Raw genomic sequence first — 53049 nt, 5'->3', positions numbered from 1 at the left:
AACGTCGAACTTCTCGTAACCAACGACGCACTAGTAGAAAACGTCGAACTTCCCGTAACCGACGACACAGTAATAGAAGCAACTTCTTTAATTGGAATGACTTCTTGTTTTAAAAATATTCAAAAGCTATTTTAGCTATTTGAAGAGTGTGACACTTGTCTTCTTATTGAACTAACAAGTGCCTTCGTATTATAAAGTTAACTAGTTTTTACTAGTTAACTTTTTTTTCAGGTGACCATGCCCCGTTACCGGTTATCAATCGTCTCTGGATACAGATCATGGTTCATCATTCGGTAATCCGCCATCTCCTCATACTTCGTCCCTGAACGTCCGTAATTCGTATACGAGTCAATGGATATGCCGCCACGCGGTGTGAATTTTCCTCATACTTCAATATAGCGGGGATTCATCAGCTCCACGAGGTCGTTTAAAATAATGTTCATGCAGTCCTCATGAATATCACCTTGGTTGTGGTAACTGAAAAAGCTTTGACAGCTTTTTTAAAAGAAATGTTCCTTATAGCCACCAAAGTAAGTCATACTCTATGCCTTTATTGTAGGATTTTAATATTGAAAAATATCCCTTTTATGCCATTTAAAATACGGCTTATTTTCTTCATATCGAGCAATCTTCATTTTTGGACGAATATTATATTTGACATAATCCATTTCTGGTATTTGAGATGAAATATGCAGTCGTCCTTGTCCATCAAATGCGATATAGCCTTTATCATATAATGCATCGTGATTGCAACATAAAAGCACACCGTTAAACGGATCTACTCGCTCTACATCGGTACTATCTTTCCAGGGCTTTGAATGACTTGCTCGTAATAACGCAGGTAGTTCAATTCCACAAAGTGCACATTTATGATCCCATAAAGGCAATAATTCACGTTTGAACTTTTGCTGACCTATACGAATTTTTGCCTTCGCTTCCGCTTCTGTTTCAGCAATTATCGGTACAATCGTATTACGCTCTGTTCGACGGACTGTGCCAATCGCTAATTCAAGCTGCTCTACCTCTACTTCATAAATATTAAGATCACTAATAAGCTCTAATAATTTAATCGCTAGCTCTTCATTACATGGGTATAAGTAACCTTGATTACCATTACCATCTTGTTGAAATGGTGAATATTTAAGCGGTAGAAGTGGCAGCAATGCATCAAAATTCGTACGTATGTTTAAAGGTACTTCTAATTCATGATATTGAAGCTGCGCTAAATAGCCATTTTCTCCCCATTGCTCGAAATTTTGTATGGCAGTTGGCTTAGCTGCTTCTTGACAGTTTGATACTGCAACACTAATTGCACTGATATTTCCTTTTACATAATGGAAGAATCTATCGCCTTCCTTCACATTGGTCATGCGCAACCACGAATGTGGCGTATTGCCCCCTTTATCTTTTTGAGGAGACCAAATAATACCTTGCTCTTTTTCTTCTTGATATGTGTGGCCTTGCATAACAACAAAACTATTCATACTATATCCTCAATTCTATAAAATATATTAAAAAATCATCTAAATTCGATTATATCTATTTAAAATTACTCGTTATTTCTACCCCTCGCACATTCTTTTAGTTATATTTTATCATGCTGCTCATTGAAAAAGAAAAAACATGCCAATATGACATGTTCGGATTTTGCTTTCTTTGTGACGAATTATTCTCTTATTTGAAATATTTACTATTTAATTATATCCTTTATTATAGAAATTTGGTAATGTAAAGGAGTCCTTGAATAGTCTAACTAATTTAAAAATGGAGGAATCTTTATGAAAAAACTTTTTAGTATACTGATAGCTTGTTGTTTGTTTTTCACCAGTGCTATTTTTGCTTCAGCTGCATTCAAAGATGTTGACAATACCTATTGGGCAAAAGATGAAATTACATACTTAACGGACAAAAAAATCATTAATGGCTTTTATGACGATTCTTTTCGTCCACAGGCACCTGTAACTCGAATACAAGCAATGATTTTACTAGCCAATGCATTAAATTTAGATTTATCAAACCGACCAAATCCCGGATTTAAAGATTTATCTACAATGAATAGTGGTTATAAACATGCTGCGGCTATTATGGATGAAGGGATTTTTCCAAAAAGTACTCATTTAAAACCAAATGAGCCTATGACACGTGAATTAATGGCTAGGATGATTGTATCTGCTTTTAAATTAAAAGCAACCAAGAATGTTAGTTTCAAAGACGTATCATCAAGTCATTGGGCACGACCATACATTTCCGCTCTTGCAGAACATAATATCACTGTAGGCTATCCTGATGGCACATTTAGACCAAGTGCAACGCTTACCCGTGCTCAGTTTTCTGTCTTCTTAGCAAAAGTTATAAGTGATGACTTTAAAACGTTTACTTTTTACAATGATAGTTTTAACTATAAGATTGAATTGCCCAACTACATGAAGTCGCAAGTAATTTTTGAAGATGAGGTGAATGAGGATGGCGTTCGTTCAACACACTTTTATTACAATAACACCACACATCTTGGGTTTGAACCTTACCTTGTTTCAATTCATATCATTCCCGCATCAAATTGGGATTACTATGAAACAGCACCTTACGATATAATTAAAAAGTACAATAACTACTACTATTGCTATCAAAGTGTTGGTGAGCATCCTTATTATGAATCTAATCAACTTGAATCACGTGAAGCAAAAGCATTTGAACGTATTCAATATAGATTGACGAATGCTATCTACGGCTTTCAACTTAAAAATTAGTTATTTAATTTAGAATCTGCATTATCTGCCAATTAAAACTGTTCTCATATAACAATTTTAATTGGCTGTACTCTTTTTATTTCAATTTATAATCCTCTAAACAGTTATGTTCATTAATCATTGTTCCTCAATAGTTACCCTTTTCACCTTCTCAGCTACCTTCTGTGTTTTTTGTACATATCCCTTAAATCTACGTGTCTAGTTTATTTCCGGATTATTAAATAAAAAACACGCCATTATGACGTGTCATTGTTACTTTATAAACTTCTCAATATGCTGCTGGCATTATTCTTGTATCGGTTCCCTTCTTGAACGTAACGATCAACCATGTGCCGTGTCTTGTGACCTGTCTGCTTTATGACACTTCTGTCATTCATCCCTTCTTCTGACGCTGACGTAGCCAATCCGCTTCTTAAACTATCCCTGTATAGTCTGTGGGATTCAATCCGGCTAATTCCATGTATTGACTACTCTAGCAGATGAAACAGCACTTTTTAAACGATTACTGCCGGCTGCAGCCAATACAAAGCAGGCAGCGATGGACTTCCTGCCTGCTTTGTATGAAATAGCTAAACTAGCGGATTATTTTGTTACTTCGATTTTTCCGTTATTTGTTGTTAACTCGATCAAATTTTCGCCTTTGCCAAATTGGGCATTGCCGCTGTATTGATCAAGGATATTAATTTCTCCGTTGTCTTTGTGCACCTCAAACCGTGCATTTGTCGGTCCCGTTTCCGTTTGGATAACGATGCTGCCGTTATTGTTTTTCAGCTGAATAGGTCGGTCCAGGTCTTTTGTTAACACCTTGATGTTTCCGTTGCTGACTCTGCCTTTCAGCGCTCCCTCTACATGGTCGATTGAAATCTTTCCATTGTCTGCTTCGACCGTCACATCATCCGATACAATATCCCGCAAGTCAATTTGCCCATTGTCTGTTTGGACGTTCAATTTTTTCACAAGCAATTGCCCAAGCTCTACGCGGCCATTATTGTTGGCAACGCGCATGGACTGATAGGTTTTTTCCGGAAGATAGACCTTTAACGTCAAGGAAGAGAAAATAAAACTAAAATTGAACCATTTCCGCTGCTGCTGATCCAGTTTGACTACCAATGTATCTCCTTGTACGTCTGCCTCGAAATCGAGTGTATAGTCTGGGTTCTGCTTGCCGGTTACCTCTATTTTGGCAGCGGAATCCTTTACCGGGATGATTTCCACAGCTGCGTTATCGGTTTCTAGCTGTATCTCCTTCACATTTACGGCGCTGACTTCTTTTTCTTCTGAAACAAGAAGAGCTGTGTTTGCCTTGCTGAATGTTAACGCACTTCCCGCTCCGCCGATGAGCAACAGAGCCAGTGCCAGAATTGAGATTTTTTTAATCATGCCGTAGGCCGCCTTTCACAAGAGATGCGTTAAATTTTAAATAACGGAGAAATCCTTTTGTGATTGCTTTTGTCGCAAAAAACATGCCGATGACGATAAACAGCCCGATTCCGCACAGAGCGATGGAAACGAAGGCATCAAACCACTGAAAAGTACCCCAATTGACTAGATTGCTGAAAAGTACGAGCAGCGGGGAGACCACAAAAGCGCCTCCTGCCGCCCAGCCGGCTGCCAGCACGCCCACCAGCGCAATAAATGGTCCGAGCACAATAACAAGGTTGAAAAACCCGAGCCCAATGACCGCCCAGACAGCCCGCATGACATTTCTGGCGGTTGCCGTTGTATGGGCTTTTTCCACCTGATGAGAAGCGGACAGCTCTTTCCCGATCTGACGGGGCGAACCGAGGGAAACAGCGATTTCTTCTTCTGTTTTTCCTTCTTCAAGCCCGATGGTAAAATACTCTTCATAATCCTGCAAAATATCGCGCCGTTCATCGTGCGGCAGCTTTTGCAGGGAATCGTCTAACTGCTGCAAAAATTGCTTTTTATTCAATGTGTTCACCCTCTTTTATTAATTGATTTACACCCCTGGTAAATTCATGCCACTCGGCAATCAGCTCATGAAGATACTCTCTTCCTTTGTCTGTTAATTTGTAGTACTTGCGTGAAGGGCCTTCCGATGATTCCTGCAAATAGGTAGTGAAGTATTCTTCCTTTGTTAATCGTCTTAACAGCGGGTAGACAGAGCCTTCAGATATTTCGATCTGGTCGGAAATCCTCTGCACCAATTCGTAGCCGTAGCGGTCCTGCTTATCTAAGAGAACAAGCACACACAGCTCTAAGACACCTTTTTTAAATTGAACATTCAATCGTTTCTCACCTCTATCCTCACTACAATACATTATACAGTAGTGACCTATAATTATTACCGATTACATGTATAATATCATTCAGTACTGATTATTGCAAGGTACTGTTTTATTTTTTCTCATAAATGGATGCTTTTTCTTTACACATAATCTTCTTGCAGTCAAAATCATGTTATTGATCCTGCCTTGCTTGTTATTTAATTCCTCAATCTGTACAGTAAGTTCCTGTGCAATTGTTGAAACCCTCGCATAACCGAATTTTATATCATTTTCCCCCATAACTGTTTATTAGATTTAAGTTGACTATTTCTAAAAAATCGCTCTTATCGAATCTAGTTCGTTAATTGTCTGTTTCCCAAATAATCCTGTCATCATCGGTTAAACAGTCATCGCTGAATTCGCCTACGATGTGAACATCGCTACTGCTTAATCCTTCTGCCTCAATCTTTTTTCTAAGAGCGAGCATAAGTTCACGCATGCTTTCAGCATCCAGATTGAAGTCTTCTTTCTTCGCCAAGTCTACGCCTTTAATCATATAAAACATCTTGTCGCTAACCAGTGGAAGTATGTCTACCGCTGCTGTCATTTTATAATCACTCAATGCTCCTACCTCCTAATAAAAGTCTCATTTTACAAATTATAAATTTTTCTTCCTGCGTCTCTATTCAGATGCTTAATCAAATCATCCCTAGACCATTCTTTTTTGACAACACTCTTGCTTGGTTCACTTGGTTGCTTTACTAGAAACGAATGGATAGTATTTTTCTGCAATCAAACTATCTCCATGAAAACCTCGCATGTTCCCTTGAACACTGTCAATTTGTTTTTTATAGAGGTTTATTTTTCCATCTGGAGAAGCATATCGCATCGTAGCATAAATCTTTGTATGCTTCTCCCACTCATCAGCATCAAATTCAATACCTTTGTATATTTGATTCGTTTCACAGAACTCTATGTATTCACTAAGGTTGCCTACGATGTAGTTTAAATTTTCTAATCCAATATCAAGCAATGGCTGTTGATATATGTTGCTAAGTTGAATATGGATAACATTCCCATCTTGAGTGATTTTCAAAAGGTCTTCAAAGATTGATAACTCATACACTGAACCATTTTTTGTGAACTCAATAAACATTTCTTTCATATCTCTATCCTCTCATCCTAGCATTTCATTTTTCATTGCTTCGTAATTTTAAACAACCATATCATTATATATGTTTCTTAGTAGTTTTGCGAAGTGTGTCATGACATCAAGATCCATGATAGTCAGGTAATAATACCCGCCAATTTTTACATTTCCATTGCTTTGTTAATTTCGTTTGCAACTGCTAACTTTTCACTAATAAAATCAAAATTTTATTAGTTACTTTGAAAATTATTTAATATTTTCAAAGTAACGGAGAATGGTGTACAAGAACTTATGACACTTACTGAATAATATGAAGTAAAAGAATGAAAGGATGTGAGATAATATGAATGATCACAAGCATGATTGTAAAAAGAAAGAACCCTGCAAAGATAGAAAGTTAAATAAACTAGTAAGAGCATCAGCTTTTAGAGCCACTAAATTTATACCTCAACCTCTTATCCCAAACGTGCCTATGAAAGTTTTATTTGAAAACCAGCAATTCGATCTAGCGAATGAATATAATCCTATTGCATCCAGATTTGTTCCAAGAAAAGATGGAGTATATTCCATCATTGCAACTATTGCGTTTGATCCTGCGGCGGATGTAAATCATAGCGTTTTGTTAGGTATTCGTGTAAATGGCATTAATGTAGCAGTTGATAATGATTTCTTTGGACCACTACCAAATTTCACAAATATACTTGCTGTTACTACTATCCTTAATTTAAATGCCAGAGATCAGGTAGAGGTCTTTGCCCAAGCATCTGTGAATGGTATCATCGTGCCAGATAATCCTACGCCTCCTCGGCTTAATTCTAGCCACTTTGAAGCAGCTAGATTCCCATCTCCTAAATAAAGGATATATCCATCACAAAATCCCCCAAACTCTTTAAAGTTTGGGGGATTTTTAATGCAATATAATATTTTGATAGCTGCTCGAAGCCTTTATAATTTTACATCTTAGTATATAAAGGTTTATTTTATATAATTAATAGACGTTAAATCATTCATTTTTATATAGTCTATTAAGGTGTACTTTTACGAACGGGCTCTCCATTAAAGATCGATTGTTATATTTTTCGCTTTTTCGACACTTACGTCCTTGTTATTAACAACATCGCTTGTTAGAATCTCAATTGATTTAATGTCATCCATGTTTTCAAGTATAAAGCCCATATTGCCTTTCCTAACACCGTTTCTTTGTATTTCTCCATTCAATTCTTCGAGATAAATGTCCTCTTCCCATGTTTTGTGCTCACCGCTGCTCGTCTTAACAAAAGCAACCGGTGTGAACTTTACATCCTCATTAGATGTATTTTTAACTGCTACGCCCACTTTAACAAAGTCAAACTCTTCTTCATGAGTATAGGCATGAAAAAAATCAATCATGCTGTAATCTGGAACAAAATGCATCACTTTTACTTCTTTTACGATCATTTCAACCGCGCCTATCTTAACCGTTTTATTGATGTTCTTATAAGATTTTAGTATGAGCTCTCCTTTATCATCGATTACGGTTTCTCCAACTTTCACAAGATTAATGTCGTCCGTTATTTGCGGGTTGGGCACATATACATCTTTTTTTACAGTTTGGTCCGATTTTTCCGTTTGGTCAATTATATTCACTTGATCTTCAGTAGCTTGATTCTCAGCTTTATTTGCTGCTGAACAGCCAGTAAGAACTAATAGAGAAATCAGGATATAAGACAATCTTTTCAAAGGAATCCCCCTAAAATTTCAGCATAATAAAAGCACCCGCTGCTTTTAGAGAGCAACGGGATCTTTTTATTAATGTGTGTTATTTTTTATTTTTTGATTCGCCTAAAAGATCAAAGATAATTTTAGCATTATCTGTATTATCAATTTGTCCTGCAAATCGTTCTTTATAAGGTCCGTAGGCATATAAAGGTACGTCTTCACCTGTGTGACCGCCAGTTGTCCAGCCCGTATGAGAACGCTTGTTAAAAATTGTTTCGATGGCATTGTCGATATCTGTGACTTTTTTAGTCGCCGCTGCCTCTTTAACAGATTGAATTTCTTGTGCTGTTAATGCTAATAGATTTTGATCAATATATGTTTTTAACGTCTTTTCAACATCTGCCCCTTTAGCAATTTCTGCTGCCATAAAGTCAGGTGTGCGCTTAGCCGCTTTTATGGGCTGGCCAAACCAGTTATAGACTCCATCAGCACCAATAGAGTATCCGCCAGTTGAATGGTCAGCTGTTATAACAACTAGGGTATGCTTGTCCTTTTTAGCAAAATCAAGTGCAACCTTAGCCGCTTTTTCAAAGTCTTCCATCTCACTCATTGCACCAACAATATCATTATCATGTCCTGCCCAGTCTACTTGGCTTCCTTCGACCATTAAGAAGAAGCCGTCTTTATCCTTGTTTAAGCGTTGAATGGCTGATGATGTCATATCTTGAAGAGATGGAATATCTTCTGTACGGTCAATCATTTTTGGCAGACCGCCCGAAGCAAACAATCCGAGAACCTGTCCGTTTTTATCCTTTGAAAGTTGTTCTTTGTTTGTTACATAACTAAATCCAGATTTTTGGAATTCTTCCGTAAGGTTACGGTCAGGACGAACAAAGTTTGAAGAACCGCCACCGAGAAGAACGTCAATTTTATGTTTGCCATTCACTAATTCATCATAATAGTCATCAGCAATAGCATTCATATTTTTACGGTTTTCATCGTGGGCACCAAATGATGCGGGTGTTGCGTGTGTAATTTCAGATGTAGCGACAAGACCTGTTGCTTTGCCTTTTTCTTTTGCAGTCTCTAATACGGTTTTCACTTCAGTTTTGTCGTTATCCACCCCAATGGCCGCATTATATGTTTTTACGCCGGCAGACATTGCTGTTGCGGCAGAAGCAGAATCTGTTACGTTTTGTGCAGGATCTTCTGGATATGTCATCTGTTGTCCAACAAGATACTTATCAAATTCTGTTCTTTCAACTGCAGGTGTTGAAGGATCATCTTTTAAATAACGGTAGGCTGAAGTATAAGATACACCCATTCCATCCCCGATTAAGAAAATAACATTTTTAATTTTCGTATTATCATTATCTCTCTCATGATTTTTTTCTGAGGCTTGTGCGTCTGTATTAGGGATTGTTCCAACCCAGCTACCCAATGCAAGTGTTGATAGAACACAAATTGGAAGAAGCTTTTTTATTGACTTATTTTTAAACATCTACATAACCTCCGAAAGTTAATTTAATATGATGACAATATTTACTATAAGGGAAAACTGTTAATCTGCTATTAAAAATAAGTAAACATCCATTAAAGTGATGTAAATATTCGAAGCTATTCTATGTAATGAAAATCATAAAAAACAGTTCTTTCATAATAGGAAAAAACAGATCACTTAACGCTATCGCTTGCAATACTCACAGCTCCAACGCAAATGAAAACCGCCTCCTTAACCCTGTTTACAACATGTTATATTCGGCACCGCTTCACTATTCTAAATTATTGTCATAAATGAAGTCTTTCTAAATATAATTCCAATCGTTAATTTGCATCCTACAAATATCCTGATTTACGTTAAGAATGAACCTTTTAAAAACGATTGAAAAATATAAATCATTAATCACCTAAAACATTTTTAGACTAACATCGTAGTTCTATATAAAACGTTTAACATCTTCATAATTTCATCTTCGGATAATGTATCAACTTGCTCCTGCTGCTTCTTAATATTTTTCAATGGATAGTGACTCTTGAATCTTCGTTTTTCTCTTCTTTTTCACCAAATAAAAAACCCCCTTAAAGTGTGATAATTTCAGACACATAAGAGGGTTCAGGGTGAAATAAAGGTTATGGTTTTATTTCACCAAATATTTAATTTAAAAGCCCATTTTCCAATCTGCAACTTCCACAAGGAATACCCAAAAACGTTGATATACCACATTAAATCGCTGTCAATCGTAATACATCACGGGCGATCATCACTTCTTCGTTCGTTGGAATCACAATCACTTTAACCGGTGAATGCGGGTAACTGATAAGCGCTTCCTGTCCGCGAACGTTATTGAGGCTGGAATCCCAGTAAACACCCATGAATTCAAGACCGCGCAGTATACGGGCACGTGAGGCAATGTCATTTTCACCGATGCCGGCTGTGAATATGATCGCATCAACCCCGGACATCCTTGCTGCGTAAGAACCAATGTATTTATGGATGCTGTTTGCGAATACCTCAAGCGCTATTTCCGCTCGTTCATTTCCTTCATCAGCAGCTTTGGTAATGTCACGCAAGTCGCTCGATAAACCAGAAATGCCAAGCATGCCGCTTTTTTTGTTTAATATATCAAGCACTTCATCGGCCGTTTGCCCCGTTTTCTCCATAATGAATGGCATTAAAGCAGGATCAATGTTTCCTGAACGTGTGCCCATCGGTACGCCCGCAAGCGGTGTAAAGCCCATCGATGTATCGATTGATTTACCACCATCGATCGCCGCAATACTCGCGCCATTGCCAAGGTGGCATGAAATTAAACGCAAATGTTCAATCGGACGGCCAAGCAGCTGTGCTGCGCGTTCGGTTACGTATTTATGTGACGTTCCATGGAAACCATATTTGCGGATGCCGTACTTTGTATAATATTCATATGGCAGGCTGTATAAAAAGGATTTCTCTGGCATCGTTTGATGGAATGCTGTATCAAATACTGCAATCGACGGTATGTTTGGCAATACGTTTTGGAAAGCACGAATACCCGTAACATTAGCCGGATTGTGCAGCGGCGCAAGTTCTGATAATTCTTCAATTTGCGCAAGTATCGCCTCATCAATTAACACGGAATCATTAAATGCTTCTCCACCATGAACGACACGGTGGCCGATGCCGTCAATTTCGTCAAGAGATGCGACGATGCCCTTAGACACTAATTTACTTAGCAGCATTTGAACGGCAACCGCGTGATCCGGAATGTTTGTTACTTCTTTATCTGTAGAACCAGCAGGAGTTAACATCGAAAAAACAGAATCAGATAAACCGATTCGTTCTACCAACCCTTTTGTTAATACCTCTTCTTTTGGCATGTCAAACAACTGAAATTTTAATGATGAACTTCCTGCGTTAATCGCAATTACTTTAGACATTGTATCCTCCCTGTATAGATCGAACAATTTCCTCTATATATAGAGATATCGTGTTCTCATGTAAATAGCAAGCATTCATTTTTTCCTAAACCGCTTTCATTAAATAATAATTATTTTCCGACAAATCAGTTTCATGTATTTCTTTTTCTGCTTTATTTATATTTCTTCTTTTTTATGTGAATTATTTGTGTAAACAACCATGTTATTATTGTCTGAAAATAGTGTACAATGAGGTTATGATGTATAAAGGAGATTGAGAGATATGAAGTTACTTTGGGATTTAGATGGAACCATTTTTGATACATATCCAGCGATTCTCAATAGTTTTATCGCGGTACATGAAGCGGCGCACGGCGAGACAACTGACCGGAACGAAGCACTTCGCTGGCTGAAAAGAAACTCGAAACTTGCCTTCCAGCAGTATCGTATTTCAGAAGATTTCCGGCCGCTTTTTACAGAGCTGGATCATAAGCAATCTGAAGCAGGCAGTCCTCCATTTGATGGCATAAAAGAGATTTTGGCGGCAGCTGATGTGAACGTCATCGTCACACATAGGACGAAAGCATCAACGATTGAATTGCTGACAAAATGGGGGTTAATTGACTTCTTTGATGAAATTGTCAGTCCAGAAGATGATGGATTTCCACGTAAACCGGATGCGGCTGCCTATCATTATTTGAACGAAAAATACGATCTTGATTGGGCGATTGGTGATCGTTCCCTTGATTTAATCCCCGCTCGTGAAGCAGGTCTTAAAACCGTTTCGTTCCAAAACGCCGACATTGAAGCGGACGTTTATCTCGATGCGTACGATGAGACATTTTTTGAAAAAGTAAAGTGAAATAAAGTTGTCTCCAGTCAGTGATTAACTGACTGGGAGCAACTCTTTTTTGTTTTTAAAAACATTTTAGTATAAGCCTGTACTTCTAAATTCAAAAAGAAAACGGCTGAACAAAGCAGCCGTTTTCATGCAAGAATAAATTTATTCATTTCTGTCTGCAAACTTTCCGCCATATGAGAGAGTGAGAGCGCACTCGTTAAAATGTGCTCACTTGCCGCTAGCTGCTGTTCAGTAGCTTCACTTGAGTTTTGAGCGCTGAAGGCTGTTTCTTCCGCACTTGCTTTGACATGATCAGCTGTACCTGCTGCCTCAATGGCCATCGCTTGAATTTCCTCAACGGCCGCTGATACGGTCTGCACATTTGACGTGACATCTTTTACTGCCTGTTCGATTCGTGAAAAAGCATCGATTGAGGTTTCTGACGTCTGAAGACCCCGGTTAATCTCGTCGCTGCCTCCTTGAATAGACTGCGTTGCCACCGAAGTGTTTTCTTGAATTCTTTTCACTGTCTGTGCAATATCAGCAGCCGATGATTTAGACTGTTCCGCTAGTTTACGCACTTCGTCGGCTACAACAGCAAACCCCTTTCCATGTTCACCGGCGCGCGCTGCTTCAATAGCTGCGTTTAAGGCAAGTAAATTCGTTTGATCTGCGATGGATGTAATTAACGTCGTGATCTGTTGAATATCTGCCGACTGCTGCTCAAGGCGGTGCATAACAGCTGTTGTTTCAGCCATCGATGTATGTATACGGTTAATTTGACCAGCTACTTCCCGAATCGCAGATGACCCTTTATATACGAAAGTACTGGCGATTTCCGATGAATACAGCATTTCTTCGTTGCTGCCTGCAATTTGCTGAATTCCTGATGCAATTTCACTAATGGAATCAGTCATTGTGCTGACGGACCCGAGCTGTACTTCACTTTCCTTTCTATTATTGTGTGACAGAGCTGCTACTTTCTGTGAAGCGGACGTGTTTTGTTGTGCTGTGGCCGACAGCTGTTCTGATTGACTGGCAAGGGACAGAGCCGAGTCGTTTACTTTTTCGACAAGTGCACGTAAATTTAATTTCATTTGATTTAATGCATTTGCCATTTCACCCATTTCATCTTTGTTTTTAATATGAATATCATCGATGGCTAAATTTCCGCCTGCAAGCGCTTTTATGGCATCTGTAGCGAGACGGACTGGACGCGCGATACTACGGCTGACGACGAAGGCAATCAATGTGCCAAGGACGAGTGAAAGAATGATAAAAATGATAATCATCATCGTCGTCTTCGCTGCAAGCTTAGTTAAATCGCCCTGCGTTGCTGTCATACGGCCAGCTTGAATCTCAATCAATTTATCTGCCTCTGTGCTAAAAATAACAGAGTGGCTATTTGCCATCGACAAGTTCGTATTGACTTCTGCCTGGTTGCGCTGAATGTAGCCTTCTATTGCCTTATCTGAATATTCTTGATACATCTGCATCGCATGGCTCATGTCATTTAGCTGCGCTGTTGATTCCTTCTCCGTAGCCATTCCTTTAAATTGACTGAAAACCGTATCAAATTCCTCATATTTTCGATCCATTTCATCAATAAAACGCTGTTCACCATGCATTATATAGCTATTCATACTCATGACAATGTCTTTTTGCTTAATCACTAATTCATCAATTATTTTCACTTTCTGTACCCGCTCGTTAATTAAAATTGAATATTGGCTGTTCAATTGCTGCATCGCATACAGTGCAATCGCTCCTACTACAAGCAAAATAAATAAAATGGTGAAAAATCCAGTAAATAATCGTTTGGCGATCGATCCTTTCAAGCCAATTCCTCCCCCGACAAAATAAAACGTTTCCATTCAATAGTTCTATTATACTATCTTTTATCGAAATTACTATATATAAAATGAAATGAGTTCATTTAAGAATGGGCCTTTCCTTTAAGTGATATAAAGCTTTTGACGAAAAAAAGAAAACGGTTGAAAGAGACAACCGTTTTCTTTTTTTTATAAGTTTTCAAGAATGACCTTAATATTCGATTTCATCATCTTAATATACGTATCGCCATCTTCTCCTGGTTTTCCTAAAGAATCAGTATATAACGTTCCCCCAATGGGCACTCCTGTTTCCGATGAAACCATTTCCATACTGCGTGGGTCAATACTTGTTTCAACAAATAAAGTAGAAGGCTTTTTAGCTTTGATTAATTCCACTATTTTCGTTACCTGTTCAGGTGTTCCTTGATTTTCTGAATTGATCTCCCAAATGTATCCTGCCTGGAAGTTGTATGCCGCACTGAAGTATTTAAAAGCCCCTTCACTTGTGACAATGAAGCGCTTTTCCTCTGGGACTTTATTAAAATCAGCCACTGCCTGCTCGTGAAGTTCTTGTAATTGTTTTATATACACTTTCGCATTTTCTTCATAAACTGCCGCATGTTCAGGATCTACTTCGATCAAACCATCCCGTGCATTTTCTGCATATTTGATGCCATTTCGGATATCAAGCCATGCATGAGGGTCTTCTTCTTCTTCTTTTCCTTTCGTTGTTAAATGTTTTGCCTCGACTCCTTCGCTCATACGATAAACCGGTGCATCTTCACTTGCTTTTCCTGCCGTTTCAAGCATTTTTTCAAACCACGAATTACCTGCTTCTAAATTTAAGCCGTTATAGAAAATAACATCTGCATCCGTTGCTTTTTGAATGTCTACCGGCAGCGGATCGTATTCATGCGGATTTGATCCTACTGGGGCTAGGCTATGTATTTCTACTCGATCGCCGCCCACGTTTTTAACAATGTCGTATAGAATGGAATACGTTGTGACAACTTGTAATTTTTCTTCTTTTGTTTCTGAGCTGCCTTGCTTTTCTTCGCTGCAGCCTGCCATAAGAACAATAGCCATTAAACTGATAAGTGCCAGCTTTAGCTTTAAATAATGATGCATTTTTTTCTCCTCCACACTTTTACGAAAGTGACATTTTTTTGTTTCTTGATTTTATCGCACGCCACAAAATTCCTTGTTTTGGCGAAAAGAAAAAGGCCAATAAGAAAAGTACAGTAGAAACAAGTACGATTGTCGCGCCTGAAGCTAAATTATAAGTGAAACTAAAATACAATCCTACAATGGATGCAATGACACCAAAAACAGCGGACAAATAAATCATGATCCATAATCGATCCGTTAGTAAATAGGCTGTCGCAGCCGGTGTAATCAGCATAGCGACAACAAGAATGATGCCGACTGTCTGCAAAGAGGCTACTGTCACCATCGTCAGCAATGTCATTAAAAAATAATGAATCCACTTTGTCGGCAATCCATACGCCTGTGCCATTGTCGAATCAAATGACGACACAAGCAATTCTTTATAAAATAAATAGACGGATAATAAAACAAAAATTCCTATACCAAGCGTGATCCACATATCCGACGGCCGGACAGCTAAAACGTTCCCAAACAAGATATGGTAAAGATCCGTACTGCTTTTCATAAATGTGATCAAAATAATACCTAAAGCAAAAGCTGCGGTAAACATGATACCTATCGAGATATCATTTTTAATCCGGCTATTTTGACTGACAAAGCCAATACCCATAGCTGTTACGACGCCTGAAATGACTGCTCCGATAAAGAAATTGACCCCGAGCATATACGCAATGGCCACCCCTGGAAGAACAGCATGCGAAATGGCATCTCCCATCAGGGCCATTCCTCTTAATATGATGAAACAGCCAATGACCCCACAAATAATCCCCACCATTGTAGACGTCAATAACGCTTTTTGTAAAAACTCGTATTGAATAACTGCGTCAATGAATGACATTACGCGTTCACCCCCATCTCCTCGAGAAATGAAAACTGACCGGAATAGGCTCTAGCTAAAATGTCCTTTTGAAAAACAATGTTCGCATCACCAAATTGAATGAGTTCTTTATTTAATAAAAGAAGTTGGTCAAAATACTCATTTGCTTTGCTTAAGTCATGATGAACGACGAAAATGGTTTTCCCCATACTCGTGAGTTTCTTCAAAATACGAATAATTGTTTCCTCACTTAAAACATCCACCCCGACAAATGGCTCATCAAGAAAAAAGATGTCAGCCTTTTGAGCAAGCGCTCTTGCTAAAAATACACGTTGCTGCTGACCACCTGAGAGTTCACCAATTTGCCGCTTACTGAAACCATCCATTCCGACTTCTTTTAAACATTGAAGTGCCCATTCTTTTTCTTTTTTACGAGGTTTTTTAAAAAAGCCCAGACCCGGATATGTACCAATTATGACCGTGTCTAAAACGTTGATTGGAAAATCCCAGTCAATCTGACTTCTTTGCGGGAGATAAGCAACGGACTTTCTTATATCCGCAAATGATTTCCCATGAAATAAAACCTCTCCTTTATCTCTTGGAATCAAATTCAACAGCGCTTTTAATAATGTTGACTTTCCCGCTCCATTTGGTCCAATGATCCCGACTAGTTTTCCTGGTTTAACGGAAAAGTTGACATCGCGAATCGCATCATTCCCATGATAAGAAACAAATAAGTTTGACACATGAAGTACCGGCTTCATTCTCATCATCTCCCTTCAAATCATAATTTCTCTCTATCTAAAATTTTTCCCTAAGGCAACTTTTAGTTTAAAAAAGAGCAGATGTATTTTTGTTTCGTATATACATGTTATATGCACTCACATTAAAGAGTTGCCCTTACGAAACATTTTAACTCTATAACAATTTTCTTGTCAATAGCAAATATAAACAATTTTCTGTTAATACATACAATAAAAAGCTTTTGGCTGCAGCCAAAAGCTTTTTATCTTCCTGCTTATTCAACTCTCGCTTTCTGTACTTTCAATTGTTTCCCTTTGACTGTCGTCGTTTTCATTGCTTTCAACACGACTGGGCCTTTTCCGTTCAGCATCTCAACATATGACACATTATCTTGAATCGTAATAATCCCGATATCGTCTGCTGTCACACCCGGGATATTCGCAATCGTCCCGACAAAATCAACAGCTCGGATTTTCTTTTTCTTGCCTCCGTTAAAGTACAGCTTCATAATATCTTTATTCAGTTCACGGCTTTTCTCCTTTTTCAACGTTGGACGCGCATTTCTTTTTTCATGAAATGCAGCCTGCCCTGCCGCCACTTCTTCTTTCGACGGACGATCGGCTTTTGGTATCTCAAATCCGATATATGACTCGATTTCCGTCAGAAACTTCCCTTCATGCGGCGTCGCAAACGTAATCGCTTTTCCTACATTGCCTGCTCGCCCTGTCCGCCCCGTCCGATGAACGTAACTTTCCTTTTCAAGTGGCACATCGTAATTGACAACGAGCGAAACATTGTCAATATCAATCCCTCTCGCCGCCACATCCGTCGCCGCAAAATAGCGGAACTCACCCCGTTTAAATTGATTCATCACGTCAAACCGATCTTCCTGCACCATTCCCCCATGAAGCATGCCGCATGAATATCCGGATTCATCGAGCGCATCAAACAACGTCTCCACACGCTCCTTCGTCCGGCAAAACAACATGCAACTATCCGGATTTTCCACAACAGAAATGTCTTTTAACAAGGAAAACTTCTCTTCTTCGTTCACCGTGATCACTGCATGTTCAATGTTCTCTGTCGTTAAACCAGCTGCTTGCATTTCGATTTCTTCCGGGTTCTTCATATAGCGGTGACAAAGTGATTCAATATCTTCCGGCAACGTCGCCGAAAACAGCATCGTCACACGTTCTAAAGGCAATTTTTCAATAATTGCTGACACTTGATCGATAAAGCCCATATTGAGCATTTCATCCGCTTCATCAATGATCAAATATTGAATTTTTTCAGTCACTAGCGTCTCTTTTTCAATGTGGTCAAGTACACGACCTGGTGTGCCAACGACAACGTGTGTTTTTTGCTTTAATTCTAATTTTTGTCTAGCAAATGGCTGCTTGCCGTACACAGCTGTCGCTTTAATCCGCTTAAAGCGGCCAATGTTCGTGATATCTTCCTTTACTTGCGCTGCAAGCTCGCGCGTCGGTGTCAGCACAAGTGCCTGCGGTTTATTTTCTTCCCAGTCCACAAGCTCACAAAGCGGAATGCCAAATGACGCCGTCTTGCCGCTCCCTGTCTGCGATTTCACGACGACATCTTTCTGCTCAAGCGCCGCCGGAATAACTGCGGCCTGCACGTCTGTCGGTTCCGCATAGCCTAGCTCCTTAAGCGCTCGTTTAATGTCACTGCTTAACGAAAAGTCGTTAAATGATTGTTTGTTCATTCGTTACCTCGATTATTTTGTCATGATCGTTCTTTCTTATTATACAGAAAAACAGCCTGGAATTATCCAGACTGTTTTATTTAATAACTGCCGATTGTTAAACGCCTGGGAACCAGCCTGGTGTATTGACAATCATATTCCAGAGCGGATTCGGTATGACGAGTTGGTCTTGATTATTTTTGTCGATTTTTGTGACAATCTGATCTTCTTGGCCATTTTCAATCTTTTGAAGCCAATCCGGTTCAATGATTAAGCCACGACCGATCGCAATAAGCGGCACACCTGTTGATAATGCTTGGAGCGCATCATCCGCTGTATAGATCGAGCCGACGCCAATCACTGGCACACTGTCATCGGCACGCTCTCGAATGATTTCAAGGCGTGTACGGGAGTCATCAACGCCGCGTCTTGGCACCGACCAGAATTCACCCAGTGATACGTGTAAATAATCAAGGTTTTTTTCTTTTAATGCATCAATAAGTTCCAATGTGTCAGCCATCGTAATGCCCGGTGTTTCCGGCTCTTCTGGAGAAAAACGGTAGCCGACCGCAAATGATGCTTTCGCATGTTCTGAAACCACTTTTTTTACTTCATCGACAACTGCAAGCGGGAATGCCAGGCGTTCGCCCCATTTGTCAGTACGGCGATTGGTTTGTGGTGAAAAGAATTGCTGAATTAAGTATCCGTTTGCGCCGTGAATTTCCACGCCATCAAAGCCCGATTCAACGGCACGTCTCGTTGTTTCACCAAATGCTTTTACAATCGCGTCTACTTCTGCAGCAGACAATTCACGTGGTATTGGGTTTCCTGCTGCTGGTACAGTACTTGCACTGACGACATCTCCATCAACTAGACTCGCAGGCACCATTCGTCCACCATGAAAAATCTGCAAAATCGCTTTGGCCCCTTCACCTTTAATCGCTTTAGCCAGACGACTAAGACTTGGTATCATCTCGTCACGGTCACCGCCAAATTCACCAGGGAAGCCTTTCCCGTTCGGTGTCACATACGTACAGGCAGTAATAACCATTCCAACACCACTCGAGCGGCGTGCGTAATAGGCAAGTTCTGCATCTGACACGGTGCCGTCTCCATTAGCGGAACAGTTCGTCATCGGTGCCATAACGATGCGGTTATGAAGTTCGACGCCACTTTTAAACGTAAAATTTTTAAATAACGGCGCATATTTTTCTTTCATAGATGGGTCCCCTGTCGTTTAAATATACTGTTTTTTTACGACTTTAAGCTGCGCGATTAGTCGTTCAAACCACTCTTCATCTTTCGTCAATAACGCCATGTCAATAAGCTGCTCAAGCACCGCTTCTTCTGTTGCAACGGTATCCGGCACTTTTTCAATCGACTTCGACAACACGTGAATCATCCGTCCGATGAGCTCTTTATTGACTGAATCAACGATATATACTTTCATAATATCTTCTGGGTCTTCTATTTTTACGACATATCCGTAGATTCTCTGTTTGTCCCACGTTTCGCCTTGTACCCAGTCTCCTACTTGAAACTGCATGTTGTTTTCCATTTCATCCCACCCCTTTATGAATCGTTTAACTGTGCGTTTTTATTTTGTCCAATACGGAGGCTACCGTAAACTGGCTTAAGTATAATTCATAATAATCTTCGGCTTTATTGAAAATATGGTCCATCACGACTTGCGTGTTAGACGATATTGGACACGTATCATCCGGGTCGCCTGTACACCAATTAGGCTGGAGGGTGCCATATGAAACCGTATGATACACGTCTGCCAATGTAATGTTCTCTGGATCGCAGCTGAGCAAATACCCGCCACGCATTCCTTCTTTTGTTTTGACAAATCCTTTTTTTCGAAGGATACTCATCACTTTCCGAATACGCGCAGGGTTTGTCGTCACATTATGAGCAATCGCTTCACTGCTCGCCATATACTCGGGCAAATTAGCTAAATACACTAAGCTATGGACAGCAATGGTAAAATCACTATTCATCGACATTTTCCCCCTTTTTTCGATAAAGCATACTGTAATTTTATTTTATACAGTTCAAAAAGTCAATGGAAGCGCTTTAAAAATTTCAAACTAGTTGTTAACTTGCATGTCGTCTTCCTTTCATTTCCTTCCATAAAAAAACTGCCTTCTATTAAGAAGACAGCACGTTTTGTTTCATTGCTCTTTTTTGCCAGACGATCGTAATAAGCAATGTCGCTACTAGCAAAATTAACCCTAATATAAATGGATAAATAATGTTTATGTCATACAATAGACCTGCACACGTTGGACCGAGCACATTGCCAATGCTCATGTACATGTTGTTCATCCCCATCGCAAATCCTTGCTCGTCGCCGGCTAGTTTTGAAATAAGTGTGTTTAACACCGGCCGCAAAATCGATGTCGCAAGGAAGATAAGCAAGGAGATACCAAAAAATAAAATGTAACTGTTCGCCAAAACAGACAATAAAAACCCGCATACGGCGACCGCTAAAAAGATATTCAACACTATTCCTTCACCAAAATGGGTGACGAGGCGATCAACGATAAACAGCTGCACAATCACGCTGACGATCCCGGTTGATGTCACCATAAGCGCAATATCTTGTGGAGACGCACCGAATTCATCATCGACAAACAAGCCGAGTACCGATTCATACGCCATCAAACCGAAGCTCATCACGAGCGTAATAACGAGTGGAATGAAATACGGCATTTTCACCGAACGAGCTATTTTTTTCGCCATCGATTCGCTCACTGGGGGGGCAGCGATGACCGGCTGCGGCTGACGGTCCGGTTCTTTTAACATGAAAACGGAAAACAGTACCGCCACAAGCGCGATGACAGCTGAAATCAAAAACGGCATTTTCAATCCGAAATCAGCTAAAAATCCACCGATGCCAGGGCCAACTACAATGCCAAATGACATTGCAGCCGAAATTAAACTATTGCCTTTCGCACGTTGATCAAATGTGGTAATGTCTGCGACGTATGCAAAAATCGCTGGGACTAAAAAGGCCGCTCCGATACCGCCGATGACACGTGATGCATATAGCATCCAGATTGAATCAAACGCATAAAAAACAAACATAGATAAAGACAAACCGGTCAATCCGAAAATAATCATTTTCCGGCGGCCGTAATCATCCGCCCACTTTCCGGCAATCGGTGAAAAGACAAGCTGTGCTCCCGCAAAAATGGCGATCATGAGCCCAGCGGCCATCCCGCCTTCATTAATCGATTCCAAATAAGCCGGCAATATCGGAATAATAATGCCGAAGCTTCCAATCGCAATAAACATATTGATCATTAAAATAATCATTTTTCTCCGCTGATCACCGGTCATGTATATAATCCTCACTTTCTTTCTAGATCCTTTTTTGACACATCTGACTATTTTAGCAAATTGTGCTCTATTCGGATAGATAATTATCTAAAATTTGAACTTCTTTTTTCTTGCGTATATAATAAACTTAGAACTTAAAAAACTATTTTTGTTTCACTAGTTTTATATGGGGGATTGATACGTGAAAAACCGCATTATGAAGGCATTCATCGAAGAGATTCACGACAAGAGCATGAAATTTACGATGGATGATCTTGCAAAACGGCTTGGCATTAGTAAACGGACATTATATGAGCACTTTTCATCCAAAGTCGATATTTTAGATGCGATCATCGACTCGACACTCGCTGAATTTGATGAGCGTACCGACCGGATCATTGAAAATCCTACTCTCACATTGCTTGAAAAAATTAAACAGACGATCGCGGTCGTCCCTTCGTACAATGAATTTTATGATCTGCGTATTTTAGATCAAATGAAGCGCTACTACCCCGCTCAGTGGGAAAAAATGTACACTGCGCTCAACCAATGGGATGATTTGCGTGCACTCATTGAACAGGCAATTCAGGAAGGACTTATCGTTCATACCAATGTCCCGCTCATTATGAAGTTGATCATCGACGCTACGAATGCTACACTCGACCGGCGCTTTTTCCAAGAAAATAGCATCACGGTCACAGAAGCACTAAATTCAATCGTAGATATTATTTTGTTCGGTCTCGTCAAAAAAGAAGATATGTAAACTGGAACAGTCTGGTTATATAAAATCAGACTGCCCTCCTTCGCTTTGAAAAACTAAAAAAACAAAAACAGTTTTTTTATTCTCAAAAGGAGAGAAAAAAATGAGTTCCCATCAAAGCACGCTCGAAATGTTAGACAACCAGCCAGTTAGCCGTATGTTTATTCGTTATTTAATCCCTTCTATGGTCGGTATGCTCTTAATGGCTGTCAATGTCGTCGTCGATGGTATTATGGTTGGCAACCGGTTAGGAGCTGAAGCGCTTGCTGGTGTTGGGATTGCTGGACCTGTTTACACGATTTTCATTGCCATCTCACTCTGGATTGGTGTCGGCGCAGCTACGCGATATTCGATTGCGATGGGTGCGAAAAAAACAGAACAGGCGCGAGCGATTTTCACCCAGTCACTCGTCTTTATTTTTGGTGTGACCCTTTTCATCGGCATCGCTGCCTATTTTTTCCGTGAACCGCTCGCCTACGCACTCGGTGCCAACACACAAACGTATCCTTATGTTTCTGACTATATGACGGTGCTTCTTTTGTTTGGATTCGTCTTTACAATTGAAAGCGTGTTTAGCGTGTTTATCCGGAATGACGGTGCACCGAACGTATCAATGGCCGCTCTCGTTATTGCAGCCGTTGCGAACATTGCGCTTAACTATTTGTTTTTATATGTGCTTGATTACGGTGTTGCTGGTGCGGCAACAGCGACTGTCCTTGCAGGTGCTACAGCTATTCTTGTGTTATCCACACATTTTTTCAGTCCAAAAAGCAATTTAAAACTTGTCCGGTTTTCATTTAAAAAGCGGCTGTTTTTCATGATGGTCGCCATCGGGTTTCCAAGCTTTCTCGCTGAAATCGGCGTGTCTGTTTTCACGATTTCACATAATATCATTTTGGAAAAAATGGCTGGAACAAGTGGTGTCGCTGCCTTTTCGATTTTAAATTATGTTCATAGCGTCATGCTGATGATGTTTCTCGGCATGGGGTCTGCAATTCAACCGCTCATTAGCTATTATCATGGGGCAAGAAACGAAGAACGAAAGAAAGAAACGGTTCGAATTGCTGTCTGGATTACGATGGGTACCGGTTTCCTTTTCTTCCTCATCGGACAGTTCGCAGCACGAACGATCGTCTCGATTTTCGGGGATTTTCCGGCCGCTGTTACGGAACTTGCGACGAGCGGCATTCAATTATTTTTCATTGCGTACTTGTTTATGGGCATCAATTTCGTCATGATGACATACTATCAATCGGTCGGTCACGTACGGATGGCGATCTGGATTACGGCCGCGCGTGAAATTATCATTATGCTGACATTGCTGCATGTATTGCCCCCACTGTTCGGTTTAACTGGCGTCTGGCTGGCAATTCCCATTTCTGAATGTATTGTTTTAATGACTATTTTTCATTACCAGCGAAAGCTGCGGTTTAAACAGATGAAAAAACGGACTCTTCAACAGGAGAAGTTAGAATTTTAATTTAAACCAATCCCGTCATCATAACGCTGGTGGGATTGCTGTTATACGAACAAAGCATGAAACAAATTTGATAAAATACGGGTAACTAGAAAAAATATAGCTATATGAATGAGGAGATAGTAGTAATGAACATAACCATTAAGCAAGAACTACCGGAAGATTACAAATTTAAATAAAAAGGAAAGATAAAAGCGGACGATGTCGGCTTTTATCTTTCCTTTTCTTTTATCTTATATAATGTAATGCGGGCACCTTCCTTTTATGAAGTAATAAAGTCGCCGCCATTAATATGCATCGTTTGACCGGTGACGTATGTGGAATCGTTTGATGCCAAGTACACATACGCCGGTGCATTTTCAGACGGCTGGCCACGGCGTCCCATCGGCGTATCCGCCCCGTGCTCTGCCACCTTTTTTTCATCGAATGTCGCTGGAATAAGCGGCGTCCAGATTGGGCCCGGTGCTACAGCGTTGACACGAATGCCTTGAGCGGCGAGGTTCGCTGCAAGGGAACGCGTAAAAGATGTAATCGCCCCTTTTGTCGCTGAATAATCAATTAATTCAGGTGAACCGCGATACGCTGTCACAGAGGACGTGTTCACGATCGCATCTCCCTTTTTCATATGTTTTAGTGCAGCCTGCGTCAAATAAAACATCGAGAAAATATTTGTTTCAAATGTTTCACGCAGCTGCTCTGGTGTAATGGCTAAAAAATCTTTTGTCGGGAACTGTTTGCCCGCATTATTCACGAGAATATTTAATCCGCCAAACTCGGAAACTACTTGCTGGACCAGCTTTTTGCAGTTCTCGACATCACTTATATCCGTCGCCGCTTTCAATGCTTTGACGCCGTATGACTCAATTAACTTCACTGTTTTCTCTGCATCACCGTCTTCATTTAAGTACGCAATCGCAACATTTGCGCCTTCTTTCGCATAGGCAACCGCGACCGCACGACCGATCCCGCTGTCTCCGCCTGTAATGAGCGCGACTTTACCGGCTAATTTACCGGATCCTTCATACTCCTGATCATCATAAATCGGCGCCGGTGTCATTTCTGATTCAATACCAGGCTGCTGACTTTGCGTCTGCGGCGGTGTCTGTTCATCCATTCGTTCAAATTTATCTTTCGCCATCATGTATCCCTCTCCATTCTTTTATAATCCTGTCCACAAAGAGTATTCCCCCGACAAAAAGAGATAAACATCATTTTTACGGTGACGTGTTCCATCTTGAGCTGAATAAGCACACGGAGGAAAAGGCAAGATAAGACACATACATGATCATGATGAAGGATAAATAAATAACAAACTAAGGAAGCTTAGCAGACGTTTGCCTTTCCGTAACAACCGGATCAAAAAACTCGTAAGGAAGAGAAAGGTATGGACATGCGCTCTTTGATGGGTACACACACCAGGACATACACCCGGACATATCTCTTTGTTCCGGCAAGTGGACCGTTTGTTACTAGCAGGTGATGCGTTTGTGACAGTTAAGTAAGATTCGCTCTATAACGTGATCACACAGAAACAGGAAATAAATGGGCCGCCACGATATTTCACGACAGATTGGCCAGAAGCATGGGAATCCGTTAAAAAATTAGAAACATTACAACCATCTATCGCTACCACCGGGCATGGATCGCCAATGTCCGGTGAATGGCTGACAAACAGTTTACGGAAGCTCGTCAGCGAATTTGATCGGATCGCTATTCCTGATTCCTGATTCCTGATTCAGATCCGTCATTAATGCAAATAAAGCATCATCTTTTCGTTTCGCTTCAATCATACTCATAGCAGCGTAACCAAGACGGACTAACGTCATTTTCTACACTCCTTCACTGTTGTATGATCTTCTTATGTTATCCAACAGATAAGAAGCCATTCAGGAAGGAGCTAGACAGCACTTATTTTAAATCGTTCTCACGAAGATATTGTTCCAAATCCGTTTTGCAAAGCGGTTTACTAAATAAATAGCCTTGCATGTGATCACATTCATTCTTCAACAAAAATTCTTTTTGATATTCTTCCTCAACACCTTCTGCTATGACCTTTAACTTGAGACTGCGGGTCAAATTGATGATGGCTTCAGCTATTTCAGATTGGCTATAATCTTCCGTAATGTCTTGAATAAATGATCGATCGATCTTTAGACAATCAATCGGTAATGTTTTTAAATAACTTAACGATGAATAGCCTGTTCCAAAATCGTCAATCGCAATGGAAATGCCGTATTCCTGCATCTCTTTTAATGCTTTGATCGTTTCTTCTAAATTGTAAAGTAACGTACTTTCTGTAATTTCTATTTCAAAATGTTCCGGTGCTAATTGACAGTCGGAAAGGATCTCTTTTACTCTCTTGACTATACTAGCAGGATCAAGAAATTGTTTGGCTGAAAAGTTAACGGCCAATTGAAGTGGCTGCAATCGATTTTTATTCCACTCACTTACTTGGGAGCAAGCTTGCTTCATCGCTAATTCCCACAATGAATGGATCAACCCCGTTTCCTCTGCCACCGATATAAATACTTCCGGTGATACAAATCCGAGTTCTCTGTCTGTCCACCTTAGCAATGCTTCTACTCCTGTTATGACATTTTCACTGGCATTTATTTTCGGCTGGTAATAAACTTCAACGTCTCCTTGTTCAATCGCTTTTCTCAAACTTGCTTCAATCACTAACTTCTCTTTAGTCACTTTGTTTATTTCTTCATTATAAACGATCACTTGATTGCCGCCTTGTTTCTTCGCAGCATACATTGCGACATCTGCACAGATCATAAGTGCCTCTGGGTCTTCCGTATGTTCAGGATACAGACTCATCCCACAGCTCGCACCTACATTTACTTCATTTCCTTCTATAAAATAAGGCTGTTTAATAGCCGCTACAATGTTTCCTGCCATCCTCTTCACTTCTTCTAAGTCAACGTTGCAAAATAAAATAACAAATTCATCGCCGCCCTGTCTTGTCAAAACACTGTTTTCTTCGGAAAGAAAATCGGTTATCCGCTTAGAAATAAGCTGTATTAATTGATCCCCTCTCACATGTCCTAATGAATCATTCACGTCTTTAAAACGGTCTATATCAAGAAATAATACGCCGACCGTGCCATCTGTATTTTTCGCATTGTCAATCATCTCGTTCAGCTTTTCTTGAAAATATCTTCTGTTAGGCAGCTCAGTCAGCGGATCATGATAAGCTTGAAATTCAATCACTTCCTGGCTCTTTTTTAAATCCGCGACATAAGTCTGTAAAGAATTTGACAGTGCATTTACATTTTGAGCGAGATGACCGAGTTCGTCTTTACGGTTTAAGACTAAATTTTTACCAAAATTCCCCTCAGCAATCTCGTTTACCCGTTCAACGATATATCTAATCGGCTTTGTAATAGAACGAGAAAACATAAAACTCGTTCCGAATGCAATTAAAATAAATAGAACAGAGAGTAACAGATGCTTTAGCAGTTCATCTTTCAGCTGTTCCTCTATTAAGCTGTAATCGTACGTTAAGCCGATGACGTATGGTTCCTCCGTATTTACTCCAATCGGAACGAGTGATTTCTGGATATTTTTATTATTTATTTCCTTAATATACGTTTGCGTTTCTCCTGTTTGTATCGCTTTTTGAACTAACTTTGTATCTACTTGCTGATTATTGTATTGATACGTTCCATACCAAATGGGTTGATCAGCGATACGAATAAAGCTTTCTCCGTTTTTATTAATAATTCTTTCTTCTTGACCAAAGTATTTCGGATTAAAGACAGTCAGTTCCAGTACACCATCAAGTTCGCTTTTGAAACGATCCATGACTTCTCCTGGCCCAAATTGTTTCTCATACTCTAATACTTGGCTATCACGTAAATAAGGGTCGATAATATAATTGGTAGATCCATCATAATAATACCCCCTCTTATCTATATGATTAGGATTACTTGCCGCAACTTCAATGGGGCCAGACCAATAATGAGGCAGCACTAAGCCCTCTGGAGCGGTGACGGGTGATAAAGCAAAGAGCTGCTGAAAGGCTTTATACCAGTACCCCCATTCCTTCGTTGACATATTTAATTCATGTGGATCAGAAGATTTCACACCGACAATGTCGTCCTCGGTTTGAGCCAATAATGTGATATGAGATACCATTAGCTCATCCGCAAGCGTTCTCAACTGTTCATTTGTTACATCTTCATGATTCGGTGGCAACGATTTTTTTATGGCGAGAGCGGCCGTTCTTAACTCTCTTCCAATAATATTTTCTACATATAATGACCCCTCTTTTGCGTTTTCTACTTGATAAGAAACTTCCTGAGTAATCAACGCTATTTCTCTTTCATTGTATTCAAGTAGCGCGTTTTTAGATCGTATATAGTGGATTGTACTATTCGCAATTAAAATACATAAGACCAATATTGTAAAAATCAATGGTAGTTTTTTCTTTATTGACATTCTCACATTCCCCCCTGCTGCTATTAAAAAATGGATGATTTTACGCACATTTTAATGAACTATTTTATTCCTTTTTCCGTATTTGTCATTATAACGTACATATATGAGCGGCATGTAGTTCTTTTTCAATATAATAATTTACATGTCATCTAAACTTTTATTTCTTTTTTTTTAAGAAATGGTTTAAATACAGACATAAACTGTTCTGGCTGATGGATATGTGCGGCATGACCCGCCTTTTCCAGCTCTTTATATTCAATTTGAGGAACATAGTGCTTTAATTCTAAAAGCGTTTCTTTATACAATTTATCATATTCTCCCATCACCCATAAAATGGGTAAATTCATTCCTTTCAATACTTTTCTTGTATCGAACTCAAGTTGTATCTGAATAGCTTTTTCAAGAACATTAGGATGGAGCATCAGAGCATGTTTAACAAAAATAGCTTCTGAGTCTTCCGGTATTTGTTTTTTATTTGGATTTAATGATTTCGCATATCGCTTCAACCATGTCATATAGTCAAATTCTTGTTTTTCTTTATATAGTTGAGCACGTTTCATATGCAATTTTGAGGGGACATTGCAAAAGTATCCTCCGACAAATGTTAAACTTGTAACCATATCCGGATATTTTTTAGCAAAAGCCATTGCAGGTATACACCCAAAACTTAATGTACATATATGAGCGGCTGCTAATCCATTGTTTTTATAGTGAGTATAGAGCTGTTCGAGCAAGAGCTCTAAAGAAAAGGGATGATCTTGTCCTAACGTATTCGGATCATAAAAGTTGTAGGCAATCAAATTGTATTGATCTTTTAGCTTGTCCATTTCGGTTTTAAACGCATTCTTATTTCCAACAACCCCATGTAAAAAAATAATCGTTTCTTTCACTTTGATCATCCCTCTTTTTTCATTTTATCGTTGTACATCATCATATCAGATTAACTCTGGACTATAACAGCTATTCTATCTTGTCAAGATATAAAATGCCCTGTCTTCATGCAGCATTAAATAGAGAAACATACATCGTTTTTCTTAAAGTGGTGCTCTTATCTCTTCCCTTTTTTCGAAAATGAGAGATATTATGCAAAAAAAGATGAATGGATGAGAAAATGGCTCATGTTGTGCGCTTTCATTGTCAATGTTACCGTTTACACCATCAATGTTTCCGCTTACATTCGCTTTGATTAAATACTGCTTATATATGATAATCAAATTATATCAACTTAAATCGAAAACGAAACTTTGATTAGAATAAACTATTAAAAAAAGAATAGGATGAATGAATTAGATGAATGCAGTAGCAGTAAAAATGACACGTCAGTTGTTAAATTCAGTAGAAAAAATCACACAGAAATTATTACATGGAGAATTTTTCTATAATGAAGTTCATTTTATTGAGGAAGAGTTTTTACCGGGAGAAGGAGCTAGCTACATTGGATTTATCTACGATGTAAAAGGACATTTTGGTGAAAGCTATAAAGTCAGTGTGTTTTCTCATGATGGCTTTACTTTCGAAATAAGAAAACATAACGACCAAGGGTTTGATGATTTAGAAGGCAGATTTACATTATAACAGTTGGCATCTTCATTCTTGAAGATGCCTTTTTTTGTTTACATATTTGTTTTATCAATAATTTTCACTTTTTGAAAGCATACTACATTCTGAGGTGAAGACATGTATAAACTGTTGTCTCATAATGATTTAGATGGAGTCGGATGCGGTATTTTAGCAAAGCTCGCTTTTGGGGATCAGGTGAAAGTCCGCTACAATTCCATTTCAAGTCTCAATCGTGAAGTCGAATGGTTTTTGGAAAATAATGATAAAAATATATCCTTAATTATTACAGATTTGTCTGTAAATGAAGAAAATGAAGAAAGACTGGATGCTTTTTATCAAGCCGGAGGAAACATACAACTGCTTGATCACCATAAAACGGCTCTGCATTTTAACCGTTATAAATGGGGGCATGTAGCGGTGGAGGACGCCGAAGGACATTTAACTTCAGCGACTTCTTTATTTTATGAATATCTTGTTACTCATCAACTAATGAAGCCATCAAACGTCACAGCAGAATTTGTAGAACTCGTTAGACAGTATGATACGTGGGAGTGGGAGAAAAATAACAACCAGGAAGCAAGACGGCTCAACGCTCTCTTCTTTTTACTTTCGATTGAAGAATTTGAGGAAAAAATGCTCCATCGACTTACATCAAACGATCATTTCCGCTTTGATGAGTTTGAAAAGAAACTGCTAGATATGGAAGAAAATAAAATCGAACGCTATATCCGCCGGAAAAAGCGGGAACTCGTTCAAATTCAAATGGGCGGCCATTTTACAGGTATCGTTTATGCGGAATCCTATCACTCAGAGCTTGGAAATGAACTTGGCAAAGAATATCCGCATCTTGATTACATCGCTATTTTAAATATGGGTGGAAAACGAGTAGGATTTCGAACGATCCACGATCATATTGATGTGTCTGAAGTGGCTGGTCATTTTGGTGGAGGCGGGCATGCAAAAGCAGCAGGCTGCTCTTTAACTGATGAAGCTTATAATCAGTTTGTGAAAGATACGTTTCATCTTGAACCATTGCAGGAAGATGCAAAACGAAATCGTTATAACATGAAACGGTCCTCGTTCGGTTCGCTGTATAAAAACCGGATGGAAGAGGTCTTTCTTCTTTATCCAGTAAACGATCTTGACTGGGCAATTGTACAGAATAAAACAAAAATGGATCAGACCTTTACAAGTTTTGATGAAGGGGAACATTTCTTAAAACGAAATTATGCAGTCTCGCTTGTAAATGACGATACGTTTGTCAATTACTTAATGGACGATATAAAAAAGGGAATTGAATAAATTTGAAGAAAAAAAGAGAAATTAACATTCTGGATGTTGTGATTGCAGGAGGCGGCCCGGCCGGATTAAGTGCCGCCCTTGTTTTAGGTAGATCTTTGAAAAATGTGACAGTCATTGATGATGGAAGACCAAGAAACTTTGTAACGGCTGCTTCACACGGTTTTCTGACTAGAGATGGGATAAAACCATCAGAACTTAGAAAAATTGCGCATGAACAGCTAACAAAGTATCAAAATGTTAAAATTACAGAAGATTTCATCGAAAAAGTCGAGAAAAAAAACAATGTTTTCATCACAACAACAAAAAGCGGAAAAACAATGGTAAGCAAAAAGATCGTTTTCGGCACCGGTATGAAAGATCATTTACCGGCCATTGATGGGCTCCAAGAGGTGTACGGAAAAACGGTTTTTCACTGTCCTTACTGTGACGGCTGGGAACGAAGAAATGAGCCTTTAGCTGTATTTGGAAACGGAAAAGGTCTATTGCCTTTTATAAAACTCATTTACAACTGGAGTGAAGATTTAATCGCTTTTACAAATGGAACAGCTGATATAACGAAAGAAGAAAAACAAGAACTCATTCAACATAACATTCCGCTGATTGAATCCCCCATCATCGAATTCCAATCAACAAAAGGAAATCTAGATAGAATTATCTTGCAAAATGGGGATGCAGTCCGTCGTAAAGGCGGATTTTGGGTAACGACCAATGAGCAGCAGGCTTCCATGATTCCTGCGCTTCTTGGTGTTCCTTTAAATGAGAATGGTGAGTATGAAACAGGTGATCATGGCCAAACAAATATTAAAGGGCTCTCTATTGTCGGAGATGCTAAAAATTCATTCACAAGCTTGATCGGGGCGGCGGAACAGGGATATGAAATAGGCGTTAAAATAAACGGTGAATTGGCCGAAGAAAAGTGGGCTGACAAATTACTATGAAGGTACTCTATAAGAATTTCAAATAAATAAAGAGCTACGGGTCGCAGCTCTTTATTTTTCAGTTAACGCCGTTTAACTTTATGCATTACGATGTAAAGTATAAAACAAATACATAAAGTGACACAAGAAAACAAAATAGCTAAACTGGCAAAAGCCATTGTATACGCATGATAGCTTGTAAGGGTAAAAATCATTTTACTGCTGTCAAAATGGAAAAAAGCCCCGAGTAAATTGAAAGTTAGCAATACAATGAATACGGAAGAAATTCCCGTTGCGGCCCCTTTTATATCTTCTTTGCTTAAAGCGATATGTGTCGATATGCTTATGGCAAAGAAAATAAATAGCCAGAATAACGGATTCACGATATTTCCTATGGTGAACAAGCTTTGAAACAATACACCCGAAGATAGTAACACACTCTTCACCATATCGAGGCTTATTTGTTCTGGCTGAACTTGATTTTCTAAATAAGCTGTATAGAGGCGATAGGATTCAGGAACGAAACAGTACATAAGAATTATTAATGACACTACGCCTGAAATAAAAGGACCGATCCCGATAAAAAAGTTGCCTATTTTCTGATACAGACTTCTCGGGTTGTAGCTATGCTCCACAAAACCTAAATAATGTATATCCCCTCTAGTTGGAACCCATTGTACCTTTTTAATCCGATGTCTAAATAGCAGGCACATGATGACATGTCCGAATTCATGGATAGGTGTGCCGATCCAGGCCGTTACTAAATAGCCTTTCTTATTAAACGTTCGGTATAAATACGTAACCGATTGTTTTTGTAAAAAATCCAGCATAAATCCAATTACGAAAATAAATCCTATTAAAGCAACTAATTGTAAAACTGTATTAAAAATAATGGTAAAAACAGAAGAAGCCATTTAGTTCTTTTCATCTCCCCGCATTGATCAAAACATATCGAAGCACTATTCATTTTACTCGTTTTCAACGAATAAAAATACTTTCTTGAAACTTCTACATTCAAGAAAGTGTAGATCTTGCTCTCTCTTTCTCCGCCATCCTGCCCGTGCCACCACAAGAAATCTGTCGACAGTATCTGCCATTCAATCCGTCATTGTGTCTGTATTTCCTCCGCTTTGAGAAGTCAGTCCGACTAATTGATCCATGCTGAATTCAAAAATCTCCCACCAAGTGCTGCAAATGAGCGATTATAATGAACGTACGTCTCATCTTTTCAACCTACTAAAATGGAATAGTTCACTATGATCACTGAACGTTTTCATTTGCTGCTTTATTCATTTTCATGGATCTAGTTCACCCGCTAAATGCATATAGATGATGAATAAATAGATGTCTAAGGGTGATAAGATGGTCCTTTTTATTGAAAAAGCACTTCTCTTCATGATTGTATTGAGACTTATTTCTGGTAGTATCGAGATAACTGCTGCGATGTTGATGCTTAAATTGAATGATTTAGAAAAAGCTTTTTATATCAACAGTTTACTTGCCTTAGTCGGTCCTTTTATTTTGATCGTCACGACCGGAATAGGCATAGCGGGCCTCGCAGAAAAAATCCCTTTAACAAAAAGCATTTGCCTCATAAGCGGGATTTTACTCATTCTTTTCAGTTTAAAATCTAAATGAGCGGCGGATCAGTCAATATTGCTGTTCTGTCCTTTTTATTATACAATTGCTTCTTTAGATTTCATCTGAATAAGAACGAGCGCCCTTTCATACATTTAACTTGAAAGAGGGATAGTATCATTATTTTAAGATTAAAAATTCAGATAAAGGCAAACTAATCGAAAGGTTAGGACGCAAAGTTACAGGTCTAAGGCCAAGTGGCTATGACGGCTGGGCCGCCTCATAAACTGGGGGAATCGGAATGGAAGTTGCAATGCAAGTAACGAATATGAATGCGAAAGTCATTTTGACCATCCTCATCGTATTGTTGTTATTCCTCTTGTATTTGTTAGCCTGTAAATGGAAAAAATTTAAACTGTTTTTCATTCTCACGGCTGTCCTCTGTAACTCCGCGTACATTTTATGGCGAGGTTTAGAAACCATTCCAATGTTCAGTACCTTAACCATCATCCTTGGCGTTGTTTTATTTTTATCTGAATTTGTTGATTTTTTTCAGTCCAACGTTTTTCGTTTAACATTTTTAAAGGAGTATAAAATTCAGTTTAAAAGCATGGACTTATTTCGCACTTCCCCTACTGTTGATGTATTTATCGCTACGTATAATGAGCCAGCCGATGTACTCAAAAAAACCGTTGCGGGCTGTAAGTCGTTAAAGTACCCCGCTTCGAAATTATCCATCTATATTTGTGATGATGGGAACAGAGAAGAAATTAAATTGCTTGCCGAAGAGTTTGATGTAGGCTACATCACCCGTGAATCCAATGAACATGCAAAAGCCGGTAATTTAAATAATGCTTTTAACAAAACAAACGGGGAATTTGTCATGCTGCTGGATGCGGATATGATTCCGAAAAGTTATTTTTTACGAAGAACGATGGGGTATTTCACCAAGAAAAATGTCGGATTTGTCCAAACTCCGCAAGTATTTTATAACTCCGATCCTTTTCAAAATAACTTGCGATACTTTAAAGAAATACCGAATGAGCAAGATTTCTTTATGCGGTTTGTTGAAGCTGGCCGGGCTGCTTTTAACGTCGTGCTGCATGTTGGAACAAATGCGGTGTTCCGAAGAAGTACAGTCGAAGATATTGGCGGATTTCCAACCGGAAGTATAACAGAAGATTTGGCGACAGGCATTATCATTCAAGCAAAAGGCTATGAAACGGTCTTCGTCAATGAACCGTTAGTGTTCGGAATGAGTGTCGATACGTTTGGTGATTTAGTGAAGCAGCGAAAACGGTGGGCACGAGGCAATATTCAAGTGATGAAAAAATGGGGTCCTACAAAACTAAAAGGACTAAACGTACCGCAGCGCCTTATTTATTTCAGTGGCATCCTCTATTGGTTTTGTGGTCTTCAAAAGCTTATGTTTATCATCGCACCGATTATATTTCTGCTAACGGGCATTCCGTTCGTTTCAACAAATGTTTATGATTTACTTTTATTTGCAGGTCCCTCTCTTATCGCATCATTCTTGATTTTTAAGCTGCTCTCTCAAAACCATCGAACGATGTACTGGGCGAATATATATGAAGTATCGTTAGCACCTTATCTCGCTAAAGCCGCTTTCGCTGAATTTTTCTTGAAAAGACAGCTCGATTTTAATGTTACGTCAAAAGAGAAAAAGACCGATTCCAAATACTTTCACTTTACGCTCGCTCTACCTCACATCATCCTATTTATTCTGTCCATCTCAGCGATCATCTTCGGTTTATATAAGATGTATTACGATATGTATTCTTATTCCTCTATCATTGTAAATTTAATTTGGTGCTGCTACAACATTAGTAGTATCTTTGTCAGTATTCTTGTCTGCATGGAACGACCAAAACCGGATGGTGAAGAAAACATTACATTCACCAATTCTCACGTTTGGTTATCCAACTTGTCTGAAAAAAGTCATTCGACCTTTAATATCTACCAAATGTCGATCAATCAAATTATTTTGTACAAAAATGATTATCTTGTGAATGATTCATATAAACTAGGCGATCTGGTCGAGCTTTCCAATCCAGAGCTGTCAGGAGTTGGCGGCGTTATTCAAGACATATATGAAAAAGATAACAAATTGTTTTTCAAAATCGTTTTCAATGAACTGGAGAAAAATGAATTTATAAAAGTCATTCAATATGTTTTTGAAAACTCAAGAGGCTACACGATGGTTGATAAAGAACTTATCAGCAAGTATTAGTTTAATTAGTGTGCCTTGTTGCCCACTATCTTATATAGACAGCGGGCAACAGGGCATATAGATTGAAAGGAGCATTCATGAAAATAAAAAAAGCGATTATTCCCGCGGCCGGGTTAGGTACAAGATTCCTGCCCGTAACGAAAGCACAGCCGAAAGAAATGTTGCCGATCGTTGATAAACCGGCTATTCAATATATTGTTGAAGAAGCAGTCCAATCTGGAATCGAAAATATTATTATCGTGACTGGACGGAATAAACGCTCCATTGAAGACCATTTCGATAAGTCAATTGAACTAGAGCAGGCGCTTATTGAAAAAGAAAAATTTGACCTTTTGAAAGAGTTAAAAGAAGTTTCCAACATAGCAAATATTCACTATATTAGGCAAAAGGAACCTTTAGGATTGGGTCATGCCATTTTATGCGCTCAACAATTTATTGGGAAGGAACCTTTTGCAGTTCTTTTAGGCGATGATATTATGGTGTCTGATAAACCTGCCTTACAGCAGTTAATAGACGTTTACGACGAATATCATGCCAATGTGATAGGGGTCCAAACGGTTGAACCATCTGAAGTGAGTAAATACGGAATTATTGCTCCCGGGGAACAAATTGGAGATGTATGTGAGGTTCATAATTTAATCGAAAAGCCTTCCTTATTAGAGGCTCCGTCACGCATTGCGATTATGGGAAGATATATTTTACAGCCTTCGATCTTTCCCCTTTTACAAAAAGGACGAAAAGGAGCCGGGAATGAAATTCAATTAACAGATGCCTTACGGGAATTGTGTAGTGACGAAATCATCTATGCCCTGCAAGTAGCAGGAAGCCGCTATGATATTGGAGATAAGCTCGGTTACTTAAAAGCAAACACGGAAATGGGGCTGCAAAGAAGTGATATGAGAGAACAGCTGTTAACGTATTTAGAACATGTAGTCAAAAGAGAAAGCGCAAAAAAAGTATTACCGTAATATGGGATAAACAAACGTCCCTATCGAAACCATTGATTCAAGAGACTGATCGTTTGTTAGGAAAAGGACCATTCAGCTAAAATAGCTGTTTGGTCCTTTTGATTATGCAAGTATTCTTTTCGTTTTCAATTACATAAATCCACATCCTTGTGAGAGCCTGTCTTCATGAGGTAGCGTGAAAATGGAGAAAAAAACGTGCGGCGGCTGTAATGCTGCATGTGGAACGTATATCGAAAAAGAGGGTCTTCCTCATTCTGTTAATGGTTTTCCCAAAATGGAGGGATCGGGTTTTGGAGTTCTCTCTTTTGTTCGCTTTTTACGCCTATGGAGGAATTGAAATGATGGGCGTAATGGCTATCCATCTCCGTAATAAAGAGGACACTCCCAAGTCGGGAAAAGTGATGCTCGGATTACGTCGTGCTTATTCTTTCCGTTGTTACCTCTTTATAATTGCCTGAAAAAGTGTACGAATATATTACAACCGTTATAGAGCTAATGCTGCTTTTTAATTGGTTTTTCATTTTATTGACGAATGAAAGCCCTGCTTAAGCGGATCAAAATAGCGCCTGATAAGCCTGTATGCCAAAGTAGACCCCGAATCCAATCATCGATAAGGAAGACAGAATGGAAATGATTTTTAATAGCCTCATGGATAAAAACCTTCGTGCGACACTGGATACTGTTGCCATCATTACATCCCAGGAGAGATTCCCAATAATAATAGCGATACTATAAATAAAGATTTGACTTCCTGTAAATAATTCGGTTGTTTCTGCCAAAATGGAACCATATATGCCTAACCAAAAAAGGAGCGTTAATGGATTCAACAGCGACATGAAAAACCCAGACAATAACGATCTTCTTAGAGGGATCGTCTTTCCCTTTCTTACATTCACTTCAATTTTGTTGGCCGTTAGCAAACTTTCTACTCCGGTGTACGTAAGAACGAAACATCCAAACGACCAGAGAAGTGTTTTCATAAAAGGAGATTCAATAAATTGGACAACCCCAACATAAACCATGATCATATACAGGACCTCGGCTGCTAAAGCACCAAGACCAAAAATCCAAGCATGAAAAAATCCATTTTTAATTCCCGTATCTAATTGCGCAGCATTAACGGGACCTATTGGTGCGGCTAAAGATACGCCTAAAAAAATATAGGTGAATATTGAATTCATGAAACAGTCCTCCGTTAAAATGATGTCTTTGCATCTTATTCAGAGGGAATAGCTTGTACGACTATTGAAAGGAAAAATTCTATAATTGACGTCACATATACCTGATAAAAAAAGCGATCTTCTTATGGAAGAATCGCATCCGTTTTATAAAACTGAATCGGGTCAACGCCTTACATATACAATCCTGCCAAAAAAATACCGAGCGCTTCTTGATAAATTTCATCAAATTGTGTGATTGGGAGTGGGTTCGTTCCACTGCCAAGCTCAATCGTAAAGCCAGGCCTCCGCCAATCCTGGATAAACCAATCTTTATATCCGGCATAGCTTTCTATCGTTTGGACAGGCTCATAGCCACTGGCCCGGCCAAATTCTTTGGCGAGGATTTCCGACTCCGGCGGCTCCAAGTTCTCAAACCCCCAGTAAATAACTTTTCCTTGCGTATGAAAAGCGAGCACTCTGGAAAAATCCCGTCTTCGTGTCAGTTCTGCCATCCGGATCGCTTCTGGTTCGGATAATGGCCGTTCCCCTCCATAATCCCTCGGTCCCGGCTCTTTCGGATTATCCGCTCTTTCTTCTTCCCACTTCGCTGGAAACTGATCATTTAAATCTACACCGCGAATATTAGCTTTCCATCCCGAAAAGTCCTCGCTGCCTTTATTTAATTCGACCACTTTGCTTTTCCATGGCTCATCCGCAGGCGGTCCATTTAACACAAGGTTTACACCATCCGGATTCACCATCGGCACAATAGATAAAAAATTTTCTTTATATAAACGATAGGTTGACAGCCCCCGGATCGGCTGTAGATTGATCAGTGATAAAACATAATCATTTAAAAACGTCATGATGACCGGTGTTGTGATCCATTCATTGGCATGAAATGAACCATTATAATGAACCCGTTTCATCCCATTTCCAATCGTCACTTCAGGTATTTCCTTCCCAAGCACAGAACGGCCGATCGAAGGCACACGTAAAAACGGATATACGGTTCGTAATTGCCTCAGATCCGTCATCATTTGACTATAATCGTACGGTTGTTTTCCCTGTACAATCCGCCACGTAACCCGAAGCGGTACATGAATCGTTTGCCCGATCTGCAATTGAGTAGGAATGAGTCCAGGATTTGCCAGCATAATAGCATCAATCGGGATCTTATAGTGCTCTGAAATACGCCACAGGGAATCTCCACTCTTTATTCGATAATTTTGCGGAACAAAACCTGGAATCCGAATCCTTTGTCCGACTGATAGTCGATCCGATTGAAGTTCCCTGTTCGAATCTTTAATAAGCTGAAGACGAATAGTAAATAACTGGCTGTAAGACCATAATGAATCGCCCGCTCTCACAACAATATCCATACGTTTCCTCCTTATCGCCGCTCTTCCTAAAGTGTATGTACGCTTTTTCTCTTTTATCAATAAAAACAAGGCTGTCCTAGTCAGTTATTCACTGACTAGGACAGCCTCATTTCCATTCGTCTCTTTATTCTTCTCCTGCTTCTTCAAACGCAGCAGATACTTGATCAAATTCCTCATCACTCTCAATAATGGATAATTGCTCATCCTCTTCCACTCTTAAAAAGAAGACATCGATATCTTCTTCCGATTCTTTTTGAATTTCTTCCACAAATCCGACAGCCGCGTATTCTATCCCCTCTAAATTCATCGTTCCAAGCACTTCGATTTCCTGCTCTTGATCGTTCTCATCAATTAACGTAAAAATATCGCCTATTTCAACTTTTTCCATATTGCTTTCCCCTCCTATATCCTTTTTAAATTAGATTCTTTAAACATTATACCCGCTGCCTTATTTTTTAAAAGAAAAACAAACTTTTTATGGGGGGTCGTTACCTTTTTCGGACAATAAAGGTGTCACCAAGAAGAGCCCAATTTTGAGGAAAAGGATACCCAAGTACCCAATAACTGAGACCTCTAAGCTTGTACGTTTTCACTAAATCAAATTTAGCTTTGGCACTGCGAGCGTCTTCAAACCAGACTTCATGGGAGCGTCCCTGATCATCTGTATAAGTGTAATGTGGAGACTGAGTAACCTCGTCATATTTTATTTCAGCCTTATATTTGACAGCACGTCTAATCGCTTCCTGCATGTCAAATGTCTCGGCTTCCTGCCCTTCTTTATGCGGAATGAGCCAGTCGCGTGCATAAATTTGAAACCCTAATAAAATTTTATCTCTTGGGATAGCGGTCACAGCGTAGTCAAGGACACGTTTTATTTGATCAATCGGGGAAATCGCTTGCGGCGGTCCCTTCCGATACCCCCATTCATAGGTCATGAGCACAGTAAAATCAAGTATCCGCCCGTGTGCAGGATAATCGTGTGCTTCAACTAATAATCCCTTTTGATTGGCACTCGTTTTTGGTGCAAGAGAGGAGGAGACAAAGTAGCCTTCAGGATGCAAACGGTCCACTGCCCGCTCGAGAAAACGATTATAGAATTCACGGTCTGCAGGTGCCACATTCTCGAAATCAATATTCAGTCCTTTATACCCTTTATCCTTCATTACTTTTATACTATTGGTCAATACTTTTTCCACTAAATCGGGGCTCGAAAGAATCGTGTGTGCAAGGTCGGTTCCTGCTTCTGTACTCGAAAAATTGGTAATGGCCATGATAGGAACGACACCCGTTGACTGAGCTGCCTCTATCGTCGGACCATCATCAATGCCTTCTAAGCTGCCATCTTCCTTCATTCGATATCCAAATGGAGTTATATAAGTCAGATCATAAGCCACTTCACGTACTTGCTGCGCACCGGTTTGCCCGAATGTGTACGTGAAAGCATTCACATCAATGATAGGCTTTGGTACAGTCGGAATCTTCAACCTTTGTCCTATATAAAGGCGAGAAGAAGTTGTTAGTTGATTCGCCTGTACAATCGCTTCAGGCGTTGTTCCATAGCTAGCCGCGATCTTATAATAACTGTCTCCTGCTCTTACGGTATGATAGATCACCGGTATCACAATGGTTTGACCGGGGTAAAGGCTAGTTGGATTTGTCATCTTATTCGTTTGCATGATTTCCTGCACCGTTGTTCCATAATAAGCCGCAATGTTTGCAAGCGTATCCCCTATCTGCACGGTATAGCGAAGATACGGTTCTGGAATGAGTAGCGCCTGGCCAATGACTAGCGTTTCAGGATTTTCCAGACTATTCACACTGACAATCTCGGTGGTGCTGATTCCATATTGGCGGGATATGCCCCATAACGAATCCCCTCTCTTCACTACATGAATTTTCACATTTAGACCCCCGCTTTCCTTCCTGTTTTCCATTCAGTTTATTAATAAAAAAACCTTTATATGATTAAATCTGTTGAAGTCTGCACATACAAAAAACACGACAAGAGCGATCTCTCGTCGTGTATATACTTGGAAGCTTACTTGCGAGCCTCCCGTTCCTGCTTTTCCCAAAGCTTTAGAGATGGATACGGATCAAATGCCCATTCATTCCGGCCGTTATCTTTATACATGCCATAGTGAAGATGTGGAGGAAATTGACCAGACGTCCCTTTTTTTCCGTATCCAGAGCTGCCAACGTATCCAATCACATCCCCCGGTTTAACGATATCTCCTTTTTTAATCTCTTTACTGAAATAAGCTAAATGAGCGAAATAATGGTACGTATTGTGAATATCGCGAATACCAATTCGCCAGCCTCCGTATTTATTCCACCCTTTTATTTCGATGATTCCGTATGATGTCGCCCGCACAGGGACGCCGTAATCCGCAAATAAATCGGTCCCTTCATGTATCCGGCGGCCTCCCCATCCTCTACTTGCTCCCCATGTGCCCCGGTAACTAAAGTTATGTTCAACAGGAATAGGAAAAGCATGCTCATCCAAATGTATTTTTTGGAAATGTTGATAAATTTTCGCAATGGTCATAATTTGATTGACCGTTTGTTTACGCCCATAATAATCCATTAACGCTTTTTTAACATTTTTTTCTGTATGTCCATATTCACTTAAGTGGGCAGCCATCGTATACATCACATCGTCATCGTTGTCCGGATCCGCAATGCCATCTTGATTACCATCCCGTCCTTTTCCGTTAAAGAAAGTGATGGATCGGGGGACCGTATCTTCTTTATTTGGATTAAGCATCCCTGCCCATACCTCATCTGAAAATTGAATAGCGATAACGCCTTCTTTTTCAGGAATGTCCGTGCGCACTTGTTGAATATTACGTTCAAACTGATCCACTGCGGCCAAGTAATACCACGGTAACATAATGCTCTCATACTTTATATAATATCCCATCCGTGCATTCAGTTGCTCCTCTCTCGTTGGCTGCTCTTCAGCTAAAACAACAGAGGTAAAAAGAAAGATGAATGCGATCAAAGAAGGCAACAATAAAAACGATCGATGCACACGTAAAACCTCCTTTTTTTTAATATCTCCCCCTAGACTTCCCTAATTCGGTTTGTTTCATAAATCCTTTTATTGGCGACAAAAAACCCCTTCAAATAGATTATTTTTAGGGGTTATCTAATATTTTACACACATTGAACACAATGTGTTTTGTTATTATTCACCATTTTTCTCCTTCAAGCGGATGAGCCCATTCTCCTAAATAATCGCGTGCAACGGGATTATTTAGGACGTCGTTCTCTTCACCTTCCACTACTTCACAAAGACTTTTTGGGATACTGCGCCGATTTCGGCGCTCAAATGCTGGCCAGATAACAATATATCTCTCCCTCCCGTCATCCATCACATGAAACGTTTCGTTTAAGTTTTGTTCATACCACTTATTATAAACCGGATTTGTGCGGACAATTTTCACTAGTTTTAATGTCATTCTTTTTCAGCCACCTTTTCAAAAATTTCTCTCTATCGTTATGCCCGTAAAAAAATCGTTCTATACAAATATCTGTTTACTCGTTGATTATTTGATTATTTTGGTTTTTTATTTGAATTATGCATATACTGTTATTTGTTTTATCATCAACATAACAAAAAGCCTTTTCCTTTGAAGAAAGAAAGGCTGTGATTTTGGCTGTATTCGTATTCTTTAGCTAAGAGAGGAACAGTTTTTTATTTTATTTTGATATACACCGGATACACATATGGCTCATCTGGTTCCGATATTATTTTCCATGAAGTGACTTTCAATATCGGCATCTTAAAACCGTCATACTGTGTAACTTTAATTATTCCTTCTATTTCCAGCCATGTATCCTGTTCTACTGTATAAGCTTCGTCAAACTCCGTTAAAAATCCAATACTGCTTGCATCTGCAATACAATGCGTAATTAAAAATCGCGTCAGGGCAAGCTGATTGGATTGAAAACCTTCCTCTTTATAAACAAAGCCCTTCATCTTCACAGTTCGGCCGATATATTTTTCAGGTTCTGCGTTGATCTGCCCGTAATACGGTTCAAACACCTCATCTTCCATATTGATGACATGGTCGTTGTCTAAACGCTTCATGTTCTCCTCATATTCTCCTTGCTTTATTTCTTTTCGATCGACAACTACTCCTTCATGAACATAAAGAGATGGATCAAGTTCTGTTTCTCCTTGCATTTGAAATTCGGCTCTTTTCGACGTCAAAACGGTCCCTTTTTTAGCTGCAACCTTCGCACCTAGTGTTTGCGGTGGTAATAAAAAACCGGTTATTAATGGGAAGATCAAAATGGAATACGTAATAACTTTTTTAACTGGCGATCTGGAATGACCGTGATCATGACTGCATCCATGATGACAATGGTGTTCATGCTTATTCTTTCTGCTCCATATTCGAAAAAGCTGAATGAAAAAAAGCAAGAAAAATACGGAAGCGGCGGTTTGACTGAACAGATCATATTTGGGATTTACATATTTTTCAATATCCCCATTTAAATGAAGATTCATTATAAAACAGGCGAAAGCAGCTAATATAACAGCCCTGAAGGCTTGCTGAAAATGAAATGTCATAAGCGTTTTTTCCTCCTGTTACAACCAGGTTAAGAAGCTGACACATGTAAAAACAGTGATCGTAATCAATACAATTAAACTGATGACAAATTTCATGTTAAAGACACTTATCAGCATGAACGTATTTTTCAAGTCAATCATTGGACCATAAATTAAAAAAGCAAGAATGGAAGACGTTGGGAACATATGACGGAAGGAGGCACCGATAAACGCATCTGCTTCCGAACAAAGGGATAAGACGTAAGCAAGTCCCATCATGACGAGTGTCGATGAAACCCATCCTTCTCCTGCCTGCAAAAGGGATTGAGCAGATACGTACGTTTGAACAAATGCAGCAAAAAACGAGCCTAAAATTAAGTATTTTCCCATGTCAAAAAATTCATCAATGGAATGTTTGAGCATGTCCCAAATCCGCACGAAAAAAGAAGCTTTTTGTTTCGATTCACGTATCGTCTCTTGATACGGCTGCACTTTCAGCTGATTCTTTTTAAAAAACAGGCTCACGACTAAAGCGATGATCATCGCCGCTGCAAAACCGACTACCATTCGCAATCCAGCCATCTTTATATCATTTCCGAACGCCATGTACGTGGAAAAAATCACAATTGGATTAACAAGCGGTCCTGTTAATAAAAACCCGACACCAGCATAAATGGGAACGCCCTTCGCGACGAGCCGGCGGACAACGAGCACAATTCCGCATTCACAGGCTGGAAAACAGGCTCCGATTACGCAGCTCATCGTCACCGCTGCGAATCGATTTTTCGGAATCCACTTCTTTATCCGATCTTCGCTCACAAAAATTTGAATAAACCCGGCAATTAACACGCCAATCAAAACAAACGGCACCGCTTCAATTAAAATACTCCAAAAAATCGTATTTAGCTGCAAAAAAGAGGACGGAATATGAAATGTAATGCCTTCCACCTTCATCAACTCTTTAAAAACAACGAAATAAGTAATTGCTGCAATCACAATGAATCCTGTAACATCCAGTAAATGAGTCCGAACTGAACGATTCATCTGCCCCTCCACTCTTCGTTCATTTTTTACTCAATCCTTTCAGGTGTGTATTTTGGATATATGCACATTCATGGTTATGTTGTTTAAAACGTAATTATTACGATTAAATCCTCACAAGTATCGTTAAAAAAAGAATGTCTCTCCTCATTGATTTCTCAGCTATGGAAGCTTACCTTTCGCGACGAATGGCTCGTTTTAGTGAGCATTTTTTAAATAAAAAAATAGAGCTGCCCTCAGTCAATTATTTATTGACTTTTGGGACAACCCTTTATGGCGTTATTCACAAACAATGATTTGTCTTGAAAATAAGCTTTTTTTAGCCACACAGCGGTCTGTAATGTCAAATCCAGCTTCTTCGATCATCTCATCGATGGTTTCGATCGTGATTACGACCACTTTTTGAGCAAAACGGCGCGCATGCTGGAGAATGGAGAACTGTTCTTCTCGTGTTACATGCGTATAAAGATTGTACGGTAAATCAATAATAGCTACATCATAGTTGCTCGAAACATCGGCGATCGGGCCCAACGTTACGTCACCTTCGAGCCCGAAATGAGCAATGTTCTCCCTTGATCCGCTCGTGACAAGAGGATTGATATCACGGCCGACAATGTCAATGCCCATAGAGAGTGCTTCCACTAATACTGTCCCGATTCCACAGCATGGATCAATTGCCCGGACGCCATGAGGGTTCGGAACGGCAATATTCACGACGGCTCTAGCTACCCTTGTGCTAAGTGCCGTGGAATATTCACGTGGTTTTTTCAAGTGATGAAACCAAACAGATTCGCTTTTCTGATACTTTCCGAAATACCACCGGCCGCCCATTGTCACAATGCCAAACGGATGATCCGGATGATGAATATCGGCTTCTCCATGAATATGCATGCCTATTTCCCGCTCAATCACACGCCGCTCCCCATATTCTATTTTTTCCGATTGATCCAGATCATTAATTTTAACGAAGAGGACTTTGAATGTCTCTTCAAATAATTGAATCTGCTTAACTTGCTCTAAAATATCCAGCAGGCCGTCCCCTTCAAACATGACGTCAATCCGCTCCTTTATAAACGGACTCCGGCTCGGATCGATTTTGGTTGTGCTTTTGATAAGCTTCGACTCGGATTCGATTCCAAAAAGCGAGCGCATTTCCATGTGGCATAACGAACGTTCTTCCTCACTGAATGCGTATGTGTAAATAAACGATTGTATCTTTCTATTTTTATTCAAATTTCCCCATCCTTATATATCTTTTACTTTTATTCAACTATTCAAGGGCTCCAGCTACCTCATAATGACGAAGATCGATTTCTGTTCGTTTGCCAAGAGCAAGCTTAGCCAGTTCCGAACCGAGGTAAGGACCTACCGTTAATCCGGAAGCACCAAGTCCATTCGCAATGAACAATCCCTTATAACCAGGCATTGCACCGATCACAGGAAGAAAACCAGGTGTGAATGGCCTAAATCCTACCCTCGTTTCAAGCATCGTGCTATTGGCGAGACCTGGCGCCACCGATAACGATTTACTAAAAATTTCATGTAGTCCGCCTGCTGTCACCCGATCATCAAATCCGGTTCCATTTTCATGTGTGGCGCCCACAACAACTCGGCCGCCTTCAAATGTAAGAATGTACTGATCATTTGGCGGCATGACAACTGGCCAACTACTCGTATCCGTATCCGGTAGATGGAGATGAACGATTTGCGCTTTTTGATGCGTTACTAAAAAACGAACACCGAGCGGCTGCAACAGCTCGTTTGCCCAGGCACCTGCCGTGACAATCACATGATCAGATCGTAACGTCCTCTCTCCTGCCTTAATACCTGTGACGATGTTGTCTTCATAGATTAATGAGGCATCTGCTTGAAGAATAGATGCACCTTGTTTTCTGGCGCCATTCACAAGAGACTGACGGAGTGCCCTCCCGTTTACGCGCGCCGCGCCGCTTATATGAACAGAGCCATATTGCTCGGCTAAAGGTGGAAACAATTGATTCGTTGCAGCCGGTGTTAAACGAGTAATTTCACCGATTTCCGGGGCTTCGTGACGCCGCTTATATGCCCGTTCTTCCATTTGATCCAGTTTTCCATCTTCTTTATGAAGGCTAATCGCGCCTACTCGGCTATACCCTGTATCCCTTTCACCATCGGCTTCTAATTGCTTAATTAAAGAAGCATAGTATTTGGCTCCGTTTTTTGCTAATGTGTACCACGCTTGATTACGGCGTTGTGAAAGCCAGGGGCAGACAATCCCTGCCGCTGCATCCGTCGCTCGTCCCAGATCCTTTCGATCGACTAATGTCACATTCGCTCCTGCTTTTGCAAGATGATAAGCGGTAGAAGCGCCTAGAATACCTGATCCAACGACAATATACGTTTTCATAAAATAAAACACCTTTTCCGTTTTGATTCTTCTATTATACCTTTTTTAGCTTAACGAATAAGAAAAAAGCCGAACAATGAGAAGACATATGCTATGATGGAAATAAAAAGGAGGCTTCTATTTTGATTACATATGAAGGAATCCATCATATCGGCGTCAACGTCACCGATCTTGAAAAAGCGAAACAATTTTACCGTGACATTTTATGCTTACAAGAGCTCAAACGCCCTCCCTTTGACTTTGAAGGCGCTTGGTTCGCGGCTGGTGAGCAGCAAATCCATCTCCTTGTTATCCCTAAGTCGCAAACAATTCGCGCTGACAAATCATTATCAAGCCGTGAAGGCCATTTCGCCCTCCGCATTCATGATTACGGTGAAACGCTTCATTGGTTACAAAGCCATAACATTTCTGTGCTTGAGAAACCGAACAGCAAAAGCGGCTTCGCTCAAATTTTCTGCGCGGATCCAGATGGGAATTTGATCGAACTGCACGTTGAACAGACCAACTAAAAGCGAAAAACCGGATCATCCGGTTTTTCCTTCGCTACCTTGTTTTTAACTTCCTCTTTTCGTTTAATTTTCCCAATAGACTATACAAACCTATTAAACAGGCTAAAAATAAAAGCGACATATACCATGGCATATCGGTAATCGATTGACCAAATGCCGTATACACCATCGATGGAATGATAATACCTAAAACAGAATAATACATATACTCTTTGTACGATTTCGTCATGTCTATTAAATAAAGGGATAATAAATGAAAATGAATAAAGGGCATCATACGCAAAATCATCACTTGCCCAACCGTCACCTTTTGATCTTTTAACATTTTCCTTTTTAAGGTTAACATCTTCTCGCGTACAGAAGGAAAAAAATTGACCACTTTATAAAAAGCCGCGCTCATGAGCGATAAACCGATGATAGAATAAAATGTGCCGTTCACGAATCCAAATAAGTACCCGCCAGCTATACAAACGACGACGACCGGTACAAAAAGAATGGGACGCAGCAAATGTAATAAAATAAAAAGAATGGGCGCGATCCAGCCTGCTTGCTCGATGACACGCGCGATCCATAATTCTACACTGTTCATGTTGATACCCCCTTTCTTTTTCATCTTTCTTTTCATTATACCGGTTTTAACAGAAGATGCTCCTCTAGAAAATGAAACATCCATAAAAATGTTCTTGTTAACAAATGAAAATACTTGCATTCAGCCGGATCAACTGTCATCCTTAAAAGATCAAATACTTTGGAAAAAGAACGCGAAGGTGACGAACATGATTGAGATTAAAACTTCCACGCTCAGCGATGGGGAATTCAATAGAGGAGTATTTGCGAAACGTGATATCGCAAAAGGTGAGTTGCTGCACGAAGCACCCGTTATTCCGTATCCGAATGAGCAGCACGTTCATATCGAAAAAACACTTCTTGATGACTATGCGTTTGAATACGGCCAAAACCATACCGCTTTCGTATTAGGCTATGGCATGCTGTTTAACCATTCCTATACGCCGAATGCCACGTATGATATTAACTTTAATAACCATACATTTGACTTCTATGCTTACACAGATATAAAAGCAGGAGAAGAGATCTTGATCAACTACAATGGTGAAGTCGATAACCAAGATCCACTATGGTTTAATGAAGAGACAGATAACAAAGACGAATCCGATAAGTGATCGTAACCCTTACTCTCGCTTAACGAAGAAAGCCCTAAAACCGGGACGCATAAATAATCGCCCGGTTTTAGGGCTTTTTCTCATTCTTGACTATACTTTTATGGTGATACACATAAAAAAAAGCTTTTCGGCTGATTGTTAAAAAGAGTACACAATCGATTATTTATTTCAAAAGAAACGTACAGCCTGATGTTTCTAGTTCGCAATTCGATAGTTCAATAAATCAGTTGCTTCATTTTCCGTGATCCCGTTAATTAATCCCATTTCACTAATTAAGTATTTTCTTGCATTACGCAGCATGACCTTTTCACTTGAATTCAGTGCCTTTTCTTTATCCATACGTGTTAAATCGCGTACGACTTCCGCACATTCTTTCGTTTTACCTGTTTTCATTTTCTCCATGTTCACCTTATATCTCTCCTTATACGAGAGTGATTCTCCAGATTCTCCATGATGAACAAAGCGTAAAATGCTTTCCATTGTCCGTATATCAACAGCCCTTCGGATCGATGACTGTTGCATTTTCTCCAATGGAATCATCACTTGCAATTGATTAATGGTAAATGTCATCACAAAGTATTGCTTCTTCTCCCCAAGGATTTCCTTTTCTTCTATGGCTTCAATGACACCTGCTCCATGCATCGGATAAAAAATTTCATCGCCTACTTGAAACAATGAATCCACCTCCAGATTTGCTATCTCTATTAAGGTTATCACATATTATTTTTTTGTCAAATTTAATATAATATCACATATTATTTATGTACGTCAATAATTTTATATCATTATTTTTTATTTTTTAAATGACGTTCATATTAAGCAAAACGGAGAATAAATAGAACGAAAAAGCCAACCGCATATGCAGTTGGCTCTACCTAACAGATTTGTCTTTTACAATTCTTCCAGAGTAGCTGTTTTTGGATCGATGGAAACATAGTAATCATCCACATTTGTTTCAATCAAAAATTCGTAATGTCCCTTTTTATCTGTTTTCATATATGAAATGTTCTGCACGTACTCGCGGTATTTTTCATAACTATATATATCTTCATACGCACTAATTAAATATTTTTCTGCTTCTGCCACCGTTAAATTAAATGGATCGTCATATGCGGTTGTGTATTTAGGAAGCTCACTCATTTTCCATTGACCGTTCCGCTTCACAATTGTCCATGTTTCTGAGGCTGCTTCATCCATGCCTGCCGGGTAACGGACTTTTACTGTTATACGTCCATTGCTCCGCTCGATAATTTCATATGGCAAACCCCAATTATATACTTCACTATAAACGATCCAATCACAATATGTGCATGTCACTTTGTAATACTCTTCCATCATCGAAAGCATCTTGCCTTCCGCAAAAGGCGTCAACTCTTGTTTAAACGTTGAAAAAGCAGGCCGGCTGCCATTTGGTTCGTTTACATATAAATAATGATAAATAATCGAAGACGCTTTGTTTTGCACTTCCCGAATTAAACTCAAAATCTCTTGATCATTGTACGCACTCACTGGCTTCGCTTTATGTGCGCGGTCTAAAAACATCATCAATTCAGCACGCGTCAACTTTTTATCTGGCGAAAATGTTGTTGTTGTCGTTCCAGCTGTTACCTTATGACGGACTAATGCCTCAATATAAGGTGCCGCCCAGTTAGACGTTTTCACATCTTTAAACGGCAGTGTAAACGATGTTTTTTGCTCATAACCAAACGCATCAACAATTAACTTCGCCATTTGTGCCCGCGTTAAAATATCATTCGGCCGCATTGTCCGGTCCGTAAATCCTTGCAAAATTTTCCGTTCTGCTAGTGCTGCCACTTCATCATAATTTTTATTTAGCACCGTTACATCACGAAATCCAGCGTGATTCGTCTTTCGTTCCAGTCCAAGAATGCGCGAGAGCATTACCGCTGCTTCCATTCGCGTCACATACTTTCCTGGACGAATCATCTCGTCTTCATCCGGTTCAAACACTCGTTTTGAGTCCAAACTCCAGACAGCCTCATACGCTCGGTGCTTTGGCGAAACATCATCAAAGACAGCCGCGGCTGCATCTGCTTTCGCCGGCAAAAGTGTTGGACTGATCAACATAAGTGCCATTACTACTAGAAACCATTTTTTCATGTGAAAATCTCCTTTCTATTCCATATTCGCATATCTATTCTATCAAGTAAATTGAAAGTTTTGGAGATAAAACAGAAAACTATTAGTATTTTCGTAACGTGCACAACGCTAAATTATTCTTTTCAAACAAAAATAAGGCTGCCCCGATCAGTTATTCACTGACTTTTGGGACAACCTTCATCGCTTCTTATTTTCCTACTACGTAAAGCGGATCGACTTGATAGCCTTTTGCCTTATAGTAATCTAAAATACCATCATAAATTGCTTTCGCCATGACCGTCTGCCAGTAGTCTGATTTTAACATGTCATTCTCACTTTTATTGGAGATAAAAGCAAGTTCTGCGAGAGCGGCCGGCACGCTATTATTATCTAAAACACCCAAACTGCGGCCTAGTTGTCTCGTACTCTTTATGTTACGGTCTTTCAGTTTCCATGCTTCGATCATACGATTCTGGATTTTTGTTGCAAGCAGTTTGCTATCTGCACCATGCGGATTAGCAGCTGAAGAGTAAATGGTTTCCGTCCCGTTTGCGCTTGACGACGAGGCGGCGTTTGCATGAATGCTGACGAATATATTCCCGCCATTATTTCTTGCAAAAGAAGAACGCTGATTAATCGTAATGAAACGGTCATCTGAACGTGTCATTTTCACGTTGAATGGCGTTTGCTTTAACAGTTTATTCACTTTTAAACTTGTCGAAAGCACCACATCTTTTTCTCTCAGTCCAAATCCGATAGCACCTGGATCACTGCCCCCATGACCCGGATCCAAAATAATCGTCTGACTAGAAAGGCGGGAATCCGCTCCTGTCACCGGTGGCTGAGCGGCACTAGCTGTTTCTGTGTCACGTAAATAAACTGTGCTCACAAAGCCGATTGTGCTGCCTGATTTCACATAAGTCCAGCCTGCAATATCGTGCGCACCGATCACTTTTACATCTTTTGTTAACTTTCCTTTAGAAGGATACGATGTAGATGGGCCTGAACGAACATTTAAGTCACCTGTATTCGTCCATAATGTTTTCGTAAAACTTGAAAACTCTTTCGTACGGAATTCCGGGTTCATCGCACGGGCAAGGAAAACAGCGAAATCTGCCCGTTTAATGATCTGATCCACACCAAATGAGCCATCTGCCACTCCACTTGCAATACCACGTGATGTCAATGCATTCGCAGCACCAGATAGTTTTCCACCAAAGTTATAACCGAATGCTTTTGATAACATGACAGCCATTTCTCCGCGTGTCACTTCATTGTACGGTAAAAACCGTCCACCTTCATAGCCGGAAATAATGCCTTTTTCAACAGCCGACTGGATATAACCTGAAGCAAAACTGCCAGAACCGACGTCTTTAAAGCTTGTAACACGCTTTGTGCCATCTAGCTGAAGCGCTCGGCCGATGAATGCAGCAGCTTCCATACGCGTTACTTTTTTTTCAGAACCAAATATCGTCGCCGACGATCCGTTGGCAATTCCACCTATCGACAAATAGTTCACTTCTTTTGACGCTCGATCTGGAACATCGACAAAATTCGCCGCATACGCAACTCTATTCACTCCAAAAAGAGTAATTAACATACAAAATGCTAACCCAACAATGATTAAACTTTTTTTCACCTTTCTGCCTCCACTCGAAATATTTACCACTAATTCCTAGAATATATTAACATATATAACGTAAATTTAACACCTTCGTTTATAATCTTCACAAAGGATTCACTTTTACCGCTTCTCTTTTTCTTATGAATAGAATAAAGCGATCTGCACGATGCAGACCGCTTTATTCCAGCTATTCTAATAAT

At 39.7% G+C, this 53049-nt stretch carries 51 protein-coding genes, 2 pseudogenes and 1 riboswitch; of the genes and pseudogenes, 14 read left to right on the top strand and 39 right to left on the bottom strand.

Annotated features, from left to right (window positions below):
- Positions 1 to 245 precede the first annotated feature (245 nt).
- Both AWH49_RS19700 and AWH49_RS09825 read right to left on the bottom strand, forming a co-directional pair.
- A pseudogene (locus tag AWH49_RS19700) lies at positions 246 to 482 on the bottom strand (tunnelling fold family protein); the annotation flags it as partial.
- An 81-nt stretch (positions 483 to 563) separates the two neighbouring features.
- A complete protein-coding gene (locus tag AWH49_RS09825; RefSeq protein WP_063965548.1) occupies positions 564 to 1484 on the bottom strand; it encodes an HNH endonuclease in 921 nt (306 codons plus the stop codon).
- A 294-nt stretch (positions 1485 to 1778) separates the two neighbouring features.
- On the opposite strand from AWH49_RS09825, the gene AWH49_RS09820 reads away from it, so the two are divergent.
- Complete coding sequence (locus tag AWH49_RS09820) at positions 1779 to 2747, top strand: S-layer homology domain-containing protein (RefSeq protein ID WP_063965547.1); 969 nt, start codon at positions 1779 to 1781, stop codon at positions 2745 to 2747.
- Between the two features lie 582 nt (positions 2748 to 3329).
- On the opposite strand, the gene AWH49_RS09815 is transcribed toward AWH49_RS09820, so the two are convergent.
- The 5 genes from AWH49_RS09815 to AWH49_RS09795 form a co-directional block, all read right to left on the bottom strand.
- Complete coding sequence (locus tag AWH49_RS09815; protein ID WP_063965546.1) at positions 3330 to 4127, bottom strand: DUF4097 family beta strand repeat-containing protein; 798 nt, start codon at positions 4125 to 4127, stop codon at positions 3330 to 3332.
- Complete coding sequence (locus tag AWH49_RS09810) at positions 4120 to 4680, bottom strand: HAAS signaling domain-containing protein (protein ID WP_063965545.1); 561 nt, start codon at positions 4678 to 4680, stop codon at positions 4120 to 4122. The genes AWH49_RS09815 and AWH49_RS09810 overlap by 8 nt, the downstream gene beginning before the upstream one ends.
- Positions 4673 to 4996, bottom strand: a complete 324-nt coding sequence (locus AWH49_RS09805) for a PadR family transcriptional regulator (protein WP_063965544.1) — start codon at positions 4994 to 4996, stop codon at positions 4673 to 4675. The genes AWH49_RS09810 and AWH49_RS09805 overlap by 8 nt, the downstream gene beginning before the upstream one ends.
- A gap of 340 nt (positions 4997 to 5336) precedes the next feature.
- On the bottom strand, positions 5337 to 5597 hold the full coding sequence (locus AWH49_RS09800) for a hypothetical protein (protein ID WP_063965543.1): 261 nt from the start codon (positions 5595 to 5597) through the stop codon (positions 5337 to 5339).
- 123 nt (positions 5598 to 5720) lie between these two features.
- Positions 5721 to 6140 (bottom strand): hypothetical protein, encoded by a 420-nt coding sequence (locus AWH49_RS09795; RefSeq protein WP_063965542.1) that lies wholly within the window; start codon positions 6138 to 6140, stop codon positions 5721 to 5723.
- A 328-nt stretch (positions 6141 to 6468) separates the two neighbouring features.
- Between AWH49_RS09795 and AWH49_RS09790 the strand changes: the two genes are divergently transcribed.
- Entirely contained in the window at positions 6469 to 6981 is a 513-nt protein-coding gene (locus AWH49_RS09790) for a hypothetical protein (RefSeq protein WP_063965541.1), read from the top strand.
- Between the two features lie 200 nt (positions 6982 to 7181).
- On the opposite strand, the gene AWH49_RS09785 is transcribed toward AWH49_RS09790, so the two are convergent.
- From AWH49_RS09785 to AWH49_RS09775, 3 genes are all read right to left on the bottom strand, one after another.
- Positions 7182 to 7844: a DUF4352 domain-containing protein gene (locus AWH49_RS09785; protein ID WP_063965540.1), complete on the bottom strand. Its 663-nt coding sequence runs from the start codon at positions 7842 to 7844 to the stop codon at positions 7182 to 7184.
- Positions 7845 to 7923: 79 nt separating this feature from the next.
- Positions 7924 to 9324, bottom strand: a complete 1401-nt coding sequence (locus AWH49_RS09780; protein WP_063965539.1) for an alkaline phosphatase — start codon at positions 9322 to 9324, stop codon at positions 7924 to 7926.
- A 722-nt stretch (positions 9325 to 10046) separates the two neighbouring features.
- Positions 10047 to 11240, bottom strand: coding sequence for an acetate kinase (locus AWH49_RS09775; protein ID WP_063965538.1), 1194 nt, complete (start codon positions 11238 to 11240; stop codon positions 10047 to 10049).
- A gap of 262 nt (positions 11241 to 11502) precedes the next feature.
- On the opposite strand from AWH49_RS09775, the gene AWH49_RS09770 reads away from it, so the two are divergent.
- Positions 11503 to 12081, top strand: a complete 579-nt coding sequence (locus AWH49_RS09770; RefSeq protein ID WP_018393486.1) for an HAD hydrolase-like protein — start codon at positions 11503 to 11505, stop codon at positions 12079 to 12081.
- Between the two features lie 125 nt (positions 12082 to 12206).
- Here the strand turns inward: AWH49_RS09770 and AWH49_RS09765 are convergent, their stop codons facing one another.
- The 9 genes from AWH49_RS09765 to AWH49_RS09725 all read right to left on the bottom strand — a co-directional run bounded on the left by AWH49_RS09765 (position 12207) and on the right by AWH49_RS09725 (position 21670).
- A complete protein-coding gene (locus AWH49_RS09765) occupies positions 12207 to 13898 on the bottom strand; it encodes a methyl-accepting chemotaxis protein (RefSeq protein ID WP_063965537.1) in 1692 nt (563 codons plus the stop codon).
- Positions 13899 to 14081: 183 nt separating this feature from the next.
- The gene (locus AWH49_RS09760; RefSeq protein WP_063965536.1) at positions 14082 to 15020 is read right to left on the bottom strand and encodes a metal ABC transporter substrate-binding protein; all 939 of its coding nucleotides are present in this window, start codon (positions 15018 to 15020) and stop codon (positions 14082 to 14084) included.
- A 19-nt stretch (positions 15021 to 15039) separates the two neighbouring features.
- Positions 15040 to 15897 (bottom strand): metal ABC transporter permease, encoded by an 858-nt coding sequence (locus AWH49_RS09755; RefSeq protein ID WP_034290309.1) that lies wholly within the window; start codon positions 15895 to 15897, stop codon positions 15040 to 15042.
- Entirely contained in the window at positions 15897 to 16640 is a 744-nt protein-coding gene (locus AWH49_RS09750; RefSeq protein WP_063965535.1) for a metal ABC transporter ATP-binding protein, read from the bottom strand. The genes AWH49_RS09755 and AWH49_RS09750 overlap by 1 nt, the downstream gene beginning before the upstream one ends.
- 254 nt (positions 16641 to 16894) lie before the next feature.
- Complete coding sequence (locus tag AWH49_RS09745; RefSeq protein WP_034290307.1) at positions 16895 to 18343, bottom strand: DEAD/DEAH box helicase; 1449 nt, start codon at positions 18341 to 18343, stop codon at positions 16895 to 16897.
- Between the two features lie 97 nt (positions 18344 to 18440).
- Positions 18441 to 19541, bottom strand: coding sequence for an NADH-dependent flavin oxidoreductase (locus AWH49_RS09740; protein WP_063965534.1), 1101 nt, complete (start codon positions 19539 to 19541; stop codon positions 18441 to 18443).
- 18 nt (positions 19542 to 19559) lie between these two features.
- Entirely contained in the window at positions 19560 to 19880 is a 321-nt protein-coding gene (locus AWH49_RS09735) for an IDEAL domain-containing protein (protein ID WP_034290303.1), read from the bottom strand.
- Between the two features lie 25 nt (positions 19881 to 19905).
- Positions 19906 to 20325: an Rrf2 family transcriptional regulator gene (locus AWH49_RS09730; protein WP_018393493.1), complete on the bottom strand. Its 420-nt coding sequence runs from the start codon at positions 20323 to 20325 to the stop codon at positions 19906 to 19908.
- Between the two features lie 151 nt (positions 20326 to 20476).
- Complete coding sequence (locus AWH49_RS09725) at positions 20477 to 21670, bottom strand: MFS transporter (RefSeq protein WP_063965533.1); 1194 nt, start codon at positions 21668 to 21670, stop codon at positions 20477 to 20479.
- A 181-nt stretch (positions 21671 to 21851) separates the two neighbouring features.
- On the opposite strand from AWH49_RS09725, the gene AWH49_RS09720 reads away from it, so the two are divergent.
- Positions 21852 to 22412: a TetR/AcrR family transcriptional regulator gene (locus tag AWH49_RS09720; RefSeq protein ID WP_018393495.1), complete on the top strand. Its 561-nt coding sequence runs from the start codon at positions 21852 to 21854 to the stop codon at positions 22410 to 22412.
- A 100-nt stretch (positions 22413 to 22512) separates the two neighbouring features.
- Complete coding sequence (locus AWH49_RS09715) at positions 22513 to 23889, top strand: MATE family efflux transporter (RefSeq protein WP_063965532.1); 1377 nt, start codon at positions 22513 to 22515, stop codon at positions 23887 to 23889.
- Positions 23890 to 24148: 259 nt separating this feature from the next.
- Here the strand turns inward: AWH49_RS09715 and AWH49_RS09710 are convergent, their stop codons facing one another.
- Positions 24149 to 25024 (bottom strand): SDR family oxidoreductase, encoded by an 876-nt coding sequence (locus AWH49_RS09710; RefSeq protein WP_063965553.1) that lies wholly within the window; start codon positions 25022 to 25024, stop codon positions 24149 to 24151.
- 265 nt (positions 25025 to 25289) lie between these two features.
- Between AWH49_RS09710 and AWH49_RS20345 the strand changes: the two are divergent.
- Positions 25290 to 25613: pseudogene (locus AWH49_RS20345) on the top strand (MBL fold metallo-hydrolase); the annotation flags it as partial.
- Here AWH49_RS20345 and AWH49_RS19995 read toward each other — a convergent pair.
- The 3 genes from AWH49_RS19995 to AWH49_RS09700 form a co-directional block, all read right to left on the bottom strand.
- Positions 25563 to 25712: a hypothetical protein gene (locus AWH49_RS19995; RefSeq protein WP_157723702.1), complete on the bottom strand. Its 150-nt coding sequence runs from the start codon at positions 25710 to 25712 to the stop codon at positions 25563 to 25565. The pseudogene AWH49_RS20345 and the gene AWH49_RS19995 sit on opposite strands and share 51 nt — an antisense overlap.
- Before the next feature lie 82 nt (positions 25713 to 25794).
- A complete protein-coding gene (locus AWH49_RS09705) occupies positions 25795 to 28332 on the bottom strand; it encodes a bifunctional diguanylate cyclase/phosphodiesterase (RefSeq protein WP_063965531.1) in 2538 nt (845 codons plus the stop codon).
- 149 nt (positions 28333 to 28481) lie between these two features.
- Positions 28482 to 29231 (bottom strand): alpha/beta fold hydrolase, encoded by a 750-nt coding sequence (locus AWH49_RS09700; RefSeq protein ID WP_063965530.1) that lies wholly within the window; start codon positions 29229 to 29231, stop codon positions 28482 to 28484.
- Positions 29232 to 29622: 391 nt separating this feature from the next.
- Here AWH49_RS09700 and AWH49_RS09695 point away from each other — a divergent pair, with 391 nt between their 5' ends.
- The 3 genes from AWH49_RS09695 to AWH49_RS09685 all read left to right on the top strand — a co-directional run bounded on the left by AWH49_RS09695 (position 29623) and on the right by AWH49_RS09685 (position 32132).
- Positions 29623 to 29907 carry a hypothetical protein gene (locus AWH49_RS09695; protein ID WP_063965529.1) on the top strand — a complete coding sequence of 95 codons (285 nt, stop codon included), beginning with the start codon at positions 29623 to 29625 and terminating at the stop codon, positions 29905 to 29907.
- Positions 29908 to 30009: 102 nt separating this feature from the next.
- Positions 30010 to 31194, top strand: coding sequence for a DHH family phosphoesterase (locus AWH49_RS09690; protein ID WP_063965528.1), 1185 nt, complete (start codon positions 30010 to 30012; stop codon positions 31192 to 31194).
- A 2-nt stretch (positions 31195 to 31196) separates the two neighbouring features.
- Positions 31197 to 32132: an NAD(P)/FAD-dependent oxidoreductase gene (locus AWH49_RS09685; RefSeq protein WP_063965527.1), complete on the top strand. Its 936-nt coding sequence runs from the start codon at positions 31197 to 31199 to the stop codon at positions 32130 to 32132.
- Between the two features lie 62 nt (positions 32133 to 32194).
- Here AWH49_RS09685 and AWH49_RS09680 read toward each other — a convergent pair whose 3' ends face one another.
- Both AWH49_RS09680 and AWH49_RS21445 read right to left on the bottom strand, forming a co-directional pair.
- Positions 32195 to 33025 carry a hypothetical protein gene (locus AWH49_RS09680; protein ID WP_063965526.1) on the bottom strand — a complete coding sequence of 277 codons (831 nt, stop codon included), beginning with the start codon at positions 33023 to 33025 and terminating at the stop codon, positions 32195 to 32197.
- A gap of 183 nt (positions 33026 to 33208) precedes the next feature.
- Positions 33209 to 33307: a DUF2238 domain-containing protein gene (locus tag AWH49_RS21445; protein ID WP_483294784.1), complete on the bottom strand. Its 99-nt coding sequence runs from the start codon at positions 33305 to 33307 to the stop codon at positions 33209 to 33211.
- Between the two features lie 166 nt (positions 33308 to 33473).
- On the opposite strand from AWH49_RS21445, the gene AWH49_RS09675 reads away from it, so the two are divergent.
- The 3 genes from AWH49_RS09675 to galU all read left to right on the top strand — a co-directional run bounded on the left by AWH49_RS09675 (position 33474) and on the right by galU (position 36908).
- Positions 33474 to 33749, top strand: a complete 276-nt coding sequence (locus AWH49_RS09675; protein ID WP_018393509.1) for a YqhV family protein — start codon at positions 33474 to 33476, stop codon at positions 33747 to 33749.
- Between the two features lie 138 nt (positions 33750 to 33887).
- A riboswitch (cyclic di-GMP riboswitch) is annotated at positions 33888 to 33972 on the top strand.
- Positions 33973 to 33990: 18 nt separating this feature from the next.
- Positions 33991 to 35940 (top strand): glycosyltransferase family 2 protein, encoded by a 1950-nt coding sequence (locus AWH49_RS09670; protein ID WP_063965525.1) that lies wholly within the window; start codon positions 33991 to 33993, stop codon positions 35938 to 35940.
- Positions 35941 to 36017: 77 nt separating this feature from the next.
- The gene (gene galU / locus AWH49_RS09665) at positions 36018 to 36908 is read left to right on the top strand and encodes a UTP--glucose-1-phosphate uridylyltransferase GalU (RefSeq protein ID WP_063965524.1); all 891 of its coding nucleotides are present in this window, start codon (positions 36018 to 36020) and stop codon (positions 36906 to 36908) included.
- A gap of 554 nt (positions 36909 to 37462) precedes the next feature.
- On the opposite strand, the gene AWH49_RS09660 is transcribed toward galU, so the two are convergent.
- The 10 genes from AWH49_RS09660 to AWH49_RS09615 form a co-directional block, all read right to left on the bottom strand.
- On the bottom strand, positions 37463 to 38089 hold the full coding sequence (locus AWH49_RS09660; RefSeq protein ID WP_018393512.1) for a LysE family transporter: 627 nt from the start codon (positions 38087 to 38089) through the stop codon (positions 37463 to 37465).
- A gap of 170 nt (positions 38090 to 38259) precedes the next feature.
- Positions 38260 to 39450 (bottom strand): M14 family metallopeptidase, encoded by a 1191-nt coding sequence (locus AWH49_RS09655; RefSeq protein WP_063965523.1) that lies wholly within the window; start codon positions 39448 to 39450, stop codon positions 38260 to 38262.
- A 124-nt stretch (positions 39451 to 39574) separates the two neighbouring features.
- Positions 39575 to 39838: a DUF1292 domain-containing protein gene (locus tag AWH49_RS09650; RefSeq protein WP_063965522.1), complete on the bottom strand. Its 264-nt coding sequence runs from the start codon at positions 39836 to 39838 to the stop codon at positions 39575 to 39577.
- A 100-nt stretch (positions 39839 to 39938) separates the two neighbouring features.
- Positions 39939 to 41351 carry a LysM peptidoglycan-binding domain-containing protein gene (locus AWH49_RS09645; protein ID WP_063965521.1) on the bottom strand — a complete coding sequence of 471 codons (1413 nt, stop codon included), beginning with the start codon at positions 41349 to 41351 and terminating at the stop codon, positions 39939 to 39941.
- Between the two features lie 137 nt (positions 41352 to 41488).
- On the bottom strand, positions 41489 to 42481 hold the full coding sequence (locus AWH49_RS09640; RefSeq protein ID WP_063965520.1) for a M23 family metallopeptidase: 993 nt from the start codon (positions 42479 to 42481) through the stop codon (positions 41489 to 41491).
- 160 nt (positions 42482 to 42641) lie between these two features.
- Complete coding sequence (locus tag AWH49_RS09635) at positions 42642 to 42911, bottom strand: hypothetical protein (protein WP_034287032.1); 270 nt, start codon at positions 42909 to 42911, stop codon at positions 42642 to 42644.
- Between the two features lie 236 nt (positions 42912 to 43147).
- On the bottom strand, positions 43148 to 44029 hold the full coding sequence (locus tag AWH49_RS09630) for a TIGR03943 family putative permease subunit (RefSeq protein ID WP_063965519.1): 882 nt from the start codon (positions 44027 to 44029) through the stop codon (positions 43148 to 43150).
- An 18-nt stretch (positions 44030 to 44047) separates the two neighbouring features.
- Positions 44048 to 45052: a permease gene (locus AWH49_RS09625; protein WP_063965518.1), complete on the bottom strand. Its 1005-nt coding sequence runs from the start codon at positions 45050 to 45052 to the stop codon at positions 44048 to 44050.
- A gap of 276 nt (positions 45053 to 45328) precedes the next feature.
- Positions 45329 to 46282: a TRM11 family SAM-dependent methyltransferase gene (locus AWH49_RS09620; RefSeq protein ID WP_063965517.1), complete on the bottom strand. Its 954-nt coding sequence runs from the start codon at positions 46280 to 46282 to the stop codon at positions 45329 to 45331.
- Between the two features lie 37 nt (positions 46283 to 46319).
- The gene (locus tag AWH49_RS09615; protein WP_063965516.1) at positions 46320 to 47435 is read right to left on the bottom strand and encodes an NAD(P)/FAD-dependent oxidoreductase; all 1116 of its coding nucleotides are present in this window, start codon (positions 47433 to 47435) and stop codon (positions 46320 to 46322) included.
- Between the two features lie 122 nt (positions 47436 to 47557).
- Between AWH49_RS09615 and AWH49_RS09610 the strand changes: the two genes are divergently transcribed.
- On the top strand, positions 47558 to 47944 hold the full coding sequence (locus tag AWH49_RS09610; RefSeq protein WP_034287044.1) for a VOC family protein: 387 nt from the start codon (positions 47558 to 47560) through the stop codon (positions 47942 to 47944).
- Positions 47945 to 47978: 34 nt separating this feature from the next.
- Here AWH49_RS09610 and AWH49_RS09605 read toward each other — a convergent pair whose 3' ends face one another.
- Positions 47979 to 48533 (bottom strand): TVP38/TMEM64 family protein, encoded by a 555-nt coding sequence (locus tag AWH49_RS09605; protein WP_034287046.1) that lies wholly within the window; start codon positions 48531 to 48533, stop codon positions 47979 to 47981.
- Between the two features lie 187 nt (positions 48534 to 48720).
- Here AWH49_RS09605 and AWH49_RS09600 point away from each other — a divergent pair, with 187 nt between their 5' ends.
- The gene (locus AWH49_RS09600) at positions 48721 to 49125 is read left to right on the top strand and encodes an SET domain-containing protein (protein ID WP_026221654.1); all 405 of its coding nucleotides are present in this window, start codon (positions 48721 to 48723) and stop codon (positions 49123 to 49125) included.
- Positions 49126 to 49320: 195 nt separating this feature from the next.
- Here AWH49_RS09600 and AWH49_RS09595 read toward each other — a convergent pair whose 3' ends face one another.
- The 3 genes from AWH49_RS09595 to AWH49_RS09585 all read right to left on the bottom strand — a co-directional run bounded on the left by AWH49_RS09595 (position 49321) and on the right by AWH49_RS09585 (position 52864).
- The gene (locus AWH49_RS09595) at positions 49321 to 49815 is read right to left on the bottom strand and encodes a CarD family transcriptional regulator (protein WP_051927882.1); all 495 of its coding nucleotides are present in this window, start codon (positions 49813 to 49815) and stop codon (positions 49321 to 49323) included.
- A 201-nt stretch (positions 49816 to 50016) separates the two neighbouring features.
- Positions 50017 to 51246 carry an S-layer homology domain-containing protein gene (locus AWH49_RS09590; protein ID WP_063965515.1) on the bottom strand — a complete coding sequence of 410 codons (1230 nt, stop codon included), beginning with the start codon at positions 51244 to 51246 and terminating at the stop codon, positions 50017 to 50019.
- Positions 51247 to 51433: 187 nt separating this feature from the next.
- The gene (locus tag AWH49_RS09585) at positions 51434 to 52864 is read right to left on the bottom strand and encodes an N-acetylmuramoyl-L-alanine amidase (RefSeq protein ID WP_063965514.1); all 1431 of its coding nucleotides are present in this window, start codon (positions 52862 to 52864) and stop codon (positions 51434 to 51436) included.
- Between the last annotated feature and the right edge of the window lie 185 nt (positions 52865 to 53049).

The organism is Domibacillus aminovorans (genome assembly GCF_001643235.1).
Classification (GTDB): Bacteria; Bacillota; Bacilli; order Bacillales; family Domibacillaceae; genus Domibacillus; species Domibacillus aminovorans.
Note: the sequence above shows the minus strand (reverse complement) of the source record. Positions and strands in the feature narration are given on the sequence as shown.

Excerpts from the sequence above, each read along its gene's own strand:
- AWH49_RS09710 (WP_063965553.1), bottom strand. The coding sequence starts at position 25,024 with ATGGCGAAAGATAAATTTGAACGAATGGATGAACAGACACCGCCGCAG.
- AWH49_RS09650 (WP_063965522.1), bottom strand. The coding sequence starts at position 39,838 with ATGGAAAAAGTTGAAATAGGCGATATTTTTACGTTAATTGATGAGAAC.
- AWH49_RS09625 (WP_063965518.1), bottom strand. The coding sequence starts at position 45,052 with ATGAATCGTTCAGTTCGGACTCATTTACTGGATGTTACAGGATTCATT.
- AWH49_RS09605 (WP_034287046.1), bottom strand. The coding sequence starts at position 48,533 with ATGAACAGTGTAGAATTATGGATCGCGCGTGTCATCGAGCAAGCAGGC.
- AWH49_RS09680 (WP_063965526.1), bottom strand. The coding sequence starts at position 33,025 with ATGGCTTCTTCTGTTTTTACCATTATTTTTAATACAGTTTTACAATTA.
- AWH49_RS09690 (WP_063965528.1), top strand. The coding sequence starts at position 30,010 with ATGTATAAACTGTTGTCTCATAATGATTTAGATGGAGTCGGATGCGGT.
- AWH49_RS09670 (WP_063965525.1), top strand. The coding sequence starts at position 33,991 with ATGGAAGTTGCAATGCAAGTAACGAATATGAATGCGAAAGTCATTTTG.
- AWH49_RS09780 (WP_063965539.1), bottom strand. The coding sequence starts at position 9,324 with ATGTTTAAAAATAAGTCAATAAAAAAGCTTCTTCCAATTTGTGTTCTA.
- galU (WP_063965524.1), top strand. The coding sequence starts at position 36,018 with ATGAAAATAAAAAAAGCGATTATTCCCGCGGCCGGGTTAGGTACAAGA.
- AWH49_RS09695 (WP_063965529.1), top strand. The coding sequence starts at position 29,623 with ATGAATGCAGTAGCAGTAAAAATGACACGTCAGTTGTTAAATTCAGTA.
- AWH49_RS09745 (WP_034290307.1), bottom strand. The coding sequence starts at position 18,343 with ATGAACAAACAATCATTTAACGACTTTTCGTTAAGCAGTGACATTAAA.
- AWH49_RS09775 (WP_063965538.1), bottom strand. The coding sequence starts at position 11,240 with ATGTCTAAAGTAATTGCGATTAACGCAGGAAGTTCATCATTAAAATTT.
- AWH49_RS19995 (WP_157723702.1), bottom strand. The coding sequence starts at position 25,712 with ATGACGTTAGTCCGTCTTGGTTACGCTGCTATGAGTATGATTGAAGCG.
- AWH49_RS09590 (WP_063965515.1), bottom strand. The coding sequence starts at position 51,246 with ATGAAAAAATGGTTTCTAGTAGTAATGGCACTTATGTTGATCAGTCCA.
- AWH49_RS09760 (WP_063965536.1), bottom strand. The coding sequence starts at position 15,020 with ATGCATCATTATTTAAAGCTAAAGCTGGCACTTATCAGTTTAATGGCT.
- AWH49_RS09755 (WP_034290309.1), bottom strand. The coding sequence starts at position 15,897 with ATGTCATTCATTGACGCAGTTATTCAATACGAGTTTTTACAAAAAGCG.
- AWH49_RS09635 (WP_034287032.1), bottom strand. The coding sequence starts at position 42,911 with ATGACATTAAAACTAGTGAAAATTGTCCGCACAAATCCGGTTTATAAT.
- AWH49_RS09705 (WP_063965531.1), bottom strand. The coding sequence starts at position 28,332 with ATGTCAATAAAGAAAAAACTACCATTGATTTTTACAATATTGGTCTTA.
- AWH49_RS09675 (WP_018393509.1), top strand. The coding sequence starts at position 33,474 with ATGGTCCTTTTTATTGAAAAAGCACTTCTCTTCATGATTGTATTGAGA.
- AWH49_RS09725 (WP_063965533.1), bottom strand. The coding sequence starts at position 21,670 with ATGACCGGTGATCAGCGGAGAAAAATGATTATTTTAATGATCAATATG.
- AWH49_RS09615 (WP_063965516.1), bottom strand. The coding sequence starts at position 47,435 with ATGAAAACGTATATTGTCGTTGGATCAGGTATTCTAGGCGCTTCTACC.
- AWH49_RS09630 (WP_063965519.1), bottom strand. The coding sequence starts at position 44,029 with ATGACATTTCATTTTCAGCAAGCCTTCAGGGCTGTTATATTAGCTGCT.
- AWH49_RS09660 (WP_018393512.1), bottom strand. The coding sequence starts at position 38,089 with ATGAATTCAATATTCACCTATATTTTTTTAGGCGTATCTTTAGCCGCA.
- AWH49_RS09790 (WP_063965541.1), top strand. The coding sequence starts at position 6,469 with ATGAATGATCACAAGCATGATTGTAAAAAGAAAGAACCCTGCAAAGAT.
- AWH49_RS09825 (WP_063965548.1), bottom strand. The coding sequence starts at position 1,484 with ATGAATAGTTTTGTTGTTATGCAAGGCCACACATATCAAGAAGAAAAA.
- AWH49_RS09715 (WP_063965532.1), top strand. The coding sequence starts at position 22,513 with ATGAGTTCCCATCAAAGCACGCTCGAAATGTTAGACAACCAGCCAGTT.
- AWH49_RS09655 (WP_063965523.1), bottom strand. The coding sequence starts at position 39,450 with ATGGATATTGTTGTGAGAGCGGGCGATTCATTATGGTCTTACAGCCAG.
- AWH49_RS09700 (WP_063965530.1), bottom strand. The coding sequence starts at position 29,231 with ATGATCAAAGTGAAAGAAACGATTATTTTTTTACATGGGGTTGTTGGA.
- AWH49_RS09600 (WP_026221654.1), top strand. The coding sequence starts at position 48,721 with ATGATTGAGATTAAAACTTCCACGCTCAGCGATGGGGAATTCAATAGA.
- AWH49_RS09770 (WP_018393486.1), top strand. The coding sequence starts at position 11,503 with ATGAAGTTACTTTGGGATTTAGATGGAACCATTTTTGATACATATCCA.
- AWH49_RS09750 (WP_063965535.1), bottom strand. The coding sequence starts at position 16,640 with ATGAAGCCGGTACTTCATGTGTCAAACTTATTTGTTTCTTATCATGGG.
- AWH49_RS09740 (WP_063965534.1), bottom strand. The coding sequence starts at position 19,541 with ATGAAAGAAAAATATGCGCCGTTATTTAAAAATTTTACGTTTAAAAGT.
- AWH49_RS09730 (WP_018393493.1), bottom strand. The coding sequence starts at position 20,325 with ATGAATAGTGATTTTACCATTGCTGTCCATAGCTTAGTGTATTTAGCT.
- AWH49_RS09795 (WP_063965542.1), bottom strand. The coding sequence starts at position 6,140 with ATGAAAGAAATGTTTATTGAGTTCACAAAAAATGGTTCAGTGTATGAG.
- AWH49_RS09815 (WP_063965546.1), bottom strand. The coding sequence starts at position 4,127 with ATGATTAAAAAAATCTCAATTCTGGCACTGGCTCTGTTGCTCATCGGC.
- AWH49_RS09735 (WP_034290303.1), bottom strand. The coding sequence starts at position 19,880 with ATGGAAAACAACATGCAGTTTCAAGTAGGAGACTGGGTACAAGGCGAA.
- AWH49_RS09820 (WP_063965547.1), top strand. The coding sequence starts at position 1,779 with ATGAAAAAACTTTTTAGTATACTGATAGCTTGTTGTTTGTTTTTCACC.